The 54,876-nt window shown below is 63.8% G+C and carries 56 protein-coding genes and 3 pseudogenes (1 of these 59 only partly in view); 26 read left to right on the top strand and 33 right to left on the bottom strand.

Translation table 11 applies throughout. The features are described 5' to 3' along the window. Positions 1–30: 30 nt before the first annotated feature. The gene (locus J2S97_RS07550) at positions 31–645 is read left to right on the top strand and encodes a TetR/AcrR family transcriptional regulator (protein WP_307048075.1); all 615 of its coding nucleotides are present in this window, start codon (positions 31–33) and stop codon (positions 643–645) included. Between the two features lie 256 nt (positions 646–901). Here the strand turns inward: J2S97_RS07550 and J2S97_RS07545 are convergent, their stop codons facing one another. Both J2S97_RS07545 and J2S97_RS07540 read right to left on the bottom strand, forming a co-directional pair. Beyond that, positions 902–1,228, bottom strand: coding sequence for a hypothetical protein (locus tag J2S97_RS07545; protein ID WP_307048074.1), 327 nt, complete (start codon positions 1,226–1,228; stop codon positions 902–904). A 44-nt stretch (positions 1,229–1,272) separates the two neighbouring features. Continuing rightward, the gene (locus tag J2S97_RS07540) at positions 1,273–1,665 is read right to left on the bottom strand and encodes a hypothetical protein (protein ID WP_307048073.1); all 393 of its coding nucleotides are present in this window, start codon (positions 1,663–1,665) and stop codon (positions 1,273–1,275) included. Between the two features lie 236 nt (positions 1,666–1,901). Between J2S97_RS07540 and J2S97_RS07535 the strand changes: the two genes are divergently transcribed. After that, a complete protein-coding gene (locus J2S97_RS07535) occupies positions 1,902–2,714 on the top strand; it encodes an SDR family NAD(P)-dependent oxidoreductase (RefSeq protein ID WP_307048072.1) in 813 nt (270 codons plus the stop codon). A gap of 128 nt (positions 2,715–2,842) precedes the next feature. On the opposite strand, the gene J2S97_RS07530 is transcribed toward J2S97_RS07535, so the two are convergent. Together J2S97_RS07530 and J2S97_RS07525 are read right to left on the bottom strand one after the other, a co-directional pair. After that, a complete protein-coding gene (locus J2S97_RS07530) occupies positions 2,843–3,088 on the bottom strand; it encodes a hypothetical protein (protein ID WP_307048071.1) in 246 nt (81 codons plus the stop codon). Between the two features lie 256 nt (positions 3,089–3,344). Further along, positions 3,345–3,929 carry a helix-turn-helix domain-containing protein gene (locus J2S97_RS07525; RefSeq protein ID WP_307048070.1) on the bottom strand — a complete coding sequence of 195 codons (585 nt, stop codon included), beginning with the start codon at positions 3,927–3,929 and terminating at the stop codon, positions 3,345–3,347. Between the two features lie 114 nt (positions 3,930–4,043). Here J2S97_RS07525 and J2S97_RS07520 point away from each other — a divergent pair, with 114 nt between their 5' ends. Further along, positions 4,044–5,093: an NAD(P)/FAD-dependent oxidoreductase gene (locus tag J2S97_RS07520; RefSeq protein ID WP_307048069.1), complete on the top strand. Its 1,050-nt coding sequence runs from the start codon at positions 4,044–4,046 to the stop codon at positions 5,091–5,093. Positions 5,094–5,106: 13 nt separating this feature from the next. Continuing rightward, on the top strand, positions 5,107–5,925 hold the full coding sequence (locus tag J2S97_RS07515) for a class I SAM-dependent methyltransferase (protein WP_307048068.1): 819 nt from the start codon (positions 5,107–5,109) through the stop codon (positions 5,923–5,925). Between the two features lie 87 nt (positions 5,926–6,012). Here the strand turns inward: J2S97_RS07515 and J2S97_RS07510 are convergent, their stop codons facing one another. Further along, positions 6,013–6,453 carry an S-layer homology domain-containing protein gene (locus tag J2S97_RS07510; protein WP_307048570.1) on the bottom strand — a complete coding sequence of 147 codons (441 nt, stop codon included), beginning with the start codon at positions 6,451–6,453 and terminating at the stop codon, positions 6,013–6,015. Positions 6,454–6,784: 331 nt separating this feature from the next. Here J2S97_RS07510 and J2S97_RS07500 point away from each other — a divergent pair, with 331 nt between their 5' ends. Next, positions 6,785–7,636, top strand: coding sequence for a class I SAM-dependent methyltransferase (locus J2S97_RS07500; protein ID WP_307048067.1), 852 nt, complete (start codon positions 6,785–6,787; stop codon positions 7,634–7,636). 89 nt (positions 7,637–7,725) lie between these two features. Here J2S97_RS07500 and J2S97_RS07495 read toward each other — a convergent pair whose 3' ends face one another. The 4 genes from J2S97_RS07495 to J2S97_RS07480 form a co-directional block, all read right to left on the bottom strand. Continuing rightward, entirely contained in the window at positions 7,726–8,547 is an 822-nt protein-coding gene (locus tag J2S97_RS07495) for an MBL fold metallo-hydrolase (RefSeq protein ID WP_307048065.1), read from the bottom strand. 131 nt (positions 8,548–8,678) lie between these two features. Continuing rightward, positions 8,679–9,548 (bottom strand): AraC family transcriptional regulator, encoded by an 870-nt coding sequence (locus J2S97_RS07490; protein WP_307048063.1) that lies wholly within the window; start codon positions 9,546–9,548, stop codon positions 8,679–8,681. Between the two features lie 201 nt (positions 9,549–9,749). Next, positions 9,750–10,679, bottom strand: coding sequence for an NAD-dependent epimerase/dehydratase family protein (locus J2S97_RS07485; protein WP_307048061.1), 930 nt, complete (start codon positions 10,677–10,679; stop codon positions 9,750–9,752). A gap of 87 nt (positions 10,680–10,766) precedes the next feature. Next, the gene (locus J2S97_RS07480; RefSeq protein ID WP_307048059.1) at positions 10,767–11,042 is read right to left on the bottom strand and encodes a hypothetical protein; all 276 of its coding nucleotides are present in this window, start codon (positions 11,040–11,042) and stop codon (positions 10,767–10,769) included. A 389-nt stretch (positions 11,043–11,431) separates the two neighbouring features. Between J2S97_RS07480 and J2S97_RS07475 the strand changes: the two genes are divergently transcribed. After that, positions 11,432–12,127, top strand: coding sequence for a CPBP family intramembrane glutamic endopeptidase (locus J2S97_RS07475; RefSeq protein WP_307048057.1), 696 nt, complete (start codon positions 11,432–11,434; stop codon positions 12,125–12,127). Between the two features lie 265 nt (positions 12,128–12,392). After that, complete coding sequence (locus tag J2S97_RS07470; protein WP_307048055.1) at positions 12,393–12,830, top strand: VOC family protein; 438 nt, start codon at positions 12,393–12,395, stop codon at positions 12,828–12,830. A 266-nt stretch (positions 12,831–13,096) separates the two neighbouring features. On the opposite strand, the gene J2S97_RS24150 is transcribed toward J2S97_RS07470, so the two are convergent. The 3 genes from J2S97_RS24150 to J2S97_RS07460 form a co-directional block, all read right to left on the bottom strand. After that, positions 13,097–13,318 (bottom strand): STAS/SEC14 domain-containing protein, encoded by a 222-nt coding sequence (locus J2S97_RS24150; RefSeq protein WP_444875931.1) that lies wholly within the window; start codon positions 13,316–13,318, stop codon positions 13,097–13,099. 6 nt (positions 13,319–13,324) lie between these two features. Then, positions 13,325–13,477 (bottom strand): hypothetical protein, encoded by a 153-nt coding sequence (locus tag J2S97_RS07465; RefSeq protein WP_307048053.1) that lies wholly within the window; start codon positions 13,475–13,477, stop codon positions 13,325–13,327. An 825-nt stretch (positions 13,478–14,302) separates the two neighbouring features. Further along, entirely contained in the window at positions 14,303–14,764 is a 462-nt protein-coding gene (locus tag J2S97_RS07460; RefSeq protein ID WP_307048052.1) for an SRPBCC family protein, read from the bottom strand. A gap of 294 nt (positions 14,765–15,058) precedes the next feature. Here J2S97_RS07460 and J2S97_RS07455 point away from each other — a divergent pair, with 294 nt between their 5' ends. Further along, positions 15,059–15,343, top strand: coding sequence for an ArsR/SmtB family transcription factor (locus tag J2S97_RS07455; RefSeq protein WP_307048050.1), 285 nt, complete (start codon positions 15,059–15,061; stop codon positions 15,341–15,343). Then, positions 15,340–15,753: a VOC family protein gene (locus J2S97_RS07450; RefSeq protein ID WP_307048048.1), complete on the top strand. Its 414-nt coding sequence runs from the start codon at positions 15,340–15,342 to the stop codon at positions 15,751–15,753. Before J2S97_RS07455 ends, J2S97_RS07450 begins: the two co-directional genes overlap by 4 nt. 554 nt (positions 15,754–16,307) lie before the next feature. On the opposite strand, the gene J2S97_RS07445 is transcribed toward J2S97_RS07450, so the two are convergent. After that, positions 16,308–17,186, bottom strand: coding sequence for a proline iminopeptidase-family hydrolase (locus J2S97_RS07445; protein ID WP_307048046.1), 879 nt, complete (start codon positions 17,184–17,186; stop codon positions 16,308–16,310). A gap of 509 nt (positions 17,187–17,695) precedes the next feature. Here J2S97_RS07445 and J2S97_RS23975 point away from each other — a divergent pair. Beyond that, on the top strand, positions 17,696–17,941 hold the full coding sequence (locus J2S97_RS23975) for a hypothetical protein (RefSeq protein WP_373460515.1): 246 nt from the start codon (positions 17,696–17,698) through the stop codon (positions 17,939–17,941). Between the two features lie 421 nt (positions 17,942–18,362). On the opposite strand, the gene J2S97_RS07440 is transcribed toward J2S97_RS23975, so the two are convergent. Then, positions 18,363–19,085, bottom strand: a complete 723-nt coding sequence (locus J2S97_RS07440; RefSeq protein WP_307048044.1) for a class I SAM-dependent methyltransferase — start codon at positions 19,083–19,085, stop codon at positions 18,363–18,365. A gap of 169 nt (positions 19,086–19,254) precedes the next feature. Here J2S97_RS07440 and J2S97_RS24145 point away from each other — a divergent pair. Together J2S97_RS24145 and J2S97_RS07435 are read left to right on the top strand one after the other, a co-directional pair. Continuing rightward, positions 19,255–19,532, top strand: a pseudogene (locus J2S97_RS24145) (recombinase family protein); the annotation flags it as partial. Between the two features lie 607 nt (positions 19,533–20,139). Beyond that, on the top strand, positions 20,140–20,889 hold the full coding sequence (locus tag J2S97_RS07435) for a phosphotransferase (RefSeq protein ID WP_307048042.1): 750 nt from the start codon (positions 20,140–20,142) through the stop codon (positions 20,887–20,889). Between the two features lie 662 nt (positions 20,890–21,551). On the opposite strand, the gene J2S97_RS07430 is transcribed toward J2S97_RS07435, so the two are convergent. After that, positions 21,552–22,598 carry an IS110 family transposase gene (locus J2S97_RS07430; RefSeq protein WP_307048040.1) on the bottom strand — a complete coding sequence of 349 codons (1,047 nt, stop codon included), beginning with the start codon at positions 22,596–22,598 and terminating at the stop codon, positions 21,552–21,554. An 84-nt stretch (positions 22,599–22,682) separates the two neighbouring features. Further along, complete coding sequence (locus tag J2S97_RS23970) at positions 22,683–23,165, bottom strand: transposase (RefSeq protein ID WP_373460514.1); 483 nt, start codon at positions 23,163–23,165, stop codon at positions 22,683–22,685. 198 nt (positions 23,166–23,363) lie between these two features. On the opposite strand from J2S97_RS23970, the gene J2S97_RS07420 reads away from it, so the two are divergent. Then, positions 23,364–23,867: a hypothetical protein gene (locus tag J2S97_RS07420; protein ID WP_307048038.1), complete on the top strand. Its 504-nt coding sequence runs from the start codon at positions 23,364–23,366 to the stop codon at positions 23,865–23,867. 321 nt (positions 23,868–24,188) lie between these two features. After that, the gene (locus tag J2S97_RS07415) at positions 24,189–24,638 is read left to right on the top strand and encodes a hypothetical protein (RefSeq protein WP_307048036.1); all 450 of its coding nucleotides are present in this window, start codon (positions 24,189–24,191) and stop codon (positions 24,636–24,638) included. A gap of 259 nt (positions 24,639–24,897) precedes the next feature. On the opposite strand, the pseudogene J2S97_RS07410 reads toward J2S97_RS07415, so the two are convergent. The 4 genes and pseudogenes from J2S97_RS07410 to J2S97_RS07395 form a co-directional block, all read right to left on the bottom strand. Continuing rightward, positions 24,898–26,036: pseudogene (locus J2S97_RS07410) on the bottom strand (IS30 family transposase). Between the two features lie 126 nt (positions 26,037–26,162). Continuing rightward, the gene (locus J2S97_RS07405; protein WP_307048034.1) at positions 26,163–26,453 is read right to left on the bottom strand and encodes a DNA gyrase subunit A; all 291 of its coding nucleotides are present in this window, start codon (positions 26,451–26,453) and stop codon (positions 26,163–26,165) included. 62 nt (positions 26,454–26,515) lie between these two features. Next, positions 26,516–26,899, bottom strand: a complete 384-nt coding sequence (locus tag J2S97_RS07400; protein ID WP_307048032.1) for a PASTA domain-containing protein — start codon at positions 26,897–26,899, stop codon at positions 26,516–26,518. Between the two features lie 1,157 nt (positions 26,900–28,056). Continuing rightward, positions 28,057–28,683, bottom strand: coding sequence for a 2'-5' RNA ligase family protein (locus tag J2S97_RS07395; protein ID WP_307048030.1), 627 nt, complete (start codon positions 28,681–28,683; stop codon positions 28,057–28,059). Between the two features lie 316 nt (positions 28,684–28,999). On the opposite strand from J2S97_RS07395, the gene J2S97_RS07390 reads away from it, so the two are divergent. Next, positions 29,000–29,611 (top strand): RNA polymerase sigma factor, encoded by a 612-nt coding sequence (locus J2S97_RS07390; RefSeq protein ID WP_307048028.1) that lies wholly within the window; start codon positions 29,000–29,002, stop codon positions 29,609–29,611. Beyond that, positions 29,608–30,612: a hypothetical protein gene (locus J2S97_RS07385; protein ID WP_307048026.1), complete on the top strand. Its 1,005-nt coding sequence runs from the start codon at positions 29,608–29,610 to the stop codon at positions 30,610–30,612. Before J2S97_RS07390 ends, J2S97_RS07385 begins: the two co-directional genes overlap by 4 nt. A 413-nt stretch (positions 30,613–31,025) precedes the next feature. On the opposite strand, the gene J2S97_RS07380 is transcribed toward J2S97_RS07385, so the two are convergent. Beyond that, a complete protein-coding gene (locus J2S97_RS07380) occupies positions 31,026–32,567 on the bottom strand; it encodes a hypothetical protein (protein ID WP_307048024.1) in 1,542 nt (513 codons plus the stop codon). A gap of 310 nt (positions 32,568–32,877) precedes the next feature. Here J2S97_RS07380 and J2S97_RS07375 point away from each other — a divergent pair. Next, positions 32,878–33,054, top strand: a pseudogene (locus J2S97_RS07375) (recombinase family protein); the annotation flags it as partial. Positions 33,055–33,177: 123 nt separating this feature from the next. Here J2S97_RS07375 and J2S97_RS07370 read toward each other — a convergent pair. From J2S97_RS07370 to J2S97_RS07340, 7 genes are all read right to left on the bottom strand, one after another. After that, positions 33,178–33,381 carry a cold-shock protein gene (locus J2S97_RS07370; RefSeq protein ID WP_013599688.1) on the bottom strand — a complete coding sequence of 68 codons (204 nt, stop codon included), beginning with the start codon at positions 33,379–33,381 and terminating at the stop codon, positions 33,178–33,180. Positions 33,382–33,576: 195 nt separating this feature from the next. After that, positions 33,577–36,276 (bottom strand): PEP/pyruvate-binding domain-containing protein, encoded by a 2,700-nt coding sequence (locus J2S97_RS07365; RefSeq protein WP_307048022.1) that lies wholly within the window; start codon positions 36,274–36,276, stop codon positions 33,577–33,579. Between the two features lie 9 nt (positions 36,277–36,285). Then, positions 36,286–36,603: a hypothetical protein gene (locus J2S97_RS07360; protein WP_307048021.1), complete on the bottom strand. Its 318-nt coding sequence runs from the start codon at positions 36,601–36,603 to the stop codon at positions 36,286–36,288. Between the two features lie 92 nt (positions 36,604–36,695). Beyond that, positions 36,696–37,847, bottom strand: coding sequence for a GGDEF domain-containing protein (locus J2S97_RS07355; RefSeq protein WP_307048019.1), 1,152 nt, complete (start codon positions 37,845–37,847; stop codon positions 36,696–36,698). Positions 37,848–37,987: 140 nt separating this feature from the next. Further along, positions 37,988–39,043 (bottom strand): zinc-dependent alcohol dehydrogenase family protein, encoded by a 1,056-nt coding sequence (locus J2S97_RS07350; protein ID WP_307048017.1) that lies wholly within the window; start codon positions 39,041–39,043, stop codon positions 37,988–37,990. Positions 39,044–39,111: 68 nt separating this feature from the next. After that, positions 39,112–39,738, bottom strand: a complete 627-nt coding sequence (locus tag J2S97_RS07345; protein WP_307048015.1) for a response regulator — start codon at positions 39,736–39,738, stop codon at positions 39,112–39,114. Continuing rightward, positions 39,735–40,973, bottom strand: coding sequence for a sensor histidine kinase (locus tag J2S97_RS07340; RefSeq protein ID WP_307048013.1), 1,239 nt, complete (start codon positions 40,971–40,973; stop codon positions 39,735–39,737). The genes J2S97_RS07345 and J2S97_RS07340 overlap by 4 nt, the downstream gene beginning before the upstream one ends. 229 nt (positions 40,974–41,202) lie before the next feature. On the opposite strand from J2S97_RS07340, the gene J2S97_RS07335 reads away from it, so the two are divergent. Together J2S97_RS07335 and J2S97_RS07330 are read left to right on the top strand one after the other, a co-directional pair. Beyond that, positions 41,203–41,787 (top strand): GlcG/HbpS family heme-binding protein, encoded by a 585-nt coding sequence (locus J2S97_RS07335; protein WP_307048568.1) that lies wholly within the window; start codon positions 41,203–41,205, stop codon positions 41,785–41,787. 155 nt (positions 41,788–41,942) lie between these two features. After that, a complete protein-coding gene (locus J2S97_RS07330; RefSeq protein ID WP_307048011.1) occupies positions 41,943–42,539 on the top strand; it encodes an ankyrin repeat domain-containing protein in 597 nt (198 codons plus the stop codon). A 92-nt stretch (positions 42,540–42,631) separates the two neighbouring features. Here J2S97_RS07330 and J2S97_RS07325 read toward each other — a convergent pair whose 3' ends face one another. The 3 genes from J2S97_RS07325 to J2S97_RS07315 form a co-directional block, all read right to left on the bottom strand. Further along, positions 42,632–43,858 (bottom strand): acetyl-CoA acetyltransferase, encoded by a 1,227-nt coding sequence (locus J2S97_RS07325; RefSeq protein ID WP_307048009.1) that lies wholly within the window; start codon positions 43,856–43,858, stop codon positions 42,632–42,634. Further along, positions 43,855–44,535, bottom strand: coding sequence for a CoA transferase subunit B (locus tag J2S97_RS07320; RefSeq protein ID WP_307048007.1), 681 nt, complete (start codon positions 44,533–44,535; stop codon positions 43,855–43,857). The genes J2S97_RS07325 and J2S97_RS07320 overlap by 4 nt, the downstream gene beginning before the upstream one ends. 116 nt (positions 44,536–44,651) lie before the next feature. Next, a complete protein-coding gene (locus tag J2S97_RS07315) occupies positions 44,652–45,371 on the bottom strand; it encodes a CoA transferase subunit A (RefSeq protein WP_307048005.1) in 720 nt (239 codons plus the stop codon). 211 nt (positions 45,372–45,582) lie between these two features. On the opposite strand from J2S97_RS07315, the gene J2S97_RS07310 reads away from it, so the two are divergent. Continuing rightward, positions 45,583–46,365 (top strand): IclR family transcriptional regulator, encoded by a 783-nt coding sequence (locus J2S97_RS07310; RefSeq protein WP_307048566.1) that lies wholly within the window; start codon positions 45,583–45,585, stop codon positions 46,363–46,365. 114 nt (positions 46,366–46,479) lie between these two features. Then, the gene (locus J2S97_RS07305) at positions 46,480–47,385 is read left to right on the top strand and encodes an NADP-dependent oxidoreductase (RefSeq protein ID WP_307048003.1); all 906 of its coding nucleotides are present in this window, start codon (positions 46,480–46,482) and stop codon (positions 47,383–47,385) included. A 147-nt stretch (positions 47,386–47,532) separates the two neighbouring features. On the opposite strand, the gene nadE is transcribed toward J2S97_RS07305, so the two are convergent. Then, positions 47,533–48,387, bottom strand: a complete 855-nt coding sequence (gene nadE / locus J2S97_RS07300) for an ammonia-dependent NAD(+) synthetase (RefSeq protein ID WP_307048001.1) — start codon at positions 48,385–48,387, stop codon at positions 47,533–47,535. 93 nt (positions 48,388–48,480) lie between these two features. Further along, positions 48,481–49,506, bottom strand: a complete 1,026-nt coding sequence (locus J2S97_RS07295) for a LacI family DNA-binding transcriptional regulator (protein ID WP_307047999.1) — start codon at positions 49,504–49,506, stop codon at positions 48,481–48,483. Between the two features lie 234 nt (positions 49,507–49,740). On the opposite strand from J2S97_RS07295, the gene J2S97_RS07290 reads away from it, so the two are divergent. The 5 genes from J2S97_RS07290 to J2S97_RS07270 all read left to right on the top strand — a co-directional run. Beyond that, complete coding sequence (locus J2S97_RS07290) at positions 49,741–50,589, top strand: sugar phosphate isomerase/epimerase family protein (protein ID WP_307047997.1); 849 nt, start codon at positions 49,741–49,743, stop codon at positions 50,587–50,589. Continuing rightward, positions 50,586–51,596 carry a Gfo/Idh/MocA family protein gene (locus J2S97_RS07285; RefSeq protein ID WP_307047995.1) on the top strand — a complete coding sequence of 337 codons (1,011 nt, stop codon included), beginning with the start codon at positions 50,586–50,588 and terminating at the stop codon, positions 51,594–51,596. The genes J2S97_RS07290 and J2S97_RS07285 overlap by 4 nt, the downstream gene beginning before the upstream one ends. A 231-nt stretch (positions 51,597–51,827) precedes the next feature. Continuing rightward, complete coding sequence (locus tag J2S97_RS07280; protein WP_307047993.1) at positions 51,828–53,354, top strand: ABC transporter substrate-binding protein; 1,527 nt, start codon at positions 51,828–51,830, stop codon at positions 53,352–53,354. Between the two features lie 10 nt (positions 53,355–53,364). Next, positions 53,365–54,306, top strand: a complete 942-nt coding sequence (locus J2S97_RS07275; RefSeq protein WP_307047991.1) for an ABC transporter permease — start codon at positions 53,365–53,367, stop codon at positions 54,304–54,306. Continuing rightward, a protein-coding gene (locus J2S97_RS07270) for a dipeptide/oligopeptide/nickel ABC transporter permease/ATP-binding protein (RefSeq protein ID WP_307047989.1) crosses the window boundary here: on the top strand, positions 54,303–54,876 show its start. The gene runs 1,292 nt beyond the window's last position; the window shows 574 of its 1,866 coding nt (coding positions 1–574); it begins with the start codon at positions 54,303–54,305; its stop codon lies beyond the right edge, outside the window. Before J2S97_RS07275 ends, J2S97_RS07270 begins: the two co-directional genes overlap by 4 nt.

The following is a 54,876-nucleotide window of genomic DNA, read 5'->3' as shown; positions in this document are numbered from 1 at the left end:
CCATAACAAGACTCATGTACCATAAAAGATATGTCAAGACCCTATTCAGACGTTGGCCGGACGGGCCAGAAGCGACGCACGTTGGATGCCCTGGTTGCGGCGGCACGCTCCTTGGTGGCATCCGGGATATCGCCGACGGTGGATGAGGCTGCGCTTGCCGCGGGAATATCGCGGAGCACGGCGTACCGCTATTTCTCCGGGCAGCGGGAGTTACTGGCTGCGGCTCATCCGGAAACCGCGCGGACGTCGCTGCTGCCGGCATCTCCGCCTGATGGCGCGGCGGAACGGCTGGACGCAGTGGTGGTGGAGTTCACCAGGATGATTGTCGAAACTGAGTCCCAGCAACGGACCATGCTGCGGCTTTCGCTTGAACCGACGAGCAGGGAAGGGCATGACCTTCCCCTCCGGCAGGGCCGGGCGATTGCCTGGATCTCGGAGGCGCTTGCGCCGCTCCAAGGGAAGTTGTCCGATCAGGCCATTCACCAACTGGTCCTGGCCATCCGAAGTGCGGTAGGAATCGAGTCCCTGGTTTGGCTCACTGATGTTGGCGGTCTTAGCCGGGAAGAGGCCATTGCCTCAATGCGATGGACCGCCGCGGCCCTCTTGTCCCAAGCTCTGACGCGCGGCCTTCCGGTCAGGGGCTGACCCTGCCGCGGTTCAGTCGTGGTCTTCCGGCCTGCGCGCCAATGCCCGGTGTCACCATTGTTCCGGGCACTGGCGCCGCTACCGCCGAGAGTAGTTCCTAAGGAAACGACCTCTCACCAAAACTGTATGCCGCATGCGCCGGGTCGGGCTTGAGTGGCGGCTACCTGTTTTACTCCGCGAGTATCCCGTCGGAGGCCTTACGCACAGGGGTGACCCGACCTTGTTACGGTGCTGGTTCGAATCTGGGGTCTCCCGGTTACAAAGACCATGGGCGCCAACGCAGGAGCGGGCGTCCCTGTATCCCCGCGGGCAGATGCCGGTCCAGGTCCCAGGATTTCACACCGGTTTCTTCCCAAAATCCGAAGAGCTCTTCGGATCGGTTGCCGTGCTGTCTGGCTCCGGGGCCGAGCTCGCTTGCGCCGGCTGACGCATAGAGATGTACGCCCATCCGGCTGGTGCCCTTGGGCCACTCGAAGACGCCCACGGATTCGCCCGAGCGGGTGCGCACCTCGTGATACTCCGGTTCTGACCCCACCACTGACGAGTAATGCTCGCGCAACTCCTCGACCACACGGCTCCCCATGATTTCCATCCAACCAGGGAATAGTGCCCACCACGTTGATCCCGTCAGGACCCGATTTGTCTTCCACCACCTTCCGGGCGGGCCACCAGGGCGGCAATCGCCGCAGCCAGGGCAGGAACATAGAACCAGCCTATGGTTGCAGACGCGATGGCGATGAAGATGGCGAGGGCGGCGGCGGTCGCGATGGACGCGTATCGTCTCGCACGGCCCCTTAGCGGGAGGGGTAGCCCGGTTAGGACCACAGGGATGAGCAATGGAAAGACGACGGTTGGTCCCACGGTCTCGAGCAGGGTCGAGGTCGTGACCTGTGCCGGCCCTTCGTTAGTCACCGCTACTCCGCTGTACAAGGGAACCAGCAGAAGCGCCAGTCCGACGGCAATCGTGAGCGAGAAGGCAATGGCCTGGCGAACTCTCTTCGGATCCCACCTGCTTCTCATAGGACCCCCTGTGGAGTAGTTGTATCAACGTAACGGCTGCTCCACCTTAGGCACGACTCGGGGGCTAGTCTGGGGAATCGCGATTATTGGGGGGCTGAAATGCTGTTCTCCGTTGAAGAACTCAGCATTCCGCGCAGCATGGACGGCGTGGACGGGAAAGCTTTACGTCGAAAAAGAAATGATCCCTCAGGCGTATCATGAGGTCGCAGAACCGAAATAGGCGGTGGCCGCTTAGCATGACCAACGATCGTCCAGGCAATGACGCGCAAACGGGAAACGTGGCGCTCGTGACCGGCGCGAGCCGCGGCGTCGGCCGGGGCATCGCACTTGGCCTTCTCGCAGGGGGATTCCGCGTGTACGGATCGGGCCGCTCGATCGACCAGGCAGACCTTCCGCAGGAGATACGGCGCCTGCGCTGCGACCATCTCAGGGACGAAGAGACGGCGGGAGTGTTTGAGGCGATTCGGTCGGAGTGCGGCGACCTTGATCTCCTCGTCAATTGCGCATGGGGCGGCTACGAGAAGATGGTTGAAGGCGGCGCGTTCACATGGGCTGCACCCTTTTGGGAGCAGCCGCCGCATCGCTGGACCGGAATGATGGACGCCGGCGTTCGCGCGGCATTTGTGTGTTCGGCACACGCGGCGCGCATGATGACCCCGCGTCACCGCGGCGTCATCATCAACATCAGCTTCTGGGCGGCGCAGCGTCACCTCGGCAACACGATCTACGGCATCGCAAAAGCGGCGACGGACAAGATGACATCTGACATGGCCGTCGAGCTGAGACCGTTCGCTATTCCGGTGATCTCGCTGTACCCCGGCCTGGTTCGAACCGAGTCTGTCGTGGCAGCGGCGAAAAGTGGGGCATTTGATCTCTCGACCAGCGAAAGCCCTGAGTTCATCGGCCGCGTGATCAACGCCCTGTTCAACGATCCGAACCTGATGGCGCGGACCGGGCAAGTGCTAGTCGCCGCCGCTGTTGCGAAGGAGTTCGGCGTACTGGACATCGACGGAAGTTCGCCGCCTGCGCTGACCTTGGCGGACATCTAGCTGAGACCGGGCGCTGCGTAAACGAAGGCCCGCCTATGGGGGACAGACGGGCCTTCGCAAATTAAATGCTACAGCGCTCTTGAATAGCTATCGAGTGGACGAGAACCTGGCCCTGAATGGGCGATAGGTCAGAAATACTCGTTGGGATTGGCCGTGGCGGAAATGACGAACATGACGATCACGGAAAAAGGCACTGCGCACAGCGCGAAGAACGGCCACCAGTTCGCCAGCTTCCGGGCACTCTTGCGGTGATGTACCGCCACGCTGAGGGAAGCCATGAAGAACGGCACAAATAGGACGGCGAAGAACACACTGGCTATCAGCAGTTCGCCCTCGTAGCAGCCGGAGCCAAGGGTCTCCTGCGTGCAGTCCATTCGGGATGGGTAGTACCCGAGTGCTGCTCCGAGGAGACCGGCCGCCGGCAAGGAAACTATTGCTCCCACAAGTGAAAGGGCCACAGACCACTTTTGCGCCCGCGTCAGCCTCTCCCTGGGAGCCGGGGCAACGCCGCTGACCAGCACTGACAGGCAAGCTATTTTCTTACTCAAGCGTTCCCCCAAGACCAGCCACTGTGACCGTGCCGAGGCTACCAGAGACAGTCATCCTCCAATCGCCCTGAATGAAGTGCGTCTATGAGGGCTTGGGGCGTGCGCGTACGTGCATCCGCTCGCCCTGCTGCCCAAACAGACTGATGAACTCGACGGGTCTGCCGTCAGCGCTGGCGAACCAGTGCGGTGTGTGGGTGTCGAATTCGGCGGCTTCGCCAGGGCGAAGTTCAAAGTCTTTGTCGCCCAGCACCAAACGCAGTCGTCCGTTGAGGATGTAGAGCCACTCGTAGCCTTCGTGAACGCGGGGGTCCGGCTCGGTCCCGCGGGCCTCACCGGCGAGCACCATCTTGAAGGCCTGCAATCCGCCGGGGCGGCGGGTGAGAGGAACAGCGGTCATGCCGCCATGGGTGATGGGCCGCAGGTGAATTCGCGGATCCCCGGTGGCCGGGGCGCCGACCAGATCATCGAGGGGAACACCGTACAACCTCGCGAGGGGCAGCAGGATTTCGAGGTTTGGCCTGCGTTGGCCGGATTCCAGACGGGAGAGGGTGCTCACCGATACTCCGGATGCGGAGGACACATCTCCGAGGGTGAGGTTCCGTTCCGTACGGAGTGTCCGAAGCCGGGGGCCGACCGCCCCGAGAACATCGTCAAGCTCATTTGCCATACGACCACTTTGCCATAACAGCAATTAGTTTTGTCAATTCTCGCTCTTGCTATGGAAGCTGGTGTAGCCGCCCAAGGACGCTGGCGGCGAACTATCACGAAAGGACAAATCAGTATGGACACCACACGGTATGACGTTGTGATTGTTGGCGGCGGCGCGGCTGGACTCAGCGCGGCCACGACGCTGGGCCGGGCGCTGCGCTCGGTGCTGGTCATCGATTCCGGAACTCCACGCAACGCACCCGCGGCGGGTATACACGGTTATCTTTCGAGGGACGGTATGAACCCCGGTGAACTCCTGTCCATCGGACGCAGCGAAGTGCTTTCCTACGGAGGAACGGTCATTGACGGCGATGCCGTTTCGGCACGGCGAACCCCCGATGGATTCGAGGTGATTCTAGGAGATGCCCGCCGGTTCTCCGGCAGACGCCTCCTCGTCGCCACCGGCTTGGCAGACGAGCTGCCTCCCATCGACGGGCTGCGGGAGCAATGGGGAAAGGGCGTTGTGCACTGCCCCTACTGCCATGGCTGGGAAATCCGCGGGCAACGGATTGGAGTGCTGGGCACAGGCCCGCTGTCCGTCCATCAGGCACTGTTGTTCAGGCAGTGGTCCCGGGAGATCACGCTCTTCCTCAACGACACCTTAGAACCCACCGACGAGGAGTGGGAGAAGCTCGCTGGCCGGTCCGTAACAGTCGTTGACGGCGCCGTGGCTTCTGTTGACGCTGTCGATGGTGTCCTCACGGGGATCACGCTTCGCCAAGGCTCTTCGTTCGACGTGCAGGCCCTGGCTGTCGGAACCCGGATGGAGGCCAGATCCGCCCTTCTGGAATCACTCGGGCTGAGTTCTCAGGTGCATCCGTCGGGAGCCGGACGGTTTATCGAGACCGACGCTATGGGTGCGACGGCCGTCCGCGGCGTGTTTGCGGCGGGCAATGTCTCCAACTTGATGGCTCAGGTGATCACCGCTGCGGCCGAGGGTGTCATGACCGGCGCAGGGATCAACGCCGACCTCATCGAAGAGGAAACCCGATGGGCCGTTGACGGGCACTTCGGCCCCTTCTCGGCCGCCTCGGAAGCAGCCGTCTCTAAGATCTTGCTGGGTATCCGCCGCCATGGCCTTGGTGATGGGCAGACCGCCGGCATGGGCCCTGCGGCAACATAGAAAGGCGATGAACATGGATCACCACCCCCGCCGGATGCGGGACACCGACCACCAGCTCCACCGGCGATCTGGCGGTCATGGCCAGCACCGCGTCCTCGACCTGGACGCCGAGGTCTTTGGCGACTCCCTCGCAGCCGTCTTGGACTTGACCGGGGTGCCAGCTGCGCGCAGCGTGGTTGACCTCGGCGCCGGAACCGGCGCAGGTAGTCGGCTGCTGCGCGATCGGTACCCCGACGCCACGGTGACGTGCGTCGACAACGACCCGCAGATGCTCGAGCTGCTGCGCGAGCAGGGCTTCGCCGTGGTCGAGGCCGACCTCGACGACGGCTTCCCTGCCCTTGCCGGCTCCTTGATCACGGCCGATGCAGTGGCCGAGGCGCCGGTTGACCTGGTGTGGGCATCGTCCTCGCTACACCACGTCGCCAACCCCGCCCGGCTCTTGTCGGGGGCCCGCCGGGCACTGGCGCCGGGTGGGATTCTGGTCGTCGTCGAGCTCGCCGCTCTGCCCCGCTTCCTAAGCCATCCGCGCGCAGCGCTGCTGGAGCAGCGCTGCCACGCCGCTGCGGCGGCCGAGGGGTGGAACCACCACCCGAACTGGACCCCGGTCATCGAGGCCGCCGGGTTCGGCGTCACCCGGTCTGAGGTGACGACCATCGCACCCGTGACCCCGGCTGCAGGGGAGTACGCCCGGCAGTGGTTCTCGCGATTCTCACACCTGGCGGCCCTGACCGGGGCCGACCGCGACGCCGTGGAAGAGCTGCTGGAGCGGTTCTCCGACATCGAGCTGGAACCCCGCGCCAGCCGGACCGTCTGGGTGGCCACCCCCGAGTAGAACCATCGCGCGTTCCCTGCGCGCCGCCGTCGTTATCGACGACGGCGGCCTCCGCAACGCCGTGCCGCAACGAAGTCGGCCGGCGGGTTACTGCGGCATGGGCTTGTCCGGGTTGGTGAGCCGGTACAGGAACGCTGCCATGGCTTCGCGTGAAACCGGCGCGCCGGGGCGGAAACTGCCGTCTGGATAACCTGTGGTGATCCCTGCGGCGGCGGCCCAGCTCACTTCCCGGTGGAAGGCGTCGCCGGGACGGACGTCGCTGAAAGGCGCAGTGGCTGGCGCGGCATAGGCGGGCGCCCCGGCCAGCGTTGTGGCGTAGCGGTAAAGGAAAGCGGCCATGGCTTCCCGTGACACCGGGTTGCGGGGGCGGAAGGTGCCGTCGTCATAGCCGGTGGTGATCCGCTGGTAGGCCAGCCAGGTGATCTCCCTGTAGAACGCGTCTCCGGGGGCGAGGTCCCTGAACGGCGAGACGGCAGGGGGAACGAACCAGGCGGGAGATCCGGCCTTCCGGAAGAGGAACGCGGCCATTGCGTCCCGCTGAACGGATTCCAGGGGCCGGAAGGAGCCGCCAGGGTAGCCGGTGCTGATCCGCGAGTTCCCCAGCCACTGAAAAGATCCCAGTCCTGTCCAGGCTAGAACCGGGGTTAATCCGGCCGCTAGCGTGACGACTACCTGATTACCCTTTGGAGACGGGGACGCTCTCATCCCAGATGCTCCTGGCGGGATTGCGGTATGGACTCGTTGGGCTCAGCATCCGTGCCACGGTCGTGTGACCGTCCGCCGCTGAAGTAAGAACAAAGACGCCCGAAAGATCGATGTAATATCCTGATTTCGACTGTCCCCTGCATAGACTCGCCGTATGAATGATGGCCGGATTGCGATCGACTGGGATTCTGCACGCGCGAGCAACCGTGATAACTGGGAAGACCGGGTTCCCCTCCACGAACAGGCGTACGGGATCAGCGACTTTGACGATCCCAACCATCTAACCCGAATCATCCGGACCGACTTGGCCGCACTCGTGCCCTTCCTCCCGGACGGCTCGGTCTCCGGTCTAGATGTTTGTCATCTTCAGTGCCATATCGGCACCGATACGCTTTCCCTAGCTAGGGCAGGGGCTAGAGTCACCGGCGTGGATTTCTCCCCGGGTGCCTTGGAATCTGCTGCCAACCTGGCGGAACGTCTGGGCATCGATGCTACTTGGGTCGAGAGCGACGTTCTCGAGTCCTGTGCCGCCGTAGACGGTGACTTCGACCTCGTCTACACCAGCATCGGAACAATCACGTGGTTGCCAGACCTGGACCGCTGGGCGACGCAAATAGCAGGGCTCCTGCGGGCTGGCGGAACGTTCTACATCCGCGATGGGCATCCTGCTCTCTACGCCATTGATGAGCATGCCGACGGACTGCAGCTTCGCCACCCGTACTTTGGCAACGGTGAGGCGCAGCTTTGGGACGACGAGTCCACCTACGTCGGAGACGGCAAGTTGACTCACTCCCGGACGTACCAATGGGCGCATCCCCTGTCCGAAATCATCAACTCCCTCATCGGGGCGGGCCTGCAGATTCTTCGTGTCTACGAGGACAAAACAATCCCGTGGAAGTTCGCGCCCCGCATGGTGGAGGTGCCAGAGGGCTTCGCGTGGCCAGAATCCGAGCGTGATCTTGTGCCTTGTACTTATACGATCATCGCTCGGAAGGCAGGCGAGTAGGCGACGCATGTACAACGGCTGGTGCGGTGGGTTCAGGGCTGGACTTCACATAGCCGGCATCTTCGAGGGGAAACCCGATCCACGCCACGCTATTCGGGCGTCTCGTGCTGCTCTCTTTGGGCGAGCTGCTGGAGTTGCCATCTATGCACGTCGGGCAGCCAATCCAACGTGGCCGATGGACCGACCCGCGGGTCGTCGGGAACACCGCCGTCTCGCAGGTCCTGCACGTACGCGCGATCCTGTTTGATACGTACTCGGACCTGCTCAGCGCCGCCGACTGAGCCGTGACCGGGGATGACAGCGTCAACGCCGTCCGCCACGCTCTCGAACAGCCGCAACGCGGCGAGGTAGTCCTCGACCGGGTCAACGGCCTCCAAGTCGAGGAACGGCATCAGGATGTCAGAAAGCATGTCGCCGGCGACGAGGACGCGGCGCTCCTCGATCAACAGCGCCGCATGGCCTGGGGCATGGGCCTGATGCTCGATGATCCGGACTTTGGGGCCATCCCAAGGAATCTGCGCAGCTTCGGCGGGCAGGCCGGTTATGAGACCGAGCAGATCCATCGGGATCTGCTCGGCGTACTCCGGCGGGAGCCCCACGGCTATGCGGGCCTTCCAGTCCGCGTTCGACAGCAGATCCTGGATGGAGGCCGCGCAGCGGGCTGTACCGTAACGGGGCACGTCGCCGAAGTTCGCGTGCCAGAGCACGTGGTCCCAATCAGGATGCGTCGAGAAGCCTGCCACGACGGGCTGGCCCCACTCATGGAGGTCGTTCGCGAGGCCCGTCATTTCGTCGACCGTTATGCCGGGGTCGATGAGCAACACACCGTCCGTGCCCTGCACGACAACGGAATTACTCTGGATGAATTCGCTCTCGTGAACGAGAACGCCCTCCGCGACTTCCTTCAGCATGAATGCCTTCCGCTGGTGCTTTGCAACCGTTTGTCGAGACCGTAGTAGCTGGCGGGAGTAGATTGCAAGCACTATGGGGCGGATCGGGTGAGCCGCGGTCGCTGAACCGGGCAGAAGACCTGGTCTTGGCACTATCTCGGAGAGGCGGTGTCTGCTTCGATGGGGATCCATAACTGACCGCGGCCTTTAGAACCGTCTGGTCCTGGTTGGACGCTCAGCAGCTGTGGTCCGGGCGCCCAGCGATATGGATTAGCGGGGAACCACTCGGCCGCTGCGTCAGCCCAGAGGTGCTGCAGGGCCTCCGGAAACTTGCCTTCTGTCTCGAATACGACCCATAAACCGGCTGGAATATCTGTGGAGTCGTATCCGTCCGGCGCTGTCTGTGATGATGCCGCAGCTCGCCAGTAGTCCAATTCGCTTCCCTCTGTTCCCGGTTCCTCGATGTTCTCGGTGACAGCCAGCAGTCCTAATGGCTCCGTGTCTGATAGCGCGGCCAGCCGCGGCCTCACTGTCGGGTCCAGGCTCCGCTCGAACGTCTCGATGTCCGGGTTCGGGCCCTCGTAGATGAGCCGGACACGCGTCTTGAGCCCGATAAGGCGGAAGGCGTCTTTCTTTACTATGCGGTGCTTCATGTCAGCACTCCCTTCGATTCGAAGATGGAATCTTAATTGCGGTTGTGAATGGAGCACGGCGCCCGGGCGTCGCGCCTGTGACGGAGTGAGGCCGTGCATGGCTTTGAAAGCCCGGGTGAACGCCTCGGCCGACCCATACCCGTACCGGATCGCCACGTCCAGTACCGCCTGGCCGGCGACAATTTCCGCTGTCGCCGCTGTCAGCCGCCGACGCCTGATGTACTCGGACAACGGCAAGCCCGCGAGCGAGGCAAACATCCGCCGGAAGTGGTACTCCGAGGTGAGAGCGACCTGTGCCAGATGTCCAACGTCGATCGGCGAAGCAAGGTCCGCCTCGATGAGCCCAATGGCCCGGTTCCATTCCTGCACGGCTACCTCCTTTCCTTCACTACGGTACGGAGACTCCAGCCGGTAGACCCGACATTCCCTGCCCGAAAAGATCAGAATTTAGACACGGCTGTTCTCCTGTCCCCGACCCGCATCGCCTAGCACCTCCCACTGCCGGCCTGCCCGACGACGGCCCCGCGGCACAGGGGTCACCGCTCCGACGATTTTGAGCCGTATCGGGCTCTACCGGGCAGCCACCTGCGACAGAACCCACCGGACCTCTTCAGCTATGAGGCTGATGCCGCTCCCTGCCGGTTCATATCCGAGCTCACGGGCGGCCGCCGAGTCTAGCGTCATGGGTGTCTGCCATGGATGGTGTCCTCGGTCGGTACCGCTGGCGACACGCTCTATGGTTCCTCCCCATGAGAGTTCGGCCGCGATGGCGCCGACGATCTCCCGGGCCGTCGGGGTGTCAGGATCGGCGGCGTTGAGTATACGGTGGCCGGGACGGCCGGCGACGGTCTCGATAAGTGCTGCGGCATTCGGCGCCGCGGTAAGGTGATCGATTGTGTCGCCGTCGGCGAGCTCAATTGTGTGCTCCCCCCGGAGCATCCTCTCGACCACACTCTTCGTGCGAGCGTTCCGCGCCCAACGGCCGTGAACTTTCGATGGCCGGATCACCGTGACCGGAAGGCCTGAGTCGAGGGCCGCCAGCTCGGCGGCAACCTTGCAAGGGGCATACCCTTCCTGGGTGAACGGGTCCGCGTCGTCCGTTGCAGGCGGCAGGGTGGGGCAGTCTTCGCGGACCGGTCCCTCAAACTGTGGCGGGTCGTCCCCGTTGATGTGCCGCCCGGAATCGTCGAGGTAGACGGCTCGGCTCGATACCAGGACCAGGCTTTCCACCGATGCCATGGCCGGCAGGAGTGCCCGCACGTCGGGGGCTGTATACGCGACGAGGTCGACGAGCAGATCCGAGCCGTTCCCCACAAGCCGTTCCACACCGCGGGTGTCGCTGCGTTCAAGCTGGTGAAAGCGCACTCCGCACCCTGACATCTCCGTCGGCATCCGGGACGGATCGCGGCCGGTCACCTCCACATCCCAGCCAGCCCGGGAAAGCAGCATCGCTGTGGCACCGCCTATGGCACCAGTGCCACCCAACAGAATTGCGCGCACTCCAACCTCCGAATCCTCAGCCAGCTTCGCATCCTACGGGAACCAAGATGGACGGAGAGGCCCGGGACTAGATGGAACCGACGGTACTTAGGTGTAAGCGCCGAACACAGACATGATCGTGATGAGCAGGCCGAAGATTCCGATGGCATAGCCGACAGCGAGTGATGCCCGTGCGAGCTGACGCCCCTGGCTGCCGTCACGGTTGACCTGGTTGAGGGCCACGTGACCCGCGCCGACGACGAAAACCGCCAAGATCGTGAAGCTCCCGAAGAAGAACCCGGCCACTGCCACCACCGCACAGACCACTGAAACGATGGCCATCCGGTTGTAGCCCGCCACGGCCGGCGAAGCTGCTGCTGACATATCTGTGAGCCCCCACTCTGATCGTTTCGGCCGAGTCTACTCCGTGGCACCAGCGGCAACACTATGAGCTCGCGAGGGAAGAAGGCATCACGGAATTTGGTATCGGGGCCGCGTGTTCACGTGCTTTCTCGTGTACCTCGAACTACTAGTCATCCTCGTACTCGTCGTCCTGGCTCTCTCGGCGATGGGCAGGGAACAGTGCCCGACGTCGATCCCTTCAACCCTCCGCCCTGGCAGCCAAAGACCAACGCTGAGTGGACCGTTGAGCATTTGCAAGGACACGTGACTGAGCGTCGGTGAGGCTGAGTTAGGCTCACAATATGAAGTCTCGGGGGATACTCTTGCCAACCGGTCCAATTAACCACCCTTTGGAGGCTTCCGGGTCGACGGTGGGCGTGACATTCAAGCAAGCCGCTTGGGCGCTGATGTTTGTCGCTATGTACATTGCGGTCCTGGCAGGGGGCGTCCTGGCTGTGGGGCTTTCAGGCCTCGTGGATTTCACGCCCGAGTCCGTTATTTTTCTGCTCCTCTGCGGCGCAACTGCAGCGGCCATGCTGGCCCTGTACATCCACCTGATCCGGAGAAACGGCCTTGTATTGGGCCGGCTCGGGTTCAGACGGTTCAGGCCCAGGATGCTTCATCTCCTCTGGCAAATCCCGTCTGCCATTATCATTTCCGCCTGCCTGCAAGGCCTTTTCCTCGCCGCCCTTACCTATCTGGGGATCGACAGCACATCCGCCGGCTCCTCGAATGACACTTTGGCCAAGATCGCCGATCTGCCGGCACCGTTCGTCGTGTTGGGCTTCCTAATCGTCGCTGTGCTCACACCGCTGTGGGAAGAGGTGCTGTTCAGGGGTGCCTTCCTCAGCGGCCTTTCCCAACGCTGCAGTCCGTTCGTGGCGGTCGTGTTGTCGGCAGCGCTGTTTGCTGCTTGTCACCTGCTTCCGCTCACCTTTGCATACCTCTTCGCCCTGGGCATCGCGTTGGCCCTCGTTCGACGGTTCCATGAGAACCTATGGGCTCCGGTGCTACTTCATGCGGCTAACAATGCCCTGGTGGTGCTCCTTGTACTGGCGGCTTCATGAGACCCTGCATCTACCTGCGCTTCAACATGTCCGGTGGAAAGCTACCCTCATCGGGTTGGTTGCCAGGGGCACGCGCTATGAGAACGCCAAGTTCAACGTCAGCAACAAAATTTCCTGTGATGAATAGCAAGCCGCTGAATGCAATTCCGACGGACTCCGTGGCCCTTATTTGATGTTTCTCTTCTTCCTGCTCGGGTCGGAGCTTGTTCAGTCGAGTCCCGGCTCGCCACTGGAGCTATTCGGTCCGCCTTGGTAACTTCAACGCATGGCCATCAAACTTGAGAACGTCGGTATTGCCGTTCGCGACCTCGAAGCAACAATCGCCTTTTTCACCGACCTCGGGCTCACGGTCGTCGGCCGTGACACGGTTAGCGGCGAGTGGACCGACACTGCCGTCGGACTGGATGGCAACCACGCCAACATTGCGATGCTCCAGACACCAGATGGTCATGGTCGACTCGAGCTCTTCGAATACATCCACCCCAAAGCGATCGAGTCGAACCCAACTCGTCCCAACGACATCGGCATGCACCGCGTGGCCTTCTCGGTCGACGACATCGACAAAGCCCTTGAGGTAGCTGCGAAGCACGGATGCTATCCGCTACGCGGCGTGGCAACCTACGGCGACGTCTACAAACTTACGTACCTCCGCGGGCCCAGCGGAATCCTCGTGATGCTCGCCGAGAAACTGAAGAAAGACTGACACCCGGATCGGCCCGATTAGCCTGTGTTGCCAGGTCTCAGGCCGTACGGCCGTCCAATAGGCCATCACCTACCGCCGGAAAGTCGTGGCGCATCGCCGCGATTACAACCGAGGCAAGCACTAGGGGCGATATCTAGCGCTGCGAAAAACGCCGCCATTTACCGCCGCTATTCACACCCTGATCCCTCAGTGCTCCTGCTCTGCTGTGGCCTGTTGATGGCGGAACCACGATGGTGCGACTGATCGAGAGAAACCCAGGACTCCGGTCAGGGAAGCGGAGTATGGAGGAGCCAAGTCAGTGCTTCGTCGCGGGAGGTAAAAAAGCGCGTTGGACACGGCAGGGTCTGCCGTCCCATGCTGAAGTTGGCAATGATCCGGTCGACCGGACTTGAGCTAAGCAAGGCAATTCGTGAAGCGGCGGATGGGATCTGGAAAACGGACTTGCCCTGACGGGTCACGGCTTTTGTGGTCCCCATGTCGACCAACATCGGGTATTAGGAGCCGTCGGTAATTTCACGGAGCGTTGCCATGGCAGCGTGGACGTCATCGCCTTGCAGAACGATGCCGGATTTCCATGCAAGATAGACAACTCCGTCGGCACCGAGTTGTATTGCGCCCTTGCCGCCATTGACAGTGATTGGTTCCATTTTCTGCTCCCCCAGCATCCTATTTTCAGCCAAGCCTAATGGCATGCATCAAACTCCTGCCGCTACGGAGGACGACTGTGAACGGAACAGCGGAGAGAACAACCAGAGAAGCCTCCGGGAGTTATCGAATTGTGGGTGGTGCGAAGCGTCGACGCCTCAAGTCCTCAGGGTGGTAGTCACTGACCTGTCTGACAAGCGATTCGATGTTGAATCGTGTGTAGCGCGCAGCGAGACGGGCGATCTTGGGGTTTGGGTTATTGAGGTGCAGCCAAGTGCGTAACTGAATTGACCTCAGCGGTGGACAGATGAAGACGCCGGAAGGCTCCGCTGAGAACCCGAAACGGAGCAGTGGATCCTCCCCGATCTGTATCTTGAGCGCCTTGATCTGCCGATCTGAAATGATTGTCGATATGCGTAGGTGGAGGGCCAAACACTGGTTGGGGTTAGCTTTTGTGTCGTTCTTGGCGACCGCCTATGCCTTTTTTACTGGTGCAGCGGCCGCAGGGCTGGATATCGGCGAAAAATGCGCCATGGCTGGGGAGCTTTTTAGTGTCCGTCCTGGGAGCGTCCAGTACCGCGAACTACAGCAGGCATATCCCATGCATGCTTGGTGCAACGCCTCCTATGATCTGGTCCCGGCCTGGGTAAATCCCGCCTTAGCAACGTTTGCCATCCTGACTCTCGCGGCAGTCAGTTGTTCCATAATTTCGGCCGTGAAACGGCCGATGACGACCTCCACATAGCTGGGCTGCCCGCACGCGAAACGCGTCCGTCGCAGAGCTCCCGGCACCTGGCGATAGCGCATTGCTCCAGTCCAGGAGAGGTTCAGCGCCCGCTACCCGTTCGCGAGGCGACCTCCTCGGTGGCGGCCAGCATGTCGGTGAAGGTCGCCGTCAGCATCTTGTCGATCAAAGGGCCGGTGAATCGGCCAATGGGGCCACCCCGGGGTACATATCGGTAGTCGAAGGTGGCCAGCGTCCCGTCGTCGTCGGGCTCGAGCGTGAGCGTGGACTCGGCCTGCTTGAACGGCACCGACACGCTCGGCTGATTCTGTGTGTCGATCCTGCGACCTTCCTCCCAAGTGGTGACGGTTTCATCCATGCTGCCCATCGGCTTCAGTTCGACGCGGCGCCGAGCGCCCACGCCGCTGGTCTGGTCGCCGATGGCTCTCGTGGCCCTGAGGCCGCTCCAATGGCTGGCGAGATTGGGGAAGTCGGCGTACAGGGCCCATACGGAACCCGTGGACGCAGACATACGACGTTGCACCGTGATGTGACGTTCCGGCATGAGGACCACTCCAATGCTCAAGACTGTGGATAACCCTAGATTCCCCCGACGGGGCCCCAGTTGCAATGGCCAAGGAATAGCCGCTGAACGCGGCTCAAAAAGATGAGCTGTGAACGGCAGGCCGTTGCCTGTAAGCCTCAGATTCTCGGTCCGGATTGAGTGTCAACTACCTGTTTTTCCTCCGCAGAGGAACTGTCAGGAGTCGAACCACAAACAGGGTGCTGCCGGAGAACCTCGCGCTATCGACGAACAGGCCTTGATATGCAAGTTGTCACTTGCCTATAGTATGGATCCATGGTCGATGTCTTCCGAGCTCTCGACGATGAGACAAGGCGTCTCGTCCTCGATGAACTGTCAGCGCGTGACGGCCAGACCCTGTTCGAGATCTGTTCCGTGCTCACGATGCGGCACGGTCTCAGCCTCACGCGGCAGGCGATCTCGCAACACCTCGGCGTGCTCGAGTCGGCGGGCCTCGTCGTGACGGAGAGGCGCGGACGTTCCAAGTTCCACTACTTCAACCCAGAGCCACTCGCCGAGATCACGGGACGATGGCCCACCAGAAAGAGGACCGAACAATGAAAATTGCCCTGACGAGCCTGTTCGTCGACGATCAACGAGCAGCCCTTGCCTTCTACACCGAGGTGCTCGGCTTCACGAAGCGCCATGACATCCCCCTCGGTGACGACTTCTGGCTCACCGTCGTGTCGCCCGACTCGCCTGACGGTCCGGAGCTGCTTTTGGAGCCGTCGGGCCACCCTGCCGTGAAGCCGTATCGGGACGCCCTTGTGGAAGACGGCATCCCACTCGCTCAATTCTCCGTCGACGACATCGAGGCCGAGCACGCCAGGCTGACCGGCAAGGGCGTGGTGTTCACACAGCCGCCGACTGACATCGGCACCGCCGTTGTGGCCGTCTTTGATGACACATGCGGCAACCTCATCCAGCTCATCGAAATGAAGGCTCCGGATCAACGCGCCGACGCCCGTTGAGGGGTCGGACCTACGAGGCTTCCATGACCGACTCTGAAAACGACGCACTCGAACCTTACTGGCTGAAGAAGATGCGGCAGGCCGCCAAACCGCAGACCAGCTGGATGTAAGCCGAAGACTCACGGCAACGAGTTCCGCATACGTGAATCCGTCCTTGTCCTCGGCCAATAGGTCGGCTGGGGTGCGACCCGTCTCGTCTGGCGCGCTGCGATTCGCGCCGCCCTGACAGAGGGCTTCGCTGGCTTAAGCATTCCCGAGGACGATCGCTCGTGCAGCGGTGTGACCCCTCCGTCACCAACGGCGTTCACGTCCGCACCGGCGTCGAGGAGGAGCTCGACCGCCATACGACCGGCCCGAGACGGGGGAAAGGGGTTTTTGTCGTGTTTTCGATCATGCGTTGCCCTGAGTACCACGCCGTCGTGCTGCGAATGCAAGGGCAGAAGATCCGGCAGTCCGGGGGTACAACGAAGCTCCACCCATGGGGATTGGCGGGCCTTCGCAGCTAAACGACACAACGCTCTTGTATAGCTATCGAGTGGACGAGAGCGGAATGCTTACTCCCACCGGCGCAGGAATCCCCGAAGCACCTGGGTGTAGCGCGCGGGCTCCTCAAGATGAGGTAGATGGCTGCTCTCCTCGAAAATCACCGCCTCGGCTCCGGGCACGAGGCTTTGATAGTACTCAGTCTCCTCGGGCCGTGTCTCGCCATAACGGCCGCACATGAATAGGGTGGGGACCGTCAGTCCACCGAGACGGTCCGTGACGTCGTAGTCCTTGTGGATGCCTGTAATGACAAATTCGTTCGGGCCCTGCATTCGCTCATAAATCGTGGGGTTCAGCTGGCCGAATGTACGCATCAGTGCATCCGGCCAGGGATCCAATCGGCATACATGTCGCCGATAAAACTCCATGCTCGCTTCCTGATACTCCTCGGAGTCAGTTGTGCCGGCCGCCTCGTGGCGGGCAAGGATGGCCTGCACGTCGGCTGGAAGGGCTGCGCGGAGTGCCGCCGTCGCGGCCGCGAAGCGAGGAATGCTTAGGCACGGATCGGACAGAACCAAGCTCGCCAGCCGCTCCGGGAAACTCAGGGCATATTCGGCAGCGACGATTGTTCCCCAAGACTGGCCGAGCAAGTGGACCCTCCGTGATCCCACTGCGTCGAGGACTGCCTCAACCTCCTCGACCAATCGGTCATTGGTCCAAAGACTCACATCATCCGGGACATCCGACTTCCCGGCACCCAGCTGGTCATAAAACACGACCTGCCGCTCGTCAGCCAAAGCCTCGAGCGGCTCCAGATAGTCGTGCGTTCCCCCTGGGCCGCCGTGGATGGTAACCAGCGGAATCCCTATTCCGTCGCCAACCACTTGATACCAGACCCGGCCGCCGCGGACCTCAACGTAGCCTTCGCTTACGTGCAAGTCAGGAGTCACGGTGCCTCCAAGGAAAATGGTCCGAACGGAACGGCAGTTTTGTTCCTAAGTAGACTCCGCAGCATCAAGTGGCGTCAATCCTTTAGGACCGCGCGGGCATAAGTAGGAATAGTCAACTGTCTGTCGAGACTTCAGAAGCCGTTCACGAGCGCAAAAGGGCATCCCTTTCGCTAAGCAGGTTACTGCAACTCAATCCAGCGGATCTTGGGAAAACGGGTCCGGGGCCGGTTGGTGGTCTCCCTTTTCGCCGACGGCATGCGGGCGACGGTCGCATCTCGAGCGGTGGTGCACGCCCGATCATATTACAGCTGCCCTCATAGGTTGCCGCCGTCAAATATCACCGACCGATCAATAGCCGCTGCCAATCGTCGACCCCATGGAGCGGGCACCGTCCGGCCCTGCCGGGCCGCAACCGCCGTCACCGGCTTCAGTCGGGAGATGCGACGCAACATGGTGCCCCTAGACGGTGCGCGCAAACCACTTCTCCGACTGATACACGGTCCTCGGAATTGCGGTCCCCGATAGAGGGAAAGCCCTACGGGACATTCTTGCCTCCGACTGCGAGGAGGGCCGCGTTACGGGATCCTGGGCATTGGTTCTGGAGAGGCACTTCTCATTCGTTCAGTGGTCCACTCGCGCTGCTCTCCGTCTTTGGGCGTCGTGACCTGAGAATCTGCCGAGTTGCCGTTGGGGACGGGCAGCGTTTTGAGGGGCATCGGTGCAGGAGTGGCGCTGCGCATCTGTTCTTCGGTTAGCGGGACGGATCTTGTGCCGCAGCTGGACGCAGTCGCAGAGTCAGCGGAAGGGGCGATTGATTCTGTTGAATCGGTTGGGAGCCGGACCGTCTCCCGGCAATCGCTTCTGTCGGCTATCTCTGTAACTTCAGTAGCTTCGGGGGAAGGCTCTGCAGATGGCAGTGATGACTCCTGGAGCACCTCTCCCTGCCCGCTGTTGCCGGGGCTTCCGCAGGCGGTGAGGGCGAGCATTAGGACGCATCCAGCAGTCAACCCGCGGATCTCTCTCGAACGTCCCATTCCCTGATTGTCCCCATACGCGATTCACAAAAATAGGGGTTCAGTCGGAACCTCCAGTTTCGATCTGATCATCATTTTGGCCTTGCTCTCGATGGAAAAGCTGAAGCTGATGCGTCTGCTCCGCTCTCCATTGGGCCAACCTTCAGCGTGCGCGGGCGACAAAGATCATGATGGGTGACCCCTCATTGAAGGGGTTGCGTCTCCAGTCGCCATACGTAGCTTCGACGACGAAACCTGCGGCGTTTAATTGCTGCTCGAGTGTGTTCTGCTCACGAAAAGTCAGCAGCAGTGTTTCGGTCACTGTTTCGTTTGTTTGGGCAAACAGGTTGTGAGCTCTAAGTTCCACGGTTCCTGGGGACGTTTCTAGGACGTCCTGCCATTCGACGAGCGTTCCGTGAAGGGTCTCCCTTGTGGTGCGTTCCCTGGATGCCCAGTTCTCCCACGCACGCACGGCAGGATTTCGGCTCTCAAATGCGAGAATTCCGCCCGTCTCCAAAGCCTGTCGCAAATCAAGGAGAGTGCGCTCCCAGTCGGTGTCGGGAATGTGCTGAGCGACGTTGCCCGTCATGACGGCGTAGTCGAATCCATCTCGGGGGATGCTGCTGCTATCGCCGAGGACCCAATTCACAGCATCGGCTCCCGCTCTGCCACGTGCGTATGCAAGCATGGTGGCCGATGGGTCCAAGCCTACGACGTCTCGACCTCCCTGGGTAAAGGTGACAGTGAGGATGCCAGTTCCGCATCCGAGATCGAGGACCGACTCTGCCGAAACCTCGTCCGCGAGGGTGCGGTAGAAGTCGTGATCTGGCCCGTCTGGGTTGTCATGGTCATAGAGGTCAACGAGGCGCTGGTCGTAGTCGGTCATACGAATGAGGTTACCGCGCAATAAACGCCCCTCGCTGTGCGGAAGCCGGTCGGTCACCGTGCCCCGCGGATGCCCAAACGAAACCGCCCGCAGTGTGAATCTCAGCGATATTTGGTGGCGTTTTCGCAGCGATAAATGTAACCCCCGGCCGCCCGCTAGCTGATCGTGAGCCGAACCCTGGCTGGACACGACCAAGGCGCACGGGAAGCTGATCTTCGACATGTTCGCGTCTCTGGCAGAATACGAACGCTCCGGTTGTCCGGGCGCACGAGGGCAGGATTAGCGGCTGCGAAAGCCAGGGGACGACTCGGCGGCCGTCCGCCGGCGATGACGGCGACGAAACTTGCTGCGGCCAAAGACCTGAGGCGTCAGGGAAAGAAACTGCAGGAGATCGCGGAGACTCTCAGCGTGAGCATGTCCACCGTCCCCGGGGCGCTCGGGCCGTGAACAGGCAAGGCGGCGCCGGAGTCCCAGTCCCTCGTTCAGAACGTTGCGTAAGTCAGTTCCGCACGCGTCAGTGCGATGCCGGTTTGGAACGACTTGTGAGACACGAAGATTACGCCGAGCTCGCTACCCGGCTCTCACTTCAGAGGCCGTCCGCACCGAATTTTCGAAGTCGCGTGCACCGGCTCTGGGCGTTGACCTGTCCATTAGCAGTGGGACTGGCGAGAGACGATTCACTGGCTCCCTAGAGCCTGGAGGCCGGAGGGTCTCCAAGAGACGGGGCCGGCGCTGGGAGTTCATGTTGGATCTTCTGTATCTGCTGAGCCTGATGGGTTTGAGGGCTGAAGATTTCATCCGCTATTCCGAGTAGTTCTCCACTACCTCTGCGTTTGATGCCTTTTCGTCGGTTCCTTCGCGAAGACCAATACCAGATGCCCGCGAACCCGGCTGGCACACCAAGTACCGCTACCGTCCCAATCAAGATGTCCATGGTGGCAACCCTAGACCGGGAAACCGTGCGGATTTTTGCGATGTCTCAGTTCCAAGGAAGTGGGGGACTGCCCCATTTGCGCCTTTGGTTGACGTGACTGTCACCCAGTAGCCTGCTGGGGTGGTTGAAGATGAGCAGGAACTGACAGGTGGAAATGCTTCGGAAAGTGTTGTTCGCATTGGCAACACCGTCCGCAAACCGTGGTTGGAAAAATCGGCTGTCGTGCAGAGCTATCTGGGGGCGCTCCGCGCAGCGGGCGTCGACGTACCTGAACCGCGAGGCCGGGATGAAAACGGCCGATCTGTCATCGAGTACGTAGAAGGCGTATCGGCGCTGGACCAGTTGCCGCTCGGCCACGCTGAACTGCTGCGGGTCGGCAAGATGATCCGGCAAATCCATGACGCGAGTGAAGCAGTCGTGATCCCCGAACCGGACGATTGGAATTTGTTATTACCCGCTGAGAATCCGGACCTGATGTGCCACAACGATCTCGCCCCGTGGAATCTCATCCTGGGGGAGCGCTGGGTATTCATCGACTGGGACGCGGCAGGCCCCAGCACCCGGTTATGGGACCTGGCTTACGCCGCGCAGTCATTCGGGGTGCTGTTTGACGGGCAACGTGTGGACCAAGCTGCCTGGAGATTGCGGGCAGTTGTTGACGGCTACGGGGCAGACGCCGCGCTCCGCAAGGCCTTGCCGGCCGCCATGGCCAAACGAACAGCGGCCATGTACAGACTACTCAAGTCCTCGCACGAGACCGCTTTCCAGCCGTGGGCCGATATGTACGTCAATGGCCACGGCGAGCACTGGCGTGCTGCCGCTGATTATGTCCTCCGAAACCAAACAACCTGGGAACAGGCCCTCGTATAGCAAGTGCTCCTGTTCCAGGGATGTGGGACAGATGTAGGGTGACACCAATAGCCCATTTGCTGACTCAGGAGGCTTTCCTTATCGTGGCTTGCTGATGTGCGGGCATGAGGCTATGGGGGTTTTTCATCGATTTCATGCCGTCTACGTGGGGCGGACGGGTGTACGAGTCGGGGTCTTGGTTGCCGTAGCCCATCTTCGCCGAACCGGAAGCCTCAGCGAAGAAGAATTAGTTCTTTATGCCCTGGTCGATGATTGGCTCAGGAAAACCGTCCCAATCCTCCGTTTTACGATGACGGGAATTCCGTAGGAGCCGTCACATGGTTCAAGGATGCCGCTGACGAAATGACAGACCGCTTGCAGCCGCTGTTGTCGATTCTTGATTGCAATGGCGTGTCCTGGGAGCGGTCAGTTTCGGATGATCCCGGACGAGTTGTATACGAAGACCGATGGCAGGTCGGCGTCATCCCGTCGGCAAGATGCCGCGTTCTATACGCGAGATGGCTGTGGGCCAAACGCTGAAGTGCTGGGCGGCTGCGGCCTGGGTGATGTGAAGCGCCAGGCGCCGCGGTCGCAAGTCGTTCGTTGCGGGAGCTGGCCTGGGATTTTGTAGCACCCGATAGATTTCCCGGGCGACGTAGCGTTTGACCCTTCTATGACGTTCGTCAAGCAAGAAGGGTCTGCAGCTCCCGGAAGATGGCTCGGGCTGTGTAGCGTTTCAGCGCGCGTTTGATTTCCCGGTAGGTTCGGCCTTCGCCGGTCCGGCGTTGTGTGTAGCGCCTGGTTGTCTCATCGCGGACCATGCGGACTTTCACGATGATGTCCAGTGCCATGTTCAGCTGCCGGTCACCACGGCGGTTCAGCCGGTGCCTTACGGTGTTCCCGGAGGACGCGGGCAGCGGGGAAACGCCGGCAAGGGCTGCGAAGGCGGCCTCGGAGCGGACCCGGCCGTGATGCGAGTACGCGCATAGGATGACCCCCGCGGTGACAGGACCAACGCCCGGGCGGGTCAGGAATCCCGGGGCGAGCTGCTCGACGAGTTCCTTCAGCTGCTTTTTTATGCGGCGCAGGTGCCTGTCCGCATCCTTGACCGCAGCCGCAAGCCGGGTGGCTTCCTGGCGGGCGATCTGCTGGTCGACCGTATCGGAGGCGCGCTCTGCCCAGCCGGCGATCATCCGGACCTGGGCGCCGGTGAGGGCCTTGCGGGCATCGATGCCGAGGTCGGTGGTGCGCACCAGCGCGTTGAGGGCGTTGCGGTCTGCCGTCCGCCGTGTGTCCAATCCCTTACGGCCGGTCAACAGCACGCGAAGAGCCGCACGGAGTCCGTCAGCACGCGGCACTGCGAGACGGTCCACCTCCCGGTACATAACCTGCCGGGCAGCCTCCACCGCATCAATCGGATCGGACTTGCCGAGACCGGCCCGGGCCTGCCTGCCCGGCGGTTTTACCTCCGCCACGGCGATCCCGGCCGCCTTCAGGGCACGGGCCAGCCCGGCCCCGTAGGACGAAGTCCCCTCAACGGCAGCGAGCATATTTCCGTTCGTGTTCCGCCTCATCCAGGCGATGGCCCGACGGATGCCGGCTGCCGTGGTGGGGAACGGCTCGGTTGCCGTGCAGGCACCGGTGGACGTATCGACGACCGCGTAGGTGTGGGTCCTGGCGTGGGTGTCCACGCCGATGACGTGGCCGTATTCTTCTGCAACGATGGTCATTGCGGCTCTTTCCTTCCCGAAAGCAGGTGCCGTGGATTGGCGTCGGCCTGGAAGGGGGTTCTTTCGAGGCAGCTCTCTAATGAGTCACAGGTGGCACCCTGGACGACCTTCTATAAAGCCATCGGAAGAGGACAGGCCGGCGCCAGCCCCGCCGGACGGACAAGTCAAACGAAAGGCACCATCGCAACCGGATGGGCCAGAGGCAGCGGGAGTCACGTCCAGCAAGGCTGGCAGCCATCCTGCCAGCAGGCACCAGACCAGCCAATATCTATTAGAGAGGCAGCGCATGATCTCGCGTTTGGTCTTGCCATCCTTTGTGCGTTTGGCGACGTAATCCTTAGTGCGCTGGTCGGTGGACATGCGTGCCAGCACCATGTGGCGGATGGCGGAGTTCGCGGCTCTATCACCGCTACGGGAGAGGCGATGGCGGGTGGTTTTCCCTGAGGAAGCGGGGATCGGGGCGACACCGGCAAGTGCTGCGAATTGGGCCTCGCTGCCGAGGCGTTCGGGGTTGTCACCGATGGTGACAAGTAGCTGGCTGGCCACGGCAGTACCGATGCCAGTCACGTGCGTAAGAGCCGGCGCGTTTTCGTTGATGACGGAGTCGCATGCGGCGCAAGATCTATCTACCCGCCAAAGGCGGCTGGTAAGGGACTAGAGCGACACATCACGGGACGATAGTGATTCACGACTAGGCAGCCTCGTTTCGATCCCAAGTCGAAGGACTCAGTAGTACGAATTATCGTCTGCGCGTAGCTTTATTTCATGGGGAAGCTTGTAGCGCTGGCGCTGGTAGGGCTTTTGGTGTCTGTTCTTGGAAGCGGGTGCAGCCTCGTACCAGGCCCTGGCGCCGCACCAAGCGGTGGCGCCGCAACAAGCGGGGGTCCTGTACCGGGCGGAGGCGCCGAAACGTGCGTTGACTGGGTCCGATTCGAGACCCCTCAAGACCAATACGACAAGGCCGGCGTGGTGCTCATCGGAAAGTCTGTAAGCCGGACCGGTGAGACCAGCATTTACGGTTACAAGGCCACGACCCACCTTGTTGAAGTCGAGCAGGTACTCAAAGGGGACCCCGGAGATGGGAACCTCCGCATCTCCTCCATGCCTCCCACCTGCACTGGAGGCGAGACCTACCCGGACGGCGATCCGCTCGATCCCAATCAGAGAGTCATCATTTTTGCGACCAGGCAGGGCGGCGACTGGTTCACCATGACGCCCGCCCAAGGAGTCTTGCCTTTCCCACAGGGCACAAAGCTTCCCTTTCACTAGTGCGAGTCCGGCCGAATGGCTATTGGACTCGGATCAGCCTTCGCCGGCCAGGAGCCGAACCCTTACCGCGACGAATCCTGGTCCTCCGCCGACTGGTATTGGTCGCTCAGAGGATAGCGACCTTTATCGGGCAGCTAACCGGTCGTCCATGAGCTGACGAAGAATCGGTTTCTTATGAAACCGGCGCTGCGTGGGTTGCGGATCGGGCAACGGGGGCCGTCAGCAGGCCGTTACTCAACGAAAACGGATCTCAACTTTTGGCCTTCACGGGGTGCTCGCATTTGTGGAATAGTGCCATCAATAGCCTTGGGGGTAGAACTGATGAAGCGCAGACGTTTTCTGAACAGCGCAGTAGCGATTTCTCTTATGGCAGTTCCACTCACGGGATGCGCGGGGCAGGGACCAGGACGCGAAAACCTACAATCGTTTGGTTCCATTGATGAGGCCTACGCTGCCGTCGATGACATCGTGGACTGCGACTCCAAACCCGTTGGCGATCCGGTTGTTCCTATGGGCGATGGCGTTCGACTCACTTCGGCGCAGAGACTCTGTTCCGAAAATGTACAGATAGACCTCTACCCTAATCAGGACGCTCTTGAAGAGAGCTATCAAACGTGGGCCGCCTCAAGACAGGGAAAAATCCCGCTCGTTCGCGGCAGTAACTGGATGGTTGGTGACCTCAGCCAAATCGCGACTGGCCAGCAGTCAACGTTGAACATCGAACGCTTGGCCGAGAAACTGAACGGCGTGTACGCCGTTGTCGGCGCATAATTGGTTGCAACCCCAGAATGTGTCCGGCGGCAAGAGTTTGGATCGGATAGCGCACAGCGCATCGCCAGGTAAAGGATGGATGGAGGAACCCTGACCGCGCCGAAACTGGCCATCTGGCGTGTGGGACTAGTTGCTGCCAGGCATTGGTCGCTCAGAGCGATAGCGCCCGTCGGGCAACTTTGATCTAAGTTCTTTGTCGGTGACGGTCGAAAACTGAGCCATTGTGACGGCGGCGGAATTCAGTGGTCGTTGCAACGGATTATGGTTCTATCGCCGGTGAAGTGAGTCTAGCCAGGTGCTCCATGGGACTCTGCCAACCCAGGATTTCGCGTGGCCTGCGGTTGAGTTCAGCGGCGACCACGGTGAGGTGTTCGGGGCTGTGGACGCCCAGGTCTGTTCCTTTCGGGAAGTACTGGCGGAGCAGGCCATTGGTGTTCTCGTTTGATCCGCGCTGCCAGGGGCTTGCGGGGTCACAGAAGTACACCGGGATTAGCGTCTGCCGCGTGAAATCCTGGTGGCAAGCCATTTCAGTGCCTTGATCCCAAGTCAGTGAACGGCGCAGATGGGCCGGGAGCGGGCTCATCGTTTCTGCCAGCCGGTCGCGCAGATTCTCAGCACCGCGGTTTCCCGCCAGATGCACGAGGATGATAAAGCGCGTGGTCCGTTCTACCAGTGTGGCGATGGCCGAGCGGCTGCCCTTTCCAATGATTAAGTCACCTTCCCAATGCCCTGGTACCAATCTGCCAATCGCTTCTGCAGGTCTGTCCCGGATCATGACCATGTCCGGGAAGCGCCTGGTCCGGTGTTCCTTCCGGCGGCGTGGCCGGCGACCGGTACGTCCGCTACGGAGGGAGACGGCCGGGTCCACGGCCAGGTCCAGGCTTCCGCGCCCGTAGAGGGCCTGATAGACGGTCTCAGGCACGATGTGCATTTCTGTTTGTCCCGGGAAGTCGGTGCGCAGGCGGTTGCTGATCTGGCGGGGGCTCCAGCGTTATTTCAGGTGTTGCGCACGAACTCCCGCAGCTCCGGGTTGCTCGCGATCTTCCCGTTTCGGTGACGGCTCCGTCTGCGCTCGGCAGTGCGCTGGGCCGTCCGCGGACGGTAGTTGCCAGAGGGTTCGTGGATGTTCCGGCGGATCTCCCTGCTCACGGTAGACGGACTACGCCCCAGCTCCAGGGCAATGGCACGGATGCTGCGCCGGGCATGCAACAGGTCCGCGATTGTGATCCGTTCCAACTCGGAGAGAAATCGGGCGGAGATCACGGCCGGTTTCTGATGGGAGATGGGAGAGTACTTCTTGATGTCTCCGGACTTCAGAACGACCGTGTGGCCGTGCCGCCAGCGAGTGCCCGAACTACGGCTGATTCCTACGATCCGGCACGCTTCGGAATTGCCCATTCCCTGTTTCATCAGCTGATCATAGTGAGCCCGGGCAGCGTTCTTTGGAGGGGCGCCCCGGGACTTTCTTGGTCTTTTCATGTCTGCCAGTTGCAACTCCTAAAAGCTCAGGTGTTGCAACGACCACTAGACGCCAAGCCCGCGAAATGGCTCACTTTTCGACCGGCGCTGACATTCTTCTGCACGGGAAGCGATGGCCTGACGCTGGTCTCGGGTGAATCTTCTGGACTGCAGGTCGAGGACTGCCCGGCTGCCCAGTGCTCCCACGCCCAACAGCTGACCCACGCGACGGATTGCTTCGTCCACGTCCTCTGAATCCTCAATCACCTGGAAGACCTCGTCGCGCCGATCCATCGCCTGCACCAGAGCCTCGAGGATCATCAATTCTTGCCTCGTCTGCCGCTCATCCTCATCCATGCCGCGATTCTTGCACGACCGGCAGTTATTGGGGCATTCCGGTCCAGTTCACGGGGAAACCTTCAGGGGGCCGATTCCTCTGGCGAGCTGTGGCTGCTGAGCTCGATGCTTTGGACTGGGCCTTCCGGCGTCGCGTGATCCCAGTCGATCGAAGGCGGCGGGTTCTCGAACTTCCGAGCCATGTCGGGTTCGAGACCTTTGCGGAACCATATGCGGAGGGAGTCATTCCGGTACGAAACGCTACCTGGCGCGGGTGACTGGCTCTGGATGGTCGGATTCTTGGGCCATGCGATCGAGCCAATTGGCGGCCCATCGGGGTCAGGATTAGCCAGAGTCAAGCCGGCAGCTTGCGCTATTTCCCGCGCCTGGAGAAAGTGTTTCCCGACAACCTCGGGGACAATAACGAGATCGGCGGCTCGTTGTTCGTCTTGGGCCTTGTCTGGCATTTTTCCTCCTGCCGGTATTGTCTGCCCGATTGAAAGCACGGGCAATGTCGCGCAGTGCGGGGAGGCCGCTAGTTCAACCTTCACCGGTCCGAAAACAGGCCGGCCAGGACTTTGGGCTGAAAGCGGCCGAGAATGCGCGTCCCGTATGGAATGCAACCTCTTACGGGACGTCATTGAGGTCGTGACCGATCAGCCAAATGAGTCCGCGCCGTCCATGTTCATCGGAAGAAACCAGTGCAATTGAGTACCTGCTGTCGCCTGCCTCGTCATTCGCCCAAGCGTTGGTTTCTGAGAACGTTGCATCCGCTATGTCGAAGGTGCTGACCGAATAGCCTGGACCGGGCCCCGCAAAAAAGTACACGCGGAACGTGTTCCGATGTCGTTCCCATAGGATGTCGCGTTCGTCCGACGTTGCTACGTGCATGAAAAGGATCCTACGTGCGGGAGCAATAAGGCAGCTTGGATTCACAGCGACCTACGTCGCAGGCCGGCCGTCAGCCGAACCCTGACCGGGCGGAAAATCGACTCTCTGACACTGAAGATCAGAATGTTGTCTAAGGGGCGGGTCCGAAGGAATGCTGCCTTCACCGGGCGCTCGGCAGGCTGTGAACCCAGAGCATGTGATCAAAACGCGGACATCGATCCACGCTCTCCAAGCGTGCGGCGGTGTGCTTGCCGTTGGCACCGCAGGGGCTCTCGCCCTCCGTTTCAGGCCACGGCGAAGGCCTGGCAGCTTAAGCACGCGTATGGTGGCAGACTACGAACGAAAGCACTCCAGCAGTCGCCATTGACCAGGGCATGGGGGTCGGGAGTCCGACCCCCACTCAGTCAGCCGAAATCGAAAGAACGCGGGGATCGATCCATTTGGACACCTTGATTGCCTTGGCTGGCATCCTGGCGGTGCCGATTGCACTTGCCGTTTGCGTCGTCTGGAGAAACGTCCGCCAAAACAGGAGGGCGAAAGAGAAGCCGCCCGCCCATAGGGGGACGTTCCAATCCCAGCGTGGCAGGGTCTACCGGAACGGCGGGACCTATCGCAACGCGAGCCCTAGCGACGGCACTGGCGGCGGCTACTAGCCCCCAAGGCTCCCTGCAAGTGAGAAGAGTTCGATCGGCGCGAGGACATGAGGCCCCCGGAAGATCTTGAGCCGAACGACTTACGGGACGACGCCTGCAGAACTGCTCGCAGCTTTAGTCCGCGCGAAGGCAATGATCTCGCGGTGCTCCACACCGCTCTGGTACCAGACGAACTCGACCTCAGAGGCTTCGTCCATAGGTCGCTCGGCGAGCTCGCGCTCAAGAGTTGTTCTAGCGACTTCCCAGTCATCGTCGGGGAGCTCGCCACAGTAGGCGATCGACATGTGGAAGGTCCAGTCCTCAAGGCTTAGCTCGCCGATTCGGTTGAAATCGGTTTCGTCGAGCATTTCGGTGAGCCCCGCGTACGCTTCCACGAGCGACGGAGTTCGCTCGAGTCTGGCTATCACGATCTGGAACGGTGCCGGGAAACTATCGATCGCGTCGAGGCGCAGGTCGATAAATGACTGGTCGGCGGCCCACTCGCGTATGACCTCCTTCAGGTGTTCCACGCGGTCGGGCTCGGAGAAGCCGCGCAATGTCACGTGACCCGTGTGGGGATAGGTGACGACATCCGGCAGCGAGGACTGCGCGGTTGCTTGTACTCGTTCATACATAGCCATCACGGAGGCAGACGGACGCAGCACGACGTACTGCTGTCCTTCCAATGAGGAGAGTTGGTCCGGACCGGACATGAACGAGCGTGGCATGGAACCTCTAGCTGTGGGGCGGCAACTGTTTCCGAGCCTAACAAGATCGCGCACGGCCTACGGCTCATGTGGCATGAGTTCAGTCGCCTAGGACGTGTGTCAGTTTGGGATCGTGAGCCGAATCTTTGCCGGGCGGGAAATCTAGGCATCCGAAGCATAGGGCCGAAAAGTTCTCTCGCGGCGGGGACCGAGGGCAATCTACCCTCATCGGGCAGCTGCCCAGTTCAGGGTTATTGCCGAGCGCCCCAGGAGCACCTTGGCGGAAATTCGTCCTCTGAATCATGGAACCGGTGGGGGTGACCGGACACTATGAGGTATGGGCGAAGAATCAGGTGTCTCGGACGAGGTGTTGTGGTGCCAGGTTGTTAACGGTGATGGTGACGCCTTCGGTGTGCTTTTCGATCGCCACCATGACCGGGTGTGGCGCCACGCCTTAAAAGTGCTGAGTCTGCCCCACTTGGCTGAGGATGTTACTGCCGTCGTCTTCTACGAGGCGTGGCGCCGGCGGGCCAATGTCCGAATTGTGAATGACTCGATACTGCCTTGGCTCTTGGTCACCACGAACAACACCCTTCGCAACCATGTTCGCCAGCAACGCCGCTACAGGCACTTCCTTGGCCAACTCCCGCCGCCCGCGGATGCGGCCGACATTGCCGACGACATTGCCGAAGAAGACGAGGCCAGTTTCAAAACCTCTGCCCTCCGGCAAGCTTTCACGCAACTAAAGCCACAAGAGCGCGATGTGCTGACCTTGTGCGTCATCGAGGGCCTGGGAGCCAAAGAGGCCGGTGCGGCCCTCGGAATCGCGGACGGAACCGTGAAGTCGCGCCTGCACCGTGCTAAATCCAGGCTCGGGTCCTTGTACAACCGAGTAGTGCATGAACAAGAGCCTGACGCTCAGGCAATTCTTGGACGGAGAACATCATGAATACTGCCCAGTTCCAGGCCGATAGGCGTGACGCTCTGCGCCGGCAGCTCGTGGAGCTGCCAACCCTCGCCGGGGCAGAGGATCCCGCCAGGTATAGGCCCGGGAAGGATGCGCACCGCCACATCCTCCGAAGCCGCCAGAATAATGATTCCCTGGTCTCCCTGAAAGCCGACACCCCGGCCCGCCCCCGCCCAACGCGACGGGTCTTGCTCACGGCAGCGGCCGTAACCGTCGGTGCGCTGGCAGTGGGTCAGATAGGCATCACGGCGCAAAGCGCGCACGCGGCAGGTGTCCTGCGGGCAGTCGCGGAGCAGTCCATGACCTTTGTAGACCCCGTACCAGCCCCGGGCCAATACCTGCTGGTCCACACGCACGCCAACTGGCGTGTTTCCGGAGTCGATCAAGCGGGAAACATGACAAACACCATGAACGTCCAGACAATCGACGTTTACGTTCCGGGAAACCCCGAGGAGGACTGGGTACTCGAGCGCGACTGGGGTGACGCGCACCCGGTGCCCATGGAAATAGAGGTCACCCGCGCAAAGGACGGATATTTCTATGGCGGCCCCTGGACCCTGATGACCGACAATGAGCTGGACGCTCTGCCGCGTGACGGGCAGGCCCTGTACGACCACTTTAACTCCCAATACCAGGGAGGATCAGCCTCACGGGATGAGAACAACTTCGTCCGCATCACCGACATCCTGAGGATGGGACTCATACCTGCTGACCTGCGGGCAGGTCTCTACAAGGCACTGGCCCTGATCCCCGGTGTCACCGCCAGCGAGGAAGCCAACTTCGACGGCAAAGTCGGCATAGCGATCGGACGGACAGAACCCCTACGCGCCGGCCAAAGGGCAGAAATGATCATCGACCCCGATACCGGGCTGGTCATCGGTGAACGAACCATCATGACCTACGCAGCCTTCGGCTTCGGGTCGAATGAAGTGGTCGGCCACACCGCCATCGACTACCGAATCGTCGACTCAGCCCCCCAATGAGGGCTGACCGAGTGTACAGATTCCAGACACCGAGACAGCCAAAGCACCCTCCTGCCAGCAATGTCATAAGGAATGAGCAGCCAATGAGCCGAACCAAGGGGCAGATATTAGGTAGCCCCATCGGTAAGGTGACTGCATGGTGGTAACGCCGCGATTGCGATCACCGCGATGGTGGCCTTGGGCCGTCGCGATCCTGCTCGTGATCATCGTGAACGTTTCGTTTTTCGGGCCAACGAGGCGAGTGTATCGACTACACAATCGAGTCTGGCGCTAGGAGCACATGCACCAGTGGCCCGGCGCTCGGCATAGCCGGTACGTGGATCTTGGCAATCGCGAGCGTGGCCGCCATCATGTACTTCACGCGGCGCCTCGTGGCGTAACGGCTGAGTAGACACGCCTGGGTGGGATGATCCCTAGCCGCCGGTTCTGGGTGCGAGGAGGATCTGCACGGCCTCGATCCGTTTGCCCATACCCGAGGTGCCCGCCGTTCCGCCGTCGGCGACCCATGACTGCCACCCCAAATCTTGCACGTGGGCGCGGTAGTGGATCCTGTAATGGTTCGCCATCTCACCGGTCAGCCTGATTTCAAACGCTTCCAAACGTAGCCCTTTCCCGGCCGTGCCGATGGGATTGGCCGAGGATGTCCACGGCTGCCAGCCGATCGACTGCACATGCCCCCGCCACTCGATGTCCCCGGTATAAGCCGTGCTGGACACGTTGAGGCGCAACGCCTCGACCCGAAGGGCCCGACCCGTGGTCCCGGCGACGGTCCCATCCGAAACGTTCGCCATCCAGCCGAGGTTCTGAATGTGGGCGGCGTACACGGCCGTGAATGCCGGTGCGACCTTCGGAACCAACTCGATCGTAACGGCCTCCACCCGCAGACCTTGCCCGACGGTGCCGGCCGTCGCTCCGTCGATCCCGTACGGCTGCCAGCCGACGTTCTGCACGTGGGCGCGATACCTGATGCTGTACTGCTGCGAGGCCAGATCCCCCGTCAACCGCAGCTCGAACGCCTCCAGGCGCAGACCGTGCCCGGTCGTTCCGATCGGGGACGCCGACGTCGTCCATGGCTGCCAGCCGATGTTCTGCACATGCCCCCTCCACAGAATGTCGCCCGACAGGCGGTCTCCTGCCACCGACAGGCGCAACGCCTCCATCGGCAGTGACCGGCCGGTCGTTCCTGCGGTGGCGCCGTCCGAGACGCTCGACTGCCAGCCGATGGTCGCGACGTGGGCCTGGTAGACCCCGATGCACGTCATGTCGTAGTCGTAGGTGCCGTCGGTCCATTGCGCGATGTGGACGGTGCCACCGGAGAAGCTGCGATTCACACAGAGGTCGGATGCTTCACTGGCGAAGTCGAGACGCCCTGCCGGTGACCAGACGGGCACGTCGGGAAGCTGCCAAGACCCGGTGATGGCCTCCCAACCGCTCATATAGGAGTAGATCCCGTGCGGGTACCCGGCGTCCGCCAGTGCGGCCAGGAGCCCGGAGATGACGTACCGGTTCTCCTGCCGCTGGGCTGCTGTCGAGCTGGGCCAGGGCTGTTGCGGGCGGGGCTCGACGTCGACCCAGATTCTCTCCGGTCGCCATCCCACCTCATCGAGAGACGCGAGAGCCGCGCGACCCTCCGCGTACCCGACGTTGCGCAGCCGGTCCGGCCTGGTGCTTGCGGGCCAGGGGCCGTCGTCGCCGTAGGTGTCGTATTGCGCGGCGGTGGGGAACGTAGCCATGGCGTAGGCCTGAGCCCGGACGCCTCGGTCGAGCACCCACTGGAACTGCCCGTCCAGACAGGGGTTCTCGGTGAACGCGAGTCCATTCGTCAGCCCCACGACCACGAACTCCGTGTCTTCCGGCGGCATCGGAAGACCGCCCGGACATTGTGGCCACGAGACGTCATGGCCGTAGTCGACTGCTCGGGCGGGTGCAGCGAACAGCACGCCGAGTGCGAGCACAAGTAAAACCGCCAGGAGCCGGGGCGTGGATGCCCGGGAGCGGCGGCCAGGTCGAAGAGCACCAAGGTCGGCCACGATGGCCCCCCTATTCGAAGGATGACCAAATTATCCCACTCGGTCACCTTCGCCGCTATCTGGCGGCTCCCGTAGCGTCGCGTAAGGGGTCTCAGTACAGAGCCTTTAGATCGTCCCGTAAGCCGGTCCTCTTCCGGACGAACCCGCCGCCCACCTGCCCAAACGTGTCCCTGCGCGCCAGCCCCACCGTAAGACCCGTCCGGTGAATTGCCCGGTGACGGTTGTACATCTGGTAAGGATTTACGTGGATCACGGCCTGACCGGCACTGACAGGAACCGGCCGGGCCTTCGTGAAGCGATGGCGGTGTGCCGGGATGGCGATACGTTCCTTGTGACCAAGCTGGACCGCCTGGCCAGGTCAGTGCGGGACGCCCACGAAATTGTCGACGAGCTTGCCCAGCGCAACGTGAGAGGTGCCGGCGAAGGCCTCCCGGGCAAGGAGCAACAACAACGGCCCCTCTGAACCATATGGTTCAGAGGGGCCGTTGTCGGTACGGGGTGGTCCGGCTCGGCGCCGGAACCTTACCCTAAGCCTTTAGAGAGGGCGGATGTTCTCTGCCTGCGGGCCCTTGGGGCCCTGGGTCACATCGAATTCGACCTTCTGGTTCTCGTCCAGTGAGCGGTATCCGCTGCTGGCGATTGCCGAATAGTGGGCGAAAACGTCAGCGGACCCGTCGTCGGGGGCAATGAAGCCAAAACCCTTTTCGGCGTTGAACCATTTAACTGTGCCTGTTGCCATGGCTGCATTCCTTCATGTGACTCTGATTCTCTCCGCAGGCACAGTGGCCCGCGGTGCGGAGAACGTCCCCCGCTGTCCCCAACGTACGGGGCGGCGGCCCTGCTTGCAAGGGTATAAGTCCTCTTACGGCACTATAAGTCTGGCCGGCCTGGCAAAAATGTGCCCGCCTAACCCGTAAACAAACGGGCAGTACGCTCACCAAGTGACGGTTCCGGCGGCCCCGTCCACCGTGACCGTCTGGCCGTCGCGCAGCCGCGCTGTGGCATCGGGAACACCGACGACTGCGGGGATGCCATATTCGCGCGCCACCACCGCCCCATGGGAAATGACTCCGCCCATCTCCATCACCAAGGCCCCGGCCGTCATGAAAAGCGGCGTCCAGCCGGGATCGGTCGACGGAGCCACCAGAATTTCCCCCGGTTCCAGGCGGGCGCCCACCGGATCCATGACAACCCTGACTTTCCCGGTAGCCGTGCCGGCGGAGGCCGGCGTCCCCGCGAGCCGGTCCGCCACGTTTGTCGGGGCCAGTGCGGCAGTCTTCGCCATGACAGCGGCCTCGACGTCGGTGCCGTCCGAGAGCAGCAGGCGCGGAATCCGCCGTCGCCGGAGTTCGACGTCGTACAGCCGGCGGCGCCCGGCGACGATTCCCCTCAGGTCCGCGCCGCGGAGGCCCACCCGCAGCTCATCGAAGTCCAGGAAGAACACATCGCCAGCCGCGGCGATCGTGCCGGCCTTCGTCAGTTCCGCGCCGACGGCCGCGAGCTGCCGGTGCATCTCGGCCAGCACCATCACGATGCAGAACTTGGGAAATTCCCTCATGCCGGCCAGCTGCCGGGCGCGTCGCAGGCAGAGCGCCACCAGCCGGCCCCGCAGCCGGTTTTTGGTCCCGGCACGCGCCACCAGTTCGCTGATCCGGGCCTCTGCGTCATCGGCGGCCTTGGCAAACTGGCGGTCGGGGGCCTGTTGGGGGTCCTCCACCCGGAGGTAGTTCGAGATCATGCCGAAGAGGTGGTCCGGCTCCTCGGCCCACCGCGGCATCCCCAGGTCGATTTCCGCCACGGCGCGGTGGCCGTATTTGGACAGGAACTTCCGCAGCCCGGACTGGGCAACGGCCGGCAGGGTGCCCGCGTCATAGCGTGCAGCCAGTTCCTCGGGGCGCTGTTCCATCAGAAGCCTGCGTGCCTCGGGATCCCGGCCCAGGAACACGGCCAGGTGCCACAACTCAAGGTCCATGATCGTGGTCACGTTGTGTGGAAGCCCCCGCAGGACTGCCTCCAGTTCCCGCGGCTTGGCAACGCCGCGCAGCAGCCTGCGGGCGGCCGCCAGCATCAGGTACCCGGCGGCCGGCCCCGGCAATGTTGCCTGGATCAGCCCGCTAACGGTGGTTGCCAGGACATCCTCAGCGTGCTGGAGCCGTCTCGCCGGACTTGCCGGAAGGGGGAGTGCCAGCCGGTCTTCGAGGCGCTTCTGATAGCGCCGTGCCCTGCGCAGTTCCGCGTCCGGCCATAGCAGGGCACGCACCATCGCCGGGATGAACTGTGCAGCGAGGCCGAGGTTCTGGGTTCCGTCCGTGCCCCGTCTTTCCGTCTCCGCGGGGCCCGCAGCGCCGTTGCGGCCCCTCCGGCGCCGCTCCTTTCGGGGAGCACGGACAATGCTGAACCGCGGGTCCTCCAGGAGCGCCGGCAACACGGCCGCCGACCTTCCGTCCGCCAGCGGCAGCATCCGCTGCAGTGTCCGGCGGCCTGATTTGCTGCGAACTAGCGGCGTCAGGTCTACGTACATCCGCAGCCCGGGGTTCACGTACTTCCACGGGCCCTTGTTGCCCCTCATCAGGCTCAGGACAGAGAGGCCCATCGGCGTGATGGGGCGGGTGAGTCCCTGGAGCAGCGTGCCGCACAGGTAGAGGCGTGTGCCGCCGTCAGCAGACGGATCAGTGCCGGCCTCCTCACCGGTCGCTTCCTCCTCCGGCAGCGGGTACAGCGTGGTGATGGGCCGCGACTGGGTCAGCCAGGCCTTGCCCCCGGCGTCGATCACCCACTCAACGTCCTGGGGTGCACCAAACAGGCGCTGGGCCTCGTCACCGAGGGACGTCAGGTCCCGAAGCTGAGCCTCGTCCAGGCTTGCCCCCTGGCCTGGCGGCCGCTGCAGGATTCGAGCCGATGCCGTGTCCACCACAAAGTGGTCGGGATTCACTGCGCCGGAGACCACGGCCTGCCCCGGCCCGGGGCTGGCATCAATGACGGTCTCCGTGCGCGTCCCCGTCACCGGGTTGGCGGTGAACAGCACGCCCGCCGTGCCGGCGTCGACCATCTGTTGAACGACGACGGCGAGGCCCACCTCTCGGTGGCTGATCCCGTTCGCCGTGCGGTAGGCCACCGCCCGGTCCGTCCAGAGGGAGGCCCAGCAGCGCCGGACGGCCTGTATTACGGCGTCGGCTCCGACGATGTCCAGGAAGGAATCCTGCTGCCCCGCGAAGCTGGCAAAGGGCAGGTCCTCAGCGGTGGCCGATGACCGCACGGCCACCGCCACGTCGTCGCCCATCGCCGCGTAGGCCCGGCGGACGGCGGCCTCGACGTCGGGCGGCACCGGCGCCGCCGCGACCGCCTCACGGGCACGCCGCGCCAGCTCGTCCCGGACCTCGCCGGCGTGCGCGTCCGGAGCGCCGTCCAGGCGGGAGGCAACGCCGTCGAGTTCCGCCGGGGCGGCCATCCGGTAGGCCTCCGTGGTCAGGCAGAAACCGGGCGGAACAGGAAAGCCCGCTGCGGTGAGTTTGCCAAGGTTCAGTGCCTTGCCGCCCACCAGCTCCAGCGACCCGGAGGTTAGCCCGTTGAGCTCCACAACGACGGTGTCGTGGGCCGTGCTGCCCGGCTGCGGACCGGGGCTCAAGGAACCCATGTCCCGCTCCTAGCTGTTGCCCGTTCCCTCGCCGGTGTCCTCCCACATGACATCCAAGTTGCGGAAGATCACCGGCCCGTCGCACAGCGCCGCCATCTTGGCAGCGAATTCCGACGTTTCCGGGCGGCCGGAATTCTCCATCGCCGAGTCAAAGGAATCGAAGTCGACGATGGTGAAATAGGTGCCCGGGTGGTCCCTGTCGGCCGTGGCAACAATGCGGCGGAACGTTGGCGCAGTGCTTCCCTCCGTTCTTGACGGACGGCCCAGCTCTTCAATCTCCTTGATTCGGGAGGTCTTGAATTCGATGATCTGCACAAACCCGGCCATGACGGCTCCTCAACGGCGGTGGATGCTGACCCGCTTCACGCTAGCCCCCGCTTCCGGGCGGCGAAAAGGGGAGAAATGCCCTACTTTGCGGACTACGAGGCGTGGATTCCCCGGACCGTGCGGTTCCGGCCCAGCGACTTAGCCTGGTACAGGGCGGCGTCCGCCGTCGCGATCAGGTCCTCCAGGCCGGCCGTTCCATGGCCGACCGGGGCAATGCCGTAACTTGCTGTGGGCATCCGGGAACCGCCCGGTCCGCGGAGTGATTTGAGCTGCCTGTTGATCTCCGCGGTGATGGCTTCTGCGCGGTCCGGGTTGACGCCGGGCAGGAGGAAGATGAACTCCTCGCCGCCATACCGTCCCACGAGGTCTGTTGAGCGGACCGTGTCGTTGCAGGCGGAGGCGAACGACTGCAGGGCCACATCACCGGCGGCGTGGCCGTAGGTGTCGTTGACTGCCTTGAAGTGATCGATGTCGGCCAGGATCAGGGAGCCCAGTGCCCGCGTGCGCCGCAGCCGCTGCAGCTCATCGGAGGCCAGTTCCATGAAGGCCGAGCGGTTGAGCAGCCCCGTGAGGCCGTCCTGCGTGGCCACCGCCCGCAGGGCACGCGTCTGCTGCTCGCTGCTGAGCGCCGCCATGCTGAAAGACACCACCACCAGCAGCACCATGGTGACCAATGTCGTGACCGCGGAGCCGAAGTAGGTGACGAAAACGGAGCCGTCCGGGCCTTCTCCGACGTACACCACCAGCCGGCAGAAGTAGTAGGCGGAGAAGAACCCGGCCGCGATGGCCAGCGGAATCCGGACCCTGGAGTATCCCGGCTCCAGCCGCCAGAGTTCGCGGGACGCCAGGCCCAGCATGAGGCTCATGAGCGCCAGGAACACGGCACCTCCGGACCAGACATTGACGGCAGGGTTTTCCAACGCCGACGACACTGTTACCACGGCGGGGCCCGCCGCCAGCTGCCAGGCGCGCGGCCTCGACGCCCGCAGCGACCGGGCCCCTGCCCAGACGCAGGTTGCGCCGGCAATCAGCAGGTAGTTCCCCAGCGGATTGGCCCACACCTGATGCACTGTCCCGTTGAAAAGGTAGGACGCGGAACCGGCCAGGAAGAGCGTCAGGGCAATGCACCACCACGCACTGTAGGGGGACCGCGTGCTCCGGTACGCCGCGAAGTAGAACAGGAGGGCCAGAGTGAACGCGACAACGGCGAAGGCAACCCTGAGGGTTAAGGTGTCGAGGTGCATTCAGTTCTCCCAGTTCGCAACCACGCGAAGACCCGGACCGGACGCGCACCCAATTCGTACGCAGACTTAGTATCGCACCCGCAGGCGCTCGCAGGGGACTGCCGTTGCAGTCTGTTAAGCCGTGCGGCCGGCCTGCCGTCTCAGGGGGTGAGCAGCACCTTGATGGCACGCCGTTCGTCCATGGCCCTGTAGGCCTCGGCGGCTTCCTCCAGCGGCATCACGGAGTCGAACACGCGGCCCGGGTTGATTGTTCCGGCCAGCACGTCCGCCAGCAGTTCGGGGATGTACGTCCGGGCGGGAGCCATGCCGCCGGCAATGGAGACGTTGGAGTCGAACAGGTAACGTAGCGTTACCTCGGCCCCGCCGGTCGGGACGCCCACGAAGCCAAGCGCGCCTCCCGGGCGGACACAGTGCAGGGCCTGCTCCATGGATTCCTTCGTGCCCACGCACTCCAGCACCGAGTCGGCCAGCACGCCGCCCAGCAGGTCGCGGACCTTGGCCACGCCGTCGTCCCCCCGTTCTTCCACGATGTCCGTGGCGCCGAACTCGCGGGCCATCGCCTGCCGGTCCGCGTGCCGGGACATGGCGATGATCCGCTCTGCCCCGAGCCGCCTGGCCGCCAGGACACCGCAAAGCCCGACGGCGCCGTCGCCCACCACTACCACCGTCCGGCCGGGCGCCACTTTCGCGGACAGCGCCGCGTGGTGGCCGGTGGCCATGACATCGGACAGGGTCAGCAGGTTGGCGGTGAGTTCAGCGTCCGGCTCGGTGACCCCCGGCACCTTGACCAGGGTGCTCTCGGCCAGCGGAACGCGGACGGCCTGGCCCTGGCCTCCGTCGATCCGGTGGCCGGCGCTGTCGCGGCCGCCCCAGCCGGCCAGACGGTCGCACGCAACGGTGACGCCGTTGCGGCACTGCGGGCATTCCCCGCAGCTGACGACGAACGGTGCAATGACGAAATCGCCCTCCGCGAGCGCTGTCACGTCCGCGCCGACGCTTTCCACCACTCCGACGAATTCATGGCCTATCGCCGCCGGCTTGCGGATGGGCTTCACGCCCCGGTACGGCCACAGGTCAGAGCCGCAGACGCAGGATGCGGTCACCTTCACCACCACGTCCGTGGGCAGCTGGACCGCCGGGTAGTCCCGGTCTTCGACCCGGATGTCTCCAGGGCCGTGGATGATGGTGGCGCGCATGGGGGCTCCTCAAATCCGGGGCGGGGCTAGGGTCGAGTCTAGACCTGCCTTCCGGCGGCGCGCATCCGCTAGCGCATGCCCTCGCGGCGTATCGCCGTGGCGATCGCAGCGGCCCTGGTTTCCACCCCGAGCTTGGCGTAAATGTGGGCCAGGTGCGTCTTCACCGTGGCCTCGGAGATGAACAGCCGCTGGCCGAGTTCCCGGTTGCTGAGGCCTTCGATCAGCAGGCTCAGCAGCTCCGCCTCGCGGGGTGTCAGGACCTCGTCCGGGTTCCGCAGCTGCTGGAAGAGCCGCGAAGCCACCGGAGCGCTCATCACGCTCCTGCCCTGGACGGCCCCCCGGATCGCGGCGAAGATCTCCTCCGGCGCGGCGTCCTTGAGCAGGTAGCCCATGGCGCCGGCGTCGACCGCCCGGACGATGTCCGCATCCGAATCATAGGTGGTGAACACCAGCACCGCCTGCCTGCTGTTCTGCCGTCGCAGGCGCTTGATGGCCTCGATGCCGTCCATGCCGGCACCCATGGCCAGGTCCATCACCACCACCGCGGGGCTCAGCTGCTCCGCCTGGACCAGCGCCTCCTCGCCGGAAGCGGCCTCGGCCACCACCTCAATGTCCGGCTGCGTTCCCAGCAGCGCCTTGAGCCCGCTGCGGACCACCAGATGGTCGTCCACCAGCAGCACGGTAATCGGGTTCACTGTTCCTCCCCGGTGGGCAGTTGCGCGGCCACGATCGTCCCTTCGCCGGGGGTACTTTCCACCGAGAATACGCCGCCCAGCTGTTCCACCCTCTGGCGCATTGCCCGGAGTCCGTAGCCTCCGGCGCCCGACGGCGGTGCCAGCGACAGCGGGTCGAAGCCGCCGCCGTCGTCGTACACATCCAGGGTGACGGACCCCGGAAGGTAGCCCAGTGTTACCGTGGCGTTCGCTGTGCCGGCATGCAGTTTGGTGTTCGCGGCGGCGCTCTGGACCACCCGAAGCAGCGCGTGGCGGACATCCGCGGGGACGGTGCGCGGCTCGCCCGTGACCAGCAGCCGCACGCCCGGGACGTACTGTGACGCCGCCTGCAGCAGGGCATCCGGCAGCGGTGCCGTGTCCAGCCCGGGGGAGGCGAGCTCGTGGACCAGGCTGCGGGTGTCGGCCAGGTTCCGGCGCAGCATTCCGCTGGCGCTAAGGACGTCCTCGCGAGCGGCCGGGCTGGGCCAGGACCTGTTAGCGGCTTCCAGCAGGAGCAGGCTGCTGGCCAGGCCCTGGGTCACGGTGTCGTGGATTTCCCGGGACACCCGTTCGCGCTCCTCGATGGTTCCCGCCCGGCGCTCGCTGGCTGCCAGCCGTCCCTGGGCCAACGACACCTCCGCATGAAGCCTGCGCTGTTCGGCGGCGTCCTGCTCGATGCGGTCATAGATCAGCGTCAGCATAATGCCCACGGCCAGCGGACCCAGGAGCATGGCGATATCGCTGCCGCCGCTAAGCCGGAACAGCCCGACGGCGGTGGCCGCCGCCGTCGCGCCTCCCGCCAGGTAGGCCACCCAGCCGCTGAAGGCGGTCCGGCACAGGAAGAACAGCGCGAACGAGCACCACGCAAAGCTGGGAGCCGCGATCACCAGCACCGCCCAGAGCGCCACGAGGACGAACATCCACACCGCCCACGGCCGCCTGCGCTGCGACAGCACGGCGATCACGGCATAGAGCGAACACACTGCCGCGGCGAGGGCCAGCACCCACAGGTTGTCCGCGGGGCTGTGCCGCATGACGTATCGGACCGCCGATGCCACCAGCAGAACGGCAAAACCAAGATGCACGACGGCGTCGATGCGGCCCAGCGGGCCCCTTCCGGGAGCGCCGTTGCCAGGGCCCGGTTCCGGGGCGGGGCCTGGTTCCGAGGCTGGGGAAGGGACCGACGACGCCGGGAGGGCTGGTGGTGAGGAGGGCATGGGGTGTCCGGTTCCGGTGGATGAGTGCTATCCACAATGCTAGGGCCCGCGCCGTTGCTGGTCTCTCAGCCTTTTGGCTGATACGCCCAGCCCGATGGGGGAGGCCGCGGCAGACCAACGCCTGATGCCCTGCCGCGCCCGGGCGGACAGGATGGATTCCAGGCCCGGGGCATGAACCGGGCAAGCGCCAGAACCGTTAGACCCCCTAATTCAAGGAGAACCCGTGAAGATGTCCAAGAAGATTGCCGCCGCCGCTGCCGCCGGAGCGCTGCTCCTGACCGGCGGGCTGACGGCCGCGGCCAACGCCGGGACCTCAGCGGCTGCCGCCGCACCGGTTCCTGCAGCCGTTCCTGCCGTCGATGTCCAGCCGGTGCCCGAAACCGTTGTGGCCCAGAACCGGATCACCGTAGGAGCCTCCGCCGACGCGGTCAAGGCTGCCCTCGCCAAGTGCCAGGCGGATAAGCTTCCGTTCGTCACGGTGGCCCTGGTGGACAGGTTCGGAACCGTTCAGGCCCTCCTCCGCGGCGATAACGCTGCCGAGCACACCATTGAGGCGGCGCAGCAGAAGGCCTACACGGCGGCCGCCTTCGGTACGCCCACCAGCGAGCTTGCCAGGCGCATCAACGGCAACGGTCCCAGCATCGCGGACCTGCCCGGCACCCTCTTCCTGGCCGGCGGCGTTCCGCTCAAGGTCAACGGGGTCTCCGTGGCAGGCATCGGGGTCGGCGGCGCCCCCGACGGTGCGCTGGATGAGGCGTGCGCAACTGCCGGTGCGGAGGCCATTGCCGCTGCGGCATCCGGCTCCGCGAAGTAGGCTCTGGGTTCATGAGGCGGTTCAGGACTTGGCGCAGGGCTCGGCAGGTATCTGCGGTCGTCATCGCCGCAGCCGGCGTTGCTGCCTGCCTTGCGGCCTGCCAGGCCGGGCCCGGAGATCCGGGACGGCGGGAGACACCGCCGTCGTCCGCTCCTGTGACCTCCTCCGCCGCCGCTGCAACGCCCACGGCCGTCCCCACAACAGCGGCGGCGACAACGACAGCGCCTTCCGAGACCCGTCCTGCGTTGTCCCCTGAGGCGCAGGCGGAGCTCGACCAGCGGCTGATCCAGGCCGCGAAGGCCAACGACGTCGCCATGGTGGCCGAACTGATCCGGGCCGGCGGCAGCGTCAACGCGAAAGACGCCATCGAGGACTCGGCGTTCCTCTATGCCGGGGCCGAGGGATTCAACGAGGTCCTGCAGCTGACCTTGGCTGCAGGTGCGGACGTGCGGAGCACCAACCGGTTCGGCGGAACGGCGCTGATCCCGGCCAGCGAACACGGGCATGTGGAAACCGTGAGGATCCTCATCGCCGCCGGCGTACCCGTCAACCACGTCAACAGCCTGGGCTGGACGGCTATGCAGGAAGCCATCCTGCTCAACAACGGCGGGCCAAGGCAGCAGGAGGTGGTCCGTCAGCTCCTCGCCGCCGGTGCCGACCCCGGAATCCGGGATCCCCAGGGCCGCACCGCCTTGGAGAACGCGGAGCGGCTGGGCTTTGTGGAGATCGCGGCCCTGATCCGGGGCCGCTAGCCGCTTCCTGCCCCGGGCTTGGGAGTTTTTGTCCAGATAATGGCACTTCAGGACCCTCCAGGACCCATTATCTGGACAAAAACTCCGGGGGGTTAGACGGCCTCGAGCACGCTCACGTAGTTGGCGATACCCACGCCGCCCATGTTCTGCACGGCGGCCCGGCGGGGGTTGGCGAGCTGCATGCCGCCCGCGGTGCCGGTGAGCTGCATGGCCGCGATGACATGCTGGGAAACGCCGGTGGCGCCGACGGGGTGGCCCTTGGCCTTCAGTCCGCCCGAGACGTTGACGGGCAGCTTGCCGTCCTTGAACACCCAGCCTTCCGCCAGGGCGCGGGATCCCTGGCCCGGTTCGGTCAGGCCCATGGCCTCGTACATGAGCAGTTCGGCGATGGTGAAGCAGTCGTGCACCTCTGCGAGGTCCAGGTCTTCAAGCCCGACGCCGGCCATCGCCAGTGCCCGCTGCCAGGACGCGCGCGTCGCGGCGAAGGCGGTGGGGTCCCGGCGTTCGGCGGGAAAGAAATCGTTCGCGTGGCCGAAACCGGCGAGCCGCACCGGAGCGGTTTCCCCGCCGGTCGGCGAGACGGACAGCACGACGGCGGCCGCGCCGTCGGACACCGGGGAGCAGTCCGTCCGGCGCAGCGGATCGGCCACCATCGGGTTCTTGTCCGAGACCGTGCGGCAGAAGTCCTCGCCGAGGTCCTTACGAAGCTGGGCGTAGGGGTTGTCCACGCCGTTGCGGTGGTTCTTGGCCGCGATGGTGCCCAGGACGTCCCCGAGATTTCCGGCGCCGAGACTTCCGGCGCCAGGATTTCCGACGCCGGCCCCGTAGCGCTTCTCGTAGTGCTTGGCCACCTCGGCGAAGAGGCCGGTGAAGCCGGTGGTGGACGCCTTGCCGGCCATGTCGTAGTCCGCGCCCAGCAGGGCCGCACCCACAACGTCGGCCCCCGCCTGGGTCATCTTCTCCGCCCCGATCACCAGGACAGTCTTCGCGGTGCCGGCCAGCAGCGACTTGGTGCCCTGCTGGAAGGCTGCAGAACCGGAAGCGCAGGCGTTCTCCACGCGGGTGGACGGCACGTTGGCGAGCTGCTCGGAGACCTGGAGCGCGAGCGAGGACGGGAAGGCCAGCGGCATCATGCCGGAGTTGAACTGGCCGATGTAGACCTCATCGATCTGGCCCGGCTCGATCCCGGCGTTGCCGATCGCCTCGGTGGCCACCTGGACGATCAGGGACTCGAGGGTCTCGTCGGTGAGCTTGCCGAACCGGCTGTGGCCCCAGCCGGTGAGCAGGACATCCTTGCCGAACTGTTCCTTCAGGCTCATGCTGCCACTCCTTCGTTTTCGAGCTGGACATCGAATGCGGCCTCGGTCTTTTCGCGGATTTCCTCCACCGTGACGCCCGGTGCGAGCCGTGTCAGCGTGAGCTGGCGGCCGCCGTCGTTCGCTTCTTCGTTCTTCACGAGGTCGAAGACCGCGAGGTCGCTGATGATCCGGTCCACCACGCTCAGGCCGGTGAGAGGAAGCGTGCACTCCTTGACGATTTTGGCGGACCCGTCCTTGGCGTTGTGTTCGGTGAGGACCACAACGCGCGGGGTTCCGGCCACGAGGTCCATGGCGCCGCCCATGCCCTTGACCATCTTGCCGGGGATGGTCCAGTTGGCGAGGTCGCCGCTGCCGGAGACCTGCATGGCGCCCAGGATGGCAACTTTCACGTGGCCGCCGCGGATCATGCCGAAGGACGTGGCCGAGTCGAAAATGCTGCCGCCGGGCAGGACGGTGACGGTCTGCTTGCCGGCGTTGATGAGGTCGGCGTCTTCCTCGCCCTCATATGGGAACGGGCCCATGCCGAGCAGGCCGTTCTCGCTCTGCAGGACCACGCGGACGCCGTCGGGCAGGTTGTTGGCCACCAGCGTGGGGATGCCGATGCCGAGGTTGACGTAATCGCCGTCGTTGAGTTCTTCGGCCGCGATGGCAGCCATTTCATCCCTGGTCCAGGCCATGGGGGTTCTCCTTGGGATCTCGAAGTCTTGGGGGCTTAAGTGTTCGTTCGCGCTTGGTGGGGGGTGGGGGACTGGGGCGCCGGTCCCGGTGATGCCGCGGCTTGGGCGGCGGGGGGCTAGGCGGGAACGGGCTCGGAGGCGCGGAGTCGGACGGTGCGCTGTTCAATGTCCTTGACCCGGCCGCTGGCCTGCACCAGGCGCTGGACGTAGACGCCGGGGGTGACGATGTGGTTGGGGTCCAGTGCGCCCGGTTCCACGATCACTTCGGCTTCAGCGATAGTTACCGCACCGGCCGTTGCCACCACGGGGTTGAAGTTCCGGGCAGTGAAGCGGTAGATCAGGTTGCCGTCGGTGTCTGCAGTATGGGCGTGGACCAGTGCGACGTCGGCCTTGATGGCCCGCTCCTGGACGTACGTTTCGCCGTCGAACTCGGCCAGCGGTTTGCCCTCGGCGACGAGCGTGCCGACGCCGGTCTTGGTGTAGAAAGCCGGGATGCCGGCCCCGCCGGCGCGGAGGCGCTCGGCCAGGGTGCCCTGCGGGGTGAACTCGACCTCCAGCTTGCCGGCGAGGTACTGCTCGGCGAAGAGCTTATTCTCGCCCACATAGGAGGCGATGACCTTGCGGACCTGGCCCGCCTCGATCAGCACGCCGAGGCCCTTGCCGTCCACGCCCATGTTGTTGGAGACCACTGTGAGGTCCTTGACGCCGGAAGCGCGGACGGCCTCGATCAGGTCCGCCGGGATGCCGCTGAGCCCGAAGCCTCCGACGGCCAGCGTCATGCCGTCCCGCAGCACGTCCTGCAGCGCGGCAGCCGCGCCGGATTTCACCTTTGACATTGCATCTCCTCATTGAGCGGCGGGTTTCCGGATCTGCGGATTCCCTGCGCAGCCGGCAATCCACTTTGTGGACTGTTGTTCTGGGATTGGAGCGTACGGGGCCGCAGGAGACGCTGTCAAGGCTGCATTTTCCCGAAAATACGTTGATTCTTACAGTGTGGACGGTAAGCTTTGGAGTATCCATATTGTGGATACTTTTGAAGGGGAAATGATGAATTCAACACCGGTCCAGGGCGCCCAGGTGGTCAGCCGGGTTGCCAGTCTGCTGCGGATCGTGGGACGGAAGCCCGAAGGCAGTCCGCTGGTTGAAGTGGTCCGGGAATCGGGACTCACACGGCCCACTGTCCACCGGCTGCTTTCCTCGCTGGCCTCCGAGGGCCTGCTGGACCAGGATCCGCAGAGTGGCAACTGGGTGCTGGGCCCGGAAATCCTGCTGATGGGTTCCGTGGCGTCAGCCCGCTTTCCGCTGGAGGACATTGCACGGCCCAGCCTGCGCCGGCTGGCCGAGGAGACCGGTGAAAGCGCCTTCTTCTCCATCCGGCGCGGGGCTGAAACGGTGTGCCTGCTCCGTGAGGAAGGCAGCTTCCCCGTGCGCTCCTTTGTGCTGCACGAGGGCGTCCGGTTCCCGCTGGGGGTGGCGTCCGCCGGAACCGCGATCATGGCGTTCATGCCCGAGGCGGAACAGGAGGAGCTGCTCGCCGGCTGGGCCGCCCATGCCGGCAGCTTCGCCGCGGCGCACACCGAGGCCCTGGTCCGGGAGAACCTGGCGAAGACGCGGCAGGCGGGCTACTCGGTCAATCCCGGCCTGGTCCTCGAGGGCAGCTGGGGGATGGGTGCGGCCGTTTTCGACCAGCGCGGCCGGCCCGCCTGGGCGTTGTCGCTGACGGGGATCGAGCCGCGGTTCCGGGGCGAACGGCAGGAGACCCTGGGCCGTCTCCTGATGGAAGAAGCACACCGGATCTCCACGCTGCTCAATCGCTCGCCAGGGGCCTGAGCATCGCCTACCTCTGCCAAGTTCACCCAGCTGCAGGCGCTTGCGAACACACCCGTTGTGCAAGATGCTGGCAGCGTAGGCCGCAGTCGCGTCGAGCCTAAGGAGCGCAGCCTCATGACAACCACCAAAATGATGTTCGACCACTTTGGCAGCCCGGACGTCGTCACCGCGGGCGAAGAAGAGCAGCCACCCCCGGGAGAGGGTGAGGTTCAGGTGGGCGTTCGCGCCCTCGCCGTCAACCAGATGGACTGGAAGGTCGTTGCGGGCTACCTGGAACCGTACTTCCCGCTGCAGCTCCCGGCTGTTCCCGGCTGCGAAGCGGCAGGAACGGTGACCGCCGTCGGCCCCGGCGTAACCGCGTTCGATAAAGGTGATGAAGTCATCTGGAACGGCATGGTCGGAGGCTACCGCGCCGTCGCCAATCTTCCGACCGCCCAGCTGACACCCAAGCCGGCCGGCATCGATTTTGAGCAGGCAGCCTGCCTGGCTATAGCGGGCGGCGCAGCGTACTCGGCCCTGGTCCAGTTGGGCGTAGGCGTGGGTGACACAGTGCTCATCCACGGGGCGGCGGGCGGTGTGGGCACGGCAGCCGTCCAGATCGCGCGGGATCTGGGCATCCGCGTCATCGGCACCGCTTCAGAGCAGAACCATGACTATTTGCGCGGCCTCGGAGCCGAACCCGTCGCGTATGGAGAAGGTCTCGTGGAGCGCGTCCGCTCCCTGGGCAGCATCACCGCCGTGCTGGACACCAATGGCGGGGAGGCGACGACGGCGGCCACGGTCGAGCTGCTGGGCGGCCACGGCACCGCCGTGACCACAGTTTCCGGCAAGGAGTCCAACGCCGCCGGAATTGCCCCGGTGCGGCTGCTGGACGGACGGGTAGCGGACGCGGCCCGGCTGGCTGCGGACGGGAAGCTCCGGTTCAACATCCAGGAGCGGCTTCCCCTCACCGAAGCGGCGCGGGCACTGGGCCTCAGCCGCGGGGGCCACGTCCGGGGCAAACTCGTGCTCATCCCGTAGGGGAGGTCGCCGGGTTAAGGCCCGGCCGTCGCGGGGCACTTCGACACGGACACGCCGGTATTCCGGGCCCGAACGGCCCAGCCAGCTTCCAAAGTGCCCGGGTTGGGCCGCCCAGCGTCCAAGGTGCCCGGGGCAGTGCCTACAGCCCTACAGCCCGACGCGGGGTTCCTCGGGGCCTTGGCCCCTCCACCAGCTATCGAAAATCGTGACCGGGACCGTGCGCTTGTGACGGGTGCGGAGGTATTTCTGCTCGATGGATTCGGCCACGGCGTCCGGGACCTCCCGGCCTTCGAGATAGTCGTCGATCTGGTCATAGCTGATGCCCAGCTCGTCTTCGTCCGTGCGGCCCGGCTTGCCGTCGAGGAGGTCGGCCGTAGGGACCTTCTCCCAGATCCGGGCCGGGGCGCCGAGCTCGGCGAGGAGTGCCCGGTTCTGGCGCTTGTTCAGCCCGAACAACGGCAGGATGTCCGCGCCGCCGTCGCCGTATTTGGTGAAGAAGCCCGTGACTGACTCGGCGCCGTGGTCGGTTCCGATGACCAGGTAGTTGTGCTCGCCGGCGAGGGCGTACTGGGCGATCATGCGGGTGCGGGCCTTGGTGTTGCCCTTGTGGAAGTCGGAGATCCCGTTGCCCACGGTCTTCTCGAATTCTTCCTCGAAACCGTCCACAGCGGCGGAGATGTTGAAGGTCCACTCGGTCTTGGCCTGGATGAAGTCGAGGGCTGCCTGGGCGTCGTCCTCATCGTGCTGCACGCCGTAGGGAAGGCGCACCGCCACAAAGTTGGCGTCGACGCCTTCGGCCGTGAGCTCCTCGACGGCAAGCTGGGCCAGCCGGCCGGCGAGCGAGGAATCGAGGCCTCCGGAGATGCCCAGGACGAAGCCCTTGGTGTGCGTTGCCTTGAGGTATTCCTTCAGGAAGGTGACGCGTTTGCGCACCTCCCCGGCGGGGTCGATCCGGGGCTGGACGCCCATTTCTTCAATGATCCTGGCCTGGAGTTCGCGCATGTGATCCAGACTAGTCAGCAGTGTCAACCATGCTCAACTGTGTCCGCACGAGTCGGCGCACCGAGTTACAGCGTTGTCGGAGCACCAGGCTTCCTAATGCGGTGCAGGCGCGGGCCCGGTGGAGCCGCGGACCGTCAGGTGCGTGGGCATCACGGACCGGCTCCGGGTGCCGCCCCCTGCCAGCGGGTTCAGCTGGGCCAGCAGCATGGAGACCGCCACACGGCCGGCCTGTTCGATCGGGGAGGCCATGGTGGTCAGCGGCGGGTTGCAGAAGTCGGCGCCGAAGATGTCGTCGCAGCCCACAATGCTCATGTCCTCCGGAACACGGATGCCTCGTTCACGAAGGCGCTGGAGCATGCCAATGGCGATGAGGTCGTTGAACGCGATGCAGGCCGTCACTCCGCTGTGCACGGCGGCGTCCGCGGCGGCCGCGCCGGACTGCGTTTTGGGAGCGAACGGTCCCAGCCGGCGCACTTCCACGCCGCGTTCCTCGGCTGCCTCGGACAGGGCGGCCCAGCGCCGCGTGCTCGACTGGGATGTCGCGGGCCCGGCGATGTAGGCAATCCGGGTGTGCCTCAGCGAGATGAGATGGTCGAGGGCCTGGCTCGTGGCGGACGGGGTGTCAATGAGAACCGCAGGGATGCCGGGGACGTCACGGTTGACCGTGACCATGGGCATCTTCGCCGCCGCGGCCAGCAAGGCTTCGTCGCTCAGCCGGGAGGCGGCCACCACGATTCCGTCCGCACTCTTGCGCAGCTGTTCCATGGTGCTGGCCTCCACCTCGTCCGATTCCTCCGTATCCACCAGCAGCTGGGTGTACCCGGCGGCCTTGAGCTGGAGCTGGGTGCCCCGGATGAGGTCGAAGTAGAAGGGGTTGGTGATGTCCGGGACCAGCACTCCCACTGCACCCGTGCGGCCGGAACTCAGTGCCTTGGCTTGGCTGTTGGGGATGTAGTGCAGCTGGGCCGCAGCCGCCTCGATCCGCTGGCGCGTCCGGATGTTGACACGGTCCGGCGAGGAAAGCGCCCGGGAGACGGTGGAGGCCGCCACGCCGCAGAGCGCTGCGATGTCATGGATGGTGGGCGGGCGGTCCACTGCTGCTGGTTGCGTCGTAGCCACGGCGCTCCTCTCTGAACGTGGTGGCCTGACCGTGATGGCCGGGTCGGATGGGCAGGCCTGTGACTGCCGCCACAGATCCGGTCAGCAAAGAATGCCACAGATTGTCAGTTTTTGGCAATCGGTTGTCATTTCATGGCAGGTCTAGCTAAACTGGGGTGGACACCGTTTGTGAACTGCGTCACCGCGCCGGAGCTGGGAAGCAGGCGCGGCGGCCGCGAAACCCAGGAGATCCGCGTGAGCAAAACAACAACCGCAGTCTGGCCCCTCTCAGGTTTCGGCGACGAGATAGATCCGGATCCCGCGGTGCAGGCTGCGGTATTGCTGGCATTGGGCGCGCGCCACATCGAGGTGCGCAGCGCCTGGGGCACCAACGTCTCCGAGCTGGAACCGGAGCAGGTTGCCCGGCTCAAGGACATCCTCGACGAAAAGGGCCTCAAGGTCTCTGCAGTGGCCAGCCCCATCGGCAAGGTGGATGTGAGCCTGCCGGTGGAGCATGAGCTGCGACGCCTCCGACAGATCATCTCCGTGGCCAAGGGCCTGGATACCAAGTACATCCGTATCTTCTCGTTCTACCGGGAGGAAGGGCGGAGCGCCGAAGACATCCGCGAGGATGTCCTGGCCCGCATGGGTGCGCTGGCAGCGCTCGCGGAGGAGTCCGGGGTCGTGCTTCTGCATGAAAACGAAAAGGGCATCTACGGCGATACCCCGCCCCGCGTGCTGGACATCATGGAGTCCGTGGACTCCCCGGCGCTGCGCATCGCCTGGGACAACGCCAACTTCGTCCAGGTGGGCGTCAAGCCCTACACCGAGGGCTATGCCATGCTGCGCCCGTACCTCGAGTACTTCCAGGTCAAGGACGCGCTCTCCACCAGCGGCGAAGTGGTTCCTTCCGGCGAGGGCGACGGCGAGCTGGACGCCACCATCGCCGCCCTCAAGGCGGACGGCTTCACCGGGTTCGCCTCGCTGGAACCCCACCTGGCCAGCGCCCACGAGCTGGGCGGCTTCTCGGGCCCGGTGGCCTTCGGCATCGCGGCCCGCGCCTTCGCTGCGCTCGCGGCGAAGAACGGGGTTGAACTCTCTTGAGCACGACGGCGGCGGTCATCGGCTGCGGCGACGTTTCAGCCGTGCACTTCGAGGCGATTGCAAAGCTCGACGGCGCCGCGCTGGTTGCCGTCTGCGATCCGGATCCGCAGCGGCTGGCTGCGGCCGTGGCCGCCTACGGCGTCCCCGGCTTTGCCGACCACCTGAGCCTCATCGAGGCGGTCCGGCCGGACGTGGTGCACATCTGCACGCCGCATGACCAGCACGCCTCGGTGGCCGCGGACTGCCTGGAGCGGGGCGTCAACGTCATCGTGGAGAAACCGCTGGCCCACACCTTGGCCGAAGGCCGGCGGCTGGTGGAAGCCGCCTCGGCGGGCCGGGCGAAAATCGCCGTGTGCTTCCAGAACCGGTACAACGCGACGGCGCAGGCCATGCACGCCCTGCTGTCGTCGGGCGAGCTGGGGGCTGTGGTCGGGGCCTCGGCAACAGTGATGTGGCAGCGCTCCGCCGAGTACTACGAAAGCCGGCCGTGGCGGGGGACCTGGGCCAGTGGCGGCGGCGGGTTGATGATGAACCAGGCCATCCATACCGTGGACCTGCTCCAGTGGCTGGTGGGTGACGTTGTCGCGGTCACGGGAAATGCTTCGACGCGGTTCCTGGGCGGCACCATCGAGGTGGAGGACACCGCCGAATTCGTGGCGGAACATGCCAACGGTGCCCGAAGCGCGTTCTATGCCACCCTGGCCAACGCCTACAACGCGCCGGTGACACTCGATGTGGTCACTGAGAAGGCCGTCCTGTGCCTGCGGGGCGACCTCACGGTCACCTATGATGACGGACGGGTGGACGTCATTCCGGAGCGCACGAGCGACTCCGGCGGCCGGTCCTACTGGGGTGTCTCCCACGAGCTGCTGATTAACGACTTCTATGGCCGGCTGGACGAGGCGGAGCCGTTTTGGATCAGCCCCGCAGAGGCCGAAAAATCGCTGCGCATCATCAAGGACGTCTACCGGCAGAGCTACCCGGAATTGGCTGGCAAAGTGTCCTGACCCATGGCTGCAGTGGCGTCTGGGGCATAGCCGGAGGCAACCGGTTGCAACCAGCCCGCTCGTGTCCGAGCGACCCGTTCCGGTACGGAAAAGAAATACTGCAACATTTTTGACAATCGGTTGCCAAACAAAGCAACAGTGCGTACTGTGAATCCCACAAGGCGGATGTGGCCCACGCCACACTTGCTGCATTTCGCAAGTCTCACGTTCCACGGATCCTAGGAGCCAACAATGAAGTTAGGTCCCAAGGCGGCAGCAGCCGCCCTCGTACTCAGCGCCTCGCTGGCGCTCACCGCATGCGGCGGGGGCGCCGGAGCGGGCTCGAACGCCGGCGCTGCTCCAACATCACTTACCTTGGGCACCCTCCGCGACATCACTTCCTGGGATCCTGCCCAGGCCCACGTCGGCCATGCGCTGCAGCCGTACCAGGCAGCGTATGACACCCTGATCCTGCGCGAACCGGACGGCAAGCTCAGCCCGATGTTGGCCACGGCGTGGAAGTACAACGACACCAACACCAAGCTCACCGTGGATCTCCGGACTGACGTCACCTTCAGTGACGGTGCCAAGTTCAACGCTGAAGCTGCCAAGGCCAACCTTGATCACTTCAAGAAGGCAAATGGTCCCCAGATGGCCCAATTGGCTTCTGTATCCGACATCGCCGTGGTGGACGAGGACACCATTGATATCAACCTCACCGCCACGGAACCCGCACTGGAGTACTTCCTGAGCCAAGCAGCCGGCCTGATGGGAAGCCCCCAGTCCCTGGGTACTGACGCCATCAAGACCGTACCGGTGGGCTCCGGCCCGTACGTGATGGACAAAGCGGCCTCAGTGAAGGACTCGCAGACGGTCTTCACAGCACGTGATGGCTACTGGAACAAGGACCTCCAGAAGTACAAGAAGTTGACCCTCAAGATCCTCACCGATCCCACAGCCCGGACAAACGCCCTGGTTTCCGGCCAGGTGGACGCCACCCTCCTGGACCCCAAGAATGGTAAGCAGGCCGAAGGCGCCAAGATGAAGCTTGAAGCGAACCAGGTGGACTGGTCCGGCTTGCTCCTCCTGGACCGCGACGGAACCAAGAACCCCGCTCTGGCCAACGTCAAGGTCCGCCAGGCCATCAACCACGCATTCGACCGCAAGACCATCCTGGAACAGGTCATGCTCGGCCAGGGGACTCCCACCTCCCAGCCGTTCGGCAAGGACAGCGGTGCCTGGACTGAAGAGCTCGAAAACTACTACAGCTACGACCCTGCCAAGGCCAAGCAACTCCTGAAGGAATCCGGCTTCGAAGGCAACGTGACTATCGACGTCCCCACCCTTCCGGGAGCTGAAACCCTGATCTCCGTCCTCCAGCAGCAGCTCGCGGACGTCGGAATCACCCTGAAGCCGGGCGCCGCGATCACCAACACCTTCACGGCGGACGTTGCAGCGCAGAAGTACCACGCAATGTTCTACAACCTCTTCCAGGGTGAGCCCACGGTTGCGATCGACCAGATCGTCTCCACCAAGGCCCTGTACAACCCCTTCAAGAACACCGCCCCGGAGCTCGAGGCCAAGATCCAGGCTGTGCGCACCGGTGGCGAAGAGGCCGGCACGCTGGCCCAGGACGTCAACAAGTATGTGGTGGAGCAGGCCTGGTTCGCTCCGCTGTTCCGCACCAACCAGATGTACTACCACAACGACAAAGTGAACGTCACCCCGCAGGCACAGCAGGCCGTTCCGTCCATCTACAACTACTCGCCCGCCAAGTAGGACCGACCCCATGATCAAGTTCATTGCGAAAAGGCTGGGCAGCGGTCTGGTGGTGTTGTTCGTAGTCTCGGCGCTCACCTTCACTTTGCTGTACACCTCCAGCGGCAGCATTGCCCGGAACATCCTGGGTGACCAGGCCACCCCTGAACAGGTTGCCTTGAAGGAACAGGAGCTGGGACTCGACCAGCCCCTCGTGATCCGTTACTTCGCCTGGTTGGGCGACGCCCTCTCAGGAAACCTTGGAGCTTCGTGGTTCACCTCGGAACCGGTGGCCAGCTCCCTGGCTACGCGTATCCCGGTGACCATGACGATGGTTTTCACCGCAATGATCCTGATCGCCATCTGCGCAGCACTGATCGGTGTTGCCGCAGCCGTCAAGCGCGGCTGGGTGGACAGGGTGGTCCAGGTGGGCGCGATCGTTGGCGACTCTATTCCGGGGTACGTGATCGGAGTGCTCCTTGTGACCCTCCTGGCCATCCAGCTGGGCTTCTTCCCGGCCACCAGCACCATCTCTCCTGAGGTGGGTCCGGAGGCCTGGGTCTATTCGATGACCCTTCCGGTCATTGCACTGCTCATCAACGGCGTGACCGGCGGCGCGCAGCAGATCCGCAGCGCCGTGATCAAGCAGCTCGAGCGCGACTACGTCCGGACACTGCGCAGCCGGGGCATCGGAGAGCGGGAAATTCTCTTCAAGCATGTGCTGCGCAGCGCGGCACCGGCAGGCCTGACCGTCTTGAGCCTGCAACTGATCGGCATGCTGGGCGGCGTGGTGATCATCGAGCAGATCTTCGCCCTTCCCGGAATGGGACCGCTCGCGGTCACCGCCACCGGCCAGTCCGATCTTCCCGTGGTCATGGGAGTGGTCATGTACACCGTGGTGGTAGTCATCGTGGTGAACCTCCTGGTGGACATCCTCAATGGTTGGCTCAACCCGAAAGTGCGTGTGTCATGAGCGATTCCGTAGAAACAGCGGCGGTAACGGCCGTCCCCGCCCCCGTTCCGCCGGGGCCGAGCGGCACAGTGGTCCGTTCCACCGTGATGCGCCGCCTCCTCAGGAACCCGATGGGCATCGCCTCGCTGGTGATCCTGGGATCCATCGCCTTGCTGGCCGTCTTCGCCCCGGTCCTGGCCCCGTTCGAGGAGAACTTCGCAAATATCACCAAGACCCTGGCACCTGCAGACTCGGTGAACATCCTCGGCACGGACAGCGCCGGACGCGACACCTGGAGCCGCCTGCTCTTCGGTGCGCAGCTCACGCTGTTGTCCGCACTGCTGTGCGCCGGTGTTGCCATCGCAATCGGCCTCCCGGCCGGCCTGATCGCCGGCTACTACGCCGGGAAGTTCGAGGCCGTCTCCAACTGGGTGGTCAGCATCCTCATGAGCCTGCCGGGCCTGATCGTGCTGCTCACCATCCGCGCAGCGTTTGGACCTTCGGTATGGATTTCGATGATCGCCTTCGGCGTCCTCATCAGCCCGTCCTACTTCCGCTTGACCCGCACCGCCGTCCAGTCGGTGCGCAACG

The organism is Arthrobacter oryzae (genome assembly GCF_030812315.1).
Taxonomy (GTDB): Bacteria; Actinomycetota; Actinomycetes; order Actinomycetales; family Micrococcaceae; genus Arthrobacter; species Arthrobacter oryzae_B.
Note: the sequence above shows the minus strand (reverse complement) of the source record. Positions and strands in the feature narration are given on the sequence as shown.

Bases quoted from the DNA above. Each gene is read 5' to 3' on its own strand.
- J2S97_RS07550 (WP_307048075.1), top strand. From the start codon at position 31: ATGTCAAGACCCTATTCAGACGTTGGCCGGACGGGCCAGAAGCGACGC.
- J2S97_RS07545 (WP_307048074.1), bottom strand. From the start codon at position 1,228: ATGGGGAGCCGTGTGGTCGAGGAGTTGCGCGAGCATTACTCGTCAGTG.
- J2S97_RS07540 (WP_307048073.1), bottom strand. From the start codon at position 1,665: ATGAGAAGCAGGTGGGATCCGAAGAGAGTTCGCCAGGCCATTGCCTTC.
- J2S97_RS07535 (WP_307048072.1), top strand. From the start codon at position 1,902: ATGACCAACGATCGTCCAGGCAATGACGCGCAAACGGGAAACGTGGCG.
- J2S97_RS07530 (WP_307048071.1), bottom strand. From the start codon at position 3,088: ATGGACTGCACGCAGGAGACCCTTGGCTCCGGCTGCTACGAGGGCGAA.
- J2S97_RS07525 (WP_307048070.1), bottom strand. From the start codon at position 3,929: ATGGCAAATGAGCTTGACGATGTTCTCGGGGCGGTCGGCCCCCGGCTT.
- J2S97_RS07520 (WP_307048069.1), top strand. From the start codon at position 4,044: ATGGACACCACACGGTATGACGTTGTGATTGTTGGCGGCGGCGCGGCT.
- J2S97_RS07515 (WP_307048068.1), top strand. From the start codon at position 5,107: ATGGATCACCACCCCCGCCGGATGCGGGACACCGACCACCAGCTCCAC.
- J2S97_RS07510 (WP_307048570.1), bottom strand. From the start codon at position 6,453: ATGGCCGCGTTCCTCTTCCGGAAGGCCGGATCTCCCGCCTGGTTCGTT.
- J2S97_RS07500 (WP_307048067.1), top strand. From the start codon at position 6,785: ATGAATGATGGCCGGATTGCGATCGACTGGGATTCTGCACGCGCGAGC.
- J2S97_RS07495 (WP_307048065.1), bottom strand. From the start codon at position 8,547: ATGCTGAAGGAAGTCGCGGAGGGCGTTCTCGTTCACGAGAGCGAATTC.
- J2S97_RS07480 (WP_307048059.1), bottom strand. From the start codon at position 11,042: ATGTCAGCAGCAGCTTCGCCGGCCGTGGCGGGCTACAACCGGATGGCC.
- J2S97_RS07470 (WP_307048055.1), top strand. From the start codon at position 12,393: ATGGCCATCAAACTTGAGAACGTCGGTATTGCCGTTCGCGACCTCGAA.
- J2S97_RS24150 (WP_444875931.1), bottom strand. From the start codon at position 13,318: ATGTTGGTCGACATGGGGACCACAAAAGCCGTGACCCGTCAGGGCAAG.
- J2S97_RS07465 (WP_307048053.1), bottom strand. From the start codon at position 13,477: ATGGAACCAATCACTGTCAATGGCGGCAAGGGCGCAATACAACTCGGT.
- J2S97_RS07460 (WP_307048052.1), bottom strand. From the start codon at position 14,764: ATGCCGGAACGTCACATCACGGTGCAACGTCGTATGTCTGCGTCCACG.
- J2S97_RS07455 (WP_307048050.1), top strand. From the start codon at position 15,059: ATGGTCGATGTCTTCCGAGCTCTCGACGATGAGACAAGGCGTCTCGTC.
- J2S97_RS07450 (WP_307048048.1), top strand. From the start codon at position 15,340: ATGAAAATTGCCCTGACGAGCCTGTTCGTCGACGATCAACGAGCAGCC.
- J2S97_RS07440 (WP_307048044.1), bottom strand. From the start codon at position 19,085: ATGACCGACTACGACCAGCGCCTCGTTGACCTCTATGACCATGACAAC.
- J2S97_RS07430 (WP_307048040.1), bottom strand. From the start codon at position 22,598: ATGACCATCGTTGCAGAAGAATACGGCCACGTCATCGGCGTGGACACC.
- J2S97_RS07420 (WP_307048038.1), top strand. From the start codon at position 23,364: ATGGGGAAGCTTGTAGCGCTGGCGCTGGTAGGGCTTTTGGTGTCTGTT.
- J2S97_RS07415 (WP_307048036.1), top strand. From the start codon at position 24,189: ATGAAGCGCAGACGTTTTCTGAACAGCGCAGTAGCGATTTCTCTTATG.
- J2S97_RS07405 (WP_307048034.1), bottom strand. From the start codon at position 26,453: ATGGATGAGGATGAGCGGCAGACGAGGCAAGAATTGATGATCCTCGAG.
- J2S97_RS07400 (WP_307048032.1), bottom strand. From the start codon at position 26,899: ATGCCAGACAAGGCCCAAGACGAACAACGAGCCGCCGATCTCGTTATT.
- J2S97_RS07395 (WP_307048030.1), bottom strand. From the start codon at position 28,683: ATGCCACGCTCGTTCATGTCCGGTCCGGACCAACTCTCCTCATTGGAA.
- J2S97_RS07390 (WP_307048028.1), top strand. From the start codon at position 29,000: ATGGGCGAAGAATCAGGTGTCTCGGACGAGGTGTTGTGGTGCCAGGTT.
- J2S97_RS07385 (WP_307048026.1), top strand. From the start codon at position 29,608: ATGAATACTGCCCAGTTCCAGGCCGATAGGCGTGACGCTCTGCGCCGG.
- J2S97_RS07370 (WP_013599688.1), bottom strand. From the start codon at position 33,381: ATGGCAACAGGCACAGTTAAATGGTTCAACGCCGAAAAGGGTTTTGGC.
- J2S97_RS07365 (WP_307048022.1), bottom strand. From the start codon at position 36,276: ATGGGTTCCTTGAGCCCCGGTCCGCAGCCGGGCAGCACGGCCCACGAC.
- J2S97_RS07360 (WP_307048021.1), bottom strand. From the start codon at position 36,603: ATGGCCGGGTTTGTGCAGATCATCGAATTCAAGACCTCCCGAATCAAG.
- J2S97_RS07355 (WP_307048019.1), bottom strand. From the start codon at position 37,847: ATGCACCTCGACACCTTAACCCTCAGGGTTGCCTTCGCCGTTGTCGCG.
- J2S97_RS07350 (WP_307048017.1), bottom strand. From the start codon at position 39,043: ATGCGCGCCACCATCATCCACGGCCCTGGAGACATCCGGGTCGAAGAC.
- J2S97_RS07340 (WP_307048013.1), bottom strand. From the start codon at position 40,973: ATGCCCTCCTCACCACCAGCCCTCCCGGCGTCGTCGGTCCCTTCCCCA.
- J2S97_RS07335 (WP_307048568.1), top strand. From the start codon at position 41,203: ATGTCCAAGAAGATTGCCGCCGCCGCTGCCGCCGGAGCGCTGCTCCTG.
- J2S97_RS07325 (WP_307048009.1), bottom strand. From the start codon at position 43,858: ATGAGCCTGAAGGAACAGTTCGGCAAGGATGTCCTGCTCACCGGCTGG.
- J2S97_RS07320 (WP_307048007.1), bottom strand. From the start codon at position 44,535: ATGGCCTGGACCAGGGATGAAATGGCTGCCATCGCGGCCGAAGAACTC.
- J2S97_RS07315 (WP_307048005.1), bottom strand. From the start codon at position 45,371: ATGTCAAAGGTGAAATCCGGCGCGGCTGCCGCGCTGCAGGACGTGCTG.
- J2S97_RS07310 (WP_307048566.1), top strand. From the start codon at position 45,583: ATGAATTCAACACCGGTCCAGGGCGCCCAGGTGGTCAGCCGGGTTGCC.
- J2S97_RS07305 (WP_307048003.1), top strand. From the start codon at position 46,480: ATGACAACCACCAAAATGATGTTCGACCACTTTGGCAGCCCGGACGTC.
- nadE (WP_307048001.1), bottom strand. From the start codon at position 48,387: ATGCGCGAACTCCAGGCCAGGATCATTGAAGAAATGGGCGTCCAGCCC.
- J2S97_RS07280 (WP_307047993.1), top strand. From the start codon at position 51,828: ATGAAGTTAGGTCCCAAGGCGGCAGCAGCCGCCCTCGTACTCAGCGCC.
- J2S97_RS07275 (WP_307047991.1), top strand. From the start codon at position 53,365: ATGATCAAGTTCATTGCGAAAAGGCTGGGCAGCGGTCTGGTGGTGTTG.